Origin of the sequence: Micromonospora sp. NPDC048835 (assembly GCF_040649995.1) — a bacterium.
Taxonomy (GTDB): domain Bacteria; phylum Actinomycetota; class Actinomycetes; order Mycobacteriales; family Micromonosporaceae; genus Micromonospora.
In genome coordinates, this window is the sequence record NZ_JBEZGM010000020.1 from 56414 (window position 1) to 114084 (window position 57671).

The following is a 57671-nucleotide window of genomic DNA, read 5'->3' on the forward strand; positions in this document are numbered from 1 at the left end:
ATCGACACCAGCACCTTGAGCTTCTGCTGGTCGGCGTTGATCTCGCTGATCGTGGCCGGCAGCGACGCGAACGCGCCGTCGGTGACGGTGACGGAGTCGCCCACCTCGAAGTCGAGGACCTTGATCTCCGGCTTCGCCTTCTTCTGCTCGGTCTCCACAGCGGGCGCCAACCACTTCAGCACCTCGTCGAGCGAGAGCGGAGCGGGCCGGTCGGCCCGGTCGGTCGCGCCGACGAAGCCGGTCACCCCCGGGGTGTTCCGCACGCAGGAGTAGGACTCGGCGGTCAGCTCCATCCGGACCAGGATGTAACCCGGGAAGACCTTGGCCTGGATCTGCGAACGCTTACCGTTCTTGACCTCGACCTCTTCCCGGGTCGGCACCTCGACCTGGTAGATGAAGTCCTCCATGTCGAGGCTCGTGATCCGGGTCTCGAGGTTGGTCTTCACCTTGTTCTCGTAACCGGCGTACGAGTGCACCACATACCAGTCACCCGGTGCGTAACGCAGCTTCTGGCGCAGCTCGGCGACGGGGTCGTAGTCCTCGTCCGGTGCGGGCTCGGTGGTGGGGAACTCCGGCTCGCTGGCGGCCTCAACCGACTCGTCACCAGCCGCCGTCGCGACCGTGGACTGCTCGTCCACCGGTCCGGCGGTCTCGTCGTACTCAGGCACGCTCGCTCACTTCCGTCACTATGGCTGGAGGCAGCCGGTCAGTCCGAGTTGCCAAAGACAAACAACACGACCTTGGCGAAGCCGAAGTCCAGCACACCCACGATCGTCAGCATCACCGTGACGAACGCCACCACCACGGCGGTGTAGGTCAGCAACTCCTTGCGGGTCGGCCAGATGACCTTACGCAGTTCGGCAACGACCTCGCGGAAGAACCGGGCGATGCGGCCGAAGACGCCCACCCGACCCGTCTCCGACCGAGTGGTCGGCCGGCTGTCCGCCGACTCCGCCCGGGCACGGGACCGCGTGGCGGTACCTCCCCGGGAAACCGGCTCGTCCGCGCTGGAGGCGTCGTCGTCGGCTACCTCGTCGACGACCTCGTCGTCCAGACGATCGTCGCCGGCGTCCTCGCCGTGCCGCTTGTTGTCGGCCACTTCGCCCTCCGTCGCGGAATCTGGGGTCGCACGCCGAACGGCGTACGCGGCGCTGGTCACGCCGGCCGGGCCCAACCGTCCCGCGACGGGCCGCGGCCGGTGGATCACCGGAGGGCCCGAATGCCTCGAGCCACCCCGCCGATGCCACCACCACGGGCCGGACGCCGCCGAGCTGGCGGCGCGACCCACGGGAACGGTCAGGCCTGAGGCGCAGGGGTGACAGGACTTGAACCTGCAGCCTGCGGTTTTGGAGACCGCTGCTCTGCCAATTGAGCTACACCCCTATGTGGCAACACTCGCCCCACGCGGCCACAGACGACCGTGCAGGGGTCACTTGCCCCACGGCGGACCAGTGTACGGGTACCCGCCCGACTTTCCCAACCGGTCTCTCCACCACGCGTGGCGGGCTCGGTTCAGCGTGTCGTACGGATGGTCGCCCGCGCCTGCGACAGCACCTTGTCGCCCAGACACGTGGCGGTCACCTCGAGTCGGGTGAGACCGTCCTCGGTCACCTCACGGACCCGTGCGGTGACCTCGATCTCGGTCCCCTGGTCGTCGTCCGGCACCACCACCGGCCGGGTGAAGCGCACGCCGTACTCGACCACCGCGTCCGGCGACCCGGCCCACTCGGTGACCGCCCGGCCGACGAGCGCCATGGTGAACATGCCGTGGGCGATCACCCCGGGCAGACCCACACCGGTGGCGACCCGGTCGCTCCAGTGGATCGGGTTGAAGTCACCCGAGGCGCCGGCGTAGCGGATCAGGTCCGCGCGGGTCACCCGGAACGTCTGTGCCGACAACTCCATCTCACGCCTCCCCGCGAATGACGTACCTGGCCCAGACGGCCACCACGGGCTCCCCGCCGACGGTGCTCACGTCGGTGCGCGTGGTCAGGAAGCCGTGCCCACCCCGGGTGCTGACGTCCTCGATCGTGTTGGTGCAGACCAGCTCGTCGCCGGCGACCACCGGCCTGGTGTACGCGAACCGCTGGTCCCCGTGCACCAGGCGGCTGTAGTCGACACCCAGGGCCGGGTCCTCGATGATCTGGCGGCTCGCGGCCATCGTCACGATCACCGGGAACGTCGGCGGAGCCACCACGTCGGGGTGGCCCAGCGCCTGCGCGGCCTCCGGGTCGTGGTGAGCCGGGTCGGTGGCACCGATGGCGCTCGCGAACTCGCGAATCTTTTCTCGGCCCACCTGGTAGGGGGCGGTCGGCGGATACGTCCGGCCGACGAAGGAAGGGTCCAGAGGCATGCCGCGAACCTACACGGAAAGGCCAAACGCCGACCTGATCGGTAGGCAGCGGCGGAGCCGTGCCAAACCGGTCAGATCGGCGTTTAGAAGCTTCGACAACGGCCGGCCCGAGGCCGGCCCGCAGTCAGCGGGTCTCGCGGTGGACCGTGTGCCGACCGTCGCGCGGGCAGAACTTCTTCAGCTCGATGCGGTCGGGGTCGTTGCGCCGGTTCTTGCGCGTGATGTAGTTGCGCTCCTTGCACTCCACACACGCCAAAGTGATCTTCGGCCGGACATCGGTAGCCTTCGCCACGGCGGAGTGCCTTCCTCGCTAACGGAAACAACTACGACGCGCCAGCCTAGACGCTGACAGCGCGGACATGCAAAGTGGGCGCCAGAAGCGCCCATTCTTACGACCACCGGCAACGAGCCCGGAAGACGAGAGTAGCGGTGGCCGGACTTGAACCGGCGACACAGCGATTATGAGCCGCTTGCTCTACCATCTGAGCTACACCGCTGCGATGGGTCCAGCTGAACCCTCGAGCCCCCTTACGGAATCGAACCGTAGACCTTCTCCTTACCATGGAGACGCTCTGCCGACTGAGCTAAGGGGGCCTGCGCGATCTCCCCGTGGGGCGCGCAGGAGTAAGAGTACACGGCCCGGCTCGACAGGTGAAATCGGATCCCCGGTGAGGGTCCGTGCCCTGCTCAGGGCACGACTCGGAGGCGCGGCAGCTCCCCGTCGGAGATCGTCTCCGGCTCGACCTGGGCGCCGAACCAGGCCGCCAACCGCTCGTACGGCAGCGGCCTGCTGAACAGGAAGCCCTGCCCGATCTCACAGCCGATGTCCTGGAGAAGCTCCAGGGTCAGCTCGCTCTCCACCCCCTCGGCCACCACGGCCAGACCGAACTGCTGAGAGAGGGTCACCACCGCGTTGACGATCGCCAGGTCCCCCGGATCGGTCGCCATGCCCTGCACGAAGGAGCGGTCCACCTTCACCTCGTGCACCGGCAGCCGGCGCAGGTGCGCCAGGGACGAGTCCCCGGTGCCGAAGTCGTCCACCGACAGCCGTACGCCGAGATCCCGCAGCCGTTGCAGGGTGGGGATGGGCCGATCCGTGCCGTCCAGCACCCCCGACTCGGTGATCTCCAGGGTGAGGCGCTGCGCCGGCACCTTGTACTCGGTCAACAACTCCTGCACCCGGTCCGGGAAGTGCTGGTCGACGAGCGTACGAGCCGAGAGGTTGACCGCGATGGGCAACGGCTGGTCGGCAAGCGCCCAGTCCCGGCTGCGGCGCAGACCCTCGCGGAGCACCACCTCGGTGAGCCGGCTCAACTGGCCGGTGTGCTCGGCCACCGCCACGAAGTCCTCCGGAGCGACAGTGCCGTGCGCCGGGTGCTCCCACCGGGCCAGACACTCGACACCGACCAGGCGTCGGTCCCGCAGAGTCACCTTGGGCTGGAAGTAGACCTCCAGCTCGTCCTGGTCCAGTGCGCGGCGCAGATCGCCGGCCAGACCCAACCGGCGCAGCGAACGGGACTCCAGCGCGGGGTTGAACAACTGCACGCTGCCCGGCACCGACTTGGCCGCGGTGGCGGCGAGGTCGACCCGAAGCAACAGGGTCGCCGCATCGCTGCCGTGATCCGGGTGTACGGCCACCCCGACGGCGGTGTTCACGTCGAGGGTGAGCGCGTCGAAGACCATCTCGTCGCGGATCTGGTCACGCAGTTGGGCGGCCAACTCCAGCGCGGCCTCCGCGCTCTCCAACCGCAGCGTCACCAGGAACTCGTCCCCGCCGGCACGGCCCACCAGGGCCGACGACGGCGCGCTGGCCCGTAGTCGGCTGGCGACCTCGGCGAGGACCTTGTCCCCGGCCGCGTGCCCCAGTGACTCGTTGACCTGGCGCAGCCCGTCGACGTCGAAGAGCAGCAGGGCCACCACTTCGCCGTCGGTGCGGAACTTGACCGACTCCTCCAGAGCGGCGGTGATCCGCCGGCGGTTGGGCAGCTTGGTCAGGGCATCGTGGTACGCGTCGTGTCGCAGCCGATCGACAAGCCGCGAATTTTCCAGGGCAACCGCCGCGTGCGCGGCGACCGTCTCGAAGACGGGGATGTCGCCAGGCGTGAAGTGACCGACGTCGCTGAGCCGGTTGACCACCTCGAGTGTGCCGATCACCGCCTGGCCCGAGTAGAGCGGCACCACGATGATGTCCTTCACACCGGTGGCCCGCAACGGTTCCCGCAGGCTCTCCTCGTCCCCGAGTCGAACACCCATCGACAGGCTGCGGCGCTGGCGAAGCGCCTCTTCGCGTACGGCCACCGGCGTCGGCGACGTGTCCAACAGGCCGGCGTCGTCGACCCGCGCGGTGAGCATCACCTCCGGATGACGCCCCTGGGCCGGCAGCCACAGCGTCGCGTACTCGGCCTGCATGAGCCCCCGGATCCGACCGAGGAGGACGTCAGCCAGGTTGCCGCTCTGCCCGTTGGCGGTCATCGCCTGGGTGAGTTCGTACATGTCGCCGAGCGTCCGGTGCTGCCGGAAGAACTGCTCGTACGACCGGTAGACCTTCGCGAGGGCGAACCCGAGCACGACGATCAGCACGGCCGACCACCAGGTGCTGTCCACCGCGATCAGGACGATCAACCCGACCACGAGGTTGACACCGTTGGCCAGCAGCGAGGGCAAACCGCTACGCAGCACACCCAGCGCGGCGTGCCGGCCGTGCATGATCGCGATCACCCCGGCCACGCCGGCGAGGGTCGACACCACGACGGTGCCGACGGACGCGAAGAGCACGCCCCACGTCCGTGGCCCAACGCCCTCGACCGGTGGGAGCGCCAACAACACGAGGCCGGCGAGCGAAACGGCCGCAGCAGCGTTGGCGACGTTGAAGGCCAGTTTCTCCGCGCCGAAGCGGTACCGCAGGTGGGTTATCAGCGTGGAGAGGGTGTAGACCAGGACGACCATCAGCGGCGGAAGAAAGACGAACGCCGGCACCAGCGGAATCTCGACGAGCCGCACCCCGAAGGACTGCCGCCCGATGACGAAGTTCAGCATTGGCAGGCCGGCGATCACCATTACGCAGAGCAGGACGGCGGCGAGCCCCCAGGACCCCGAGGGGTGCGGCCGGTTCGGGGTCACCAGCCCGATCGTCATCGAGAAGACGACGGCCAGGAACATCAACGGGCCGGTGATGAACCATGCGTACTGGGCCGGGCGTCGCGGAGACCCCGAGCCACCCGACGCAGACCGGCGGCCAGCCATCCCACTCCTTACCGGTCACTGCTGCGAAGGACGCACACCCGGGAACGAGGCTGACCACACCATCAGATGCGGCCCTGGCGTCACCCGCCTCGACTAGTGCTGCGGTGCCGTCCAGACGTAGTCAAAAGCCTGGAAGTCCCCGAAAGTCCCGGAAGCCCCGCCTGCCATCACAACGAAAGCCAGTGCTGCAAACACCATGCCGACCCGCCGGGCCAGCCTTTGACCAGACATCGTTTGCTCCTCGTGGCAGGGGTGTCGGGAAGGCAAGATTCCACGATGGTGCCACACACGAGGCAGCCCGCAAAGCGGTCGGACGGCTGAGCAGCGCAGCCCAACCAGCCGGCCCGAACGCTTCAACGACGGAAGCCCTGCAAGGTCGTTGGCTTGTCCCAGGAGACGCGCAGATGATGCGTGTTCGAGTTATAGCCACAATTTGGATCTACGTCATGGATGCCGCTTCCAGTGGCAAAGCCCGCCCGGAGTGCCAAGCAGGCAGGTGACGTACCGGAACTTCCCACTCTCCCCCGGACCATCCGCGCCCCGCTGGGCGGACTCGCAACCGGTGACCAGTTGAACACAACAATCCTCTCCGATCCATAGAATCGGAGCTTCTCGATTATCACTGCCCGAGGGGGATGGCTCGAGGTTCTGTAGCGTTCGCGACGCATCGGCGGGGTGGACTCGGAGTCACCACGGCGGCTGGGAGGCAGGCGCCTCGGCGGAGAAGATCTCCGGCAGGACGTTCCCGTGCCGCGATCGCACGCAGATGGATTGCATCCTGACGCCGTCGATGGTCGTCCGCCCGCCGGGTCGACTCGCCCGTCGCCGACGCAGGCACTCGTCCGGCCGCGCAGCGGACCGACGTCCAGTGGGCCGAAACGGACTCACCGATCACTGCCTGCGCCGACGATCGGCTGAACAGCCCGGTGCGTCGGTCCCGCCAACGCCGCGACGACACTCTGACGGAGTGTCACGGGAAGGCTGCGGCCAGCGTGCGCTTCGCCCGCTCCGAAACTGAGCTGCCCCATGCCATCGATCCTCGGCGCCGCCCCCTGCCTGGCACCGCCCACGCCCACGGCAACGACGCCCCGTGTTCAGGCTGCTTTCCACTCGTCGGTCGCACAGCCGACCTCGAAGTTCCACCAGCCCTCCGCCTCGCCCCGTTGCAGGGTCGCTTTCACAGCAGGGAGATCCGCATTCGCCGGCACGGTGAAGGCGACAAGAGGAAGGTCATTGCTGAACGTCTCGCCGCCGATGCCGAAGGGCACCAGCCGGTCGTGGACAGCTTGGGCGCTCGGCCCGAGAGGGCCCCGGGGGTTCGGCAGGATCCTCACCGTGCAGTTGCCCGATGCCTCGACCCGCCCGGATGCCCACCGAAGGCCGTCCGATCCCACCGTGAAGCGCACGACGTCTCCTTCAGCGATGCCGTCCTTAAGGAAGGGAGCGTTGCAGACGCGAGCCGTGTCCGGGCCCGTAGCGACAGCCCACAAGCCCTCGCTGTCGTAAGGAAGCCAGCCTTCCCGCGGAACGAACTTGAACCAGATTTTGATGAAGTCGTTTCCGGCAGTCAGGTCACGATCCGGTGCGGGTGAGGACATGCCCGCATCATTCACTGGGAGGCCGAGCGCACCCCCACCGGACAGCACCGCGGTGGCTACGCGCGTGCAGCGCCGTCCCGTCCTGACCGACCGCGAGGCAGGCGACGAGGCGGGAGGCGTCAGGTCCGAGGAAGAACTGGTAGAACCAGGGTGATCCGGTGCCGCCGACCTGACCGAGCAGCAACTCCCCCAGTTCTTCGGCCGAGACCAGCCGATCCACCGCCTGGGCGAACCCGAGCGTCCGGATGCCGCGCCTACGGGTATGACGCTCTCGACGCCGGTAGGTGCTGAGCAGCGCCTCGACCGGTGCCGCCCTGTCGAAGACCTTGAAGTCGTAGCCCGCTCGCAGAGCGTCGCGACACGACTCGTAGACGTCGCCGTCCTCCGCGCCGAGAAGGACGATCAGGGTGTCCCGCTCCACCGGGCCATCCTGCCGGTCCTTCGCGGCTTCTCACCGGCCGGGGATCGCGGCGTCGATGTCGTACCAGGTGGCCGGATCTCCCCAGACCGCGAAGCTCATGCTGGCAACGACCTTCGCTAGCTCCGCGCGCGGCACGGTCCCGCTGCCGACGTCGACGGTGAACTCGCCGAAGTCGACCGCGCACCGGTAGCCGTCGACGAGGTCGGTGCACTGTGCGGGGCGGCCGGCCATGGTGCGGTCGGCGCGCCAGCCGGCCCGCTTGCTCGGGGAACCGTCAAGGACGGCGATGTCCATGACACCCGCGTTTTCGCCCAGAGCCTGGAACTGCACGACGGTTCGGGCGGTGGGCGTGCCCTGCGCGACGTGGAACGGCGTGAACCCGGCGGGCAGGTAACGACAGCAGAGCCTCTCTCGAATGAACGGAGCCGCCGGAACGGTGTTCAGGACCTACCGATTGTTAAGAAGCGATAGAACGTGCGCAACTTTCGAGGTGTCCTCAAGGCGGATCTAAAGGGCCGCATGCGCCGCATGCCTAAGCATGGTCCGTTGCGCTCCGCTAGGGTTCCAGCAGCGCCCACCAACCCGCCCTGCGGCTGGCGCGAAGGCGGGCGGCCATGAGGCCACCCTTGCCGGAACGAGGTAGGACGGGCCGGTTGCCCCGAATTGCCTTTACCAGAATCAGGGCGGACCGCAAGCGGGCCAAGGCGGCCCGGCTCCGGCCTGCTGGCGCCTCCGGGCGGCATCGGCCGTGCCGGCCGACCATGCTTGGGTGTCACAGGATCGGAAGACCTCGAGGCTCCGCCCCGAACCCCGGCCCTCCTCAGAGATGCCGCCTCGGCTCCCCACACTCCTTCATCTAGCCCACGCTGTATTCAAGTCGCGCATTGCCGTTGAAGGACAGGGTGTCATCGCTCATCGTAAGATCGAAGACCATACAATCTTCCTCCTGGCAGCTTCTGGCTGGCTGCTGCAAGGACGCATCAGTGAAGGCGTAAATCTGACCCAAATGCGCGTCGAAGCTACGTGCTTCCCCCGGCGAAAGAGAAAGCTTCTTGTAGAACTTACAGCCGCCGTCAAAGAGCCAGAGCATGTAGGGACGGGTAGGCGTGGATACGGTACCCCGAACACGGTCCCCCCAGCGGCCACGAAGTTCCTCGTTGAAATGGTCAACGGATTCACGGCTCCTGGTCCGCTCGATACAAGCCTGCAACTGTTCGGCCGTCGGAACGGCCGAGCTTTCGCTTGTAGCCGGGGCGGCAGCACTAGGGGTAAGTCTTGCTTCGCGGCCTGGTGTTCGGCTTGTGGGCGGCACCGTTGGGCTAGAAGGCGAGGATGGGGGGGACTCAGTCGACGCGGGCCGGACTACAGCCGGGGAACTACCGGGATCAGGACTAAAGGTCAACTCGGGCGATGGCGTGGCGGGCGGCCAGATTCGATCCTTGATGCTCCAACTGTCTTGGATCGACCCAGGTAGAGCGATCACGAGCGCAAGCAGGACTCCCAACCCGCCTGTCAGGGCCCAACGACGACGTCGGGTCTCCGCACCCTCCGACGACATTCCTCGCCCCCACCTGTCGACTCCGTGCCCGCTACGTGCCCGATGAGAGGGACAGCAGCGGCTCTCCAAGGTCAAATATCAGGAAAGACAACGAAGGCCCTTGACCAACGTTCCCGCTGGTCAAGGGCCTTGCCGTTCCCTGGTGGCGGGTAGAGGATTCGAACCTCTGAAGCTTTCGCGACGGATTTACAGTCCGCTCCCATTGGCCGCTCGGGCAACCCGCCAGGGCACCCCACCGCGTCGTAACGCGGCGGCGGAAGCAAGAATAGCGGCTCCCCCCGGTGCCGACGCAACCGGGTACCGTCAGGGGGTCGTGTCGCTGGTCGGCGGCCGACGGCAGGCCCAGACCGCCGGACAGCAGGAGCAGAAACATGGCAGCGAACCCGTCCTTCGACATCGTGAGCAAGGTTGACCGCCAGGAGGTCGACAACGCTCTTCGGCAGGCGGAGAAGGAGCTCGCGACGCGGTTCGACTTCCGCGGCACCGGCGCTGAGATCTCCTGGTCCGGTGAGGAGGCGATCGGCCTTCAGGCGGAGACCGAGGAGCGGGTCCGCGCCGCGCTGGACGTGTTCAAGGAGAAGCTCGTCAAGCGGAACATCTCGCTGAAGTCGCTGGACGCTGGTGAGCCTCGCCCGTCGGGCAAGATCTTCAAGATCGACTGCAAGGTGATTCAGGGCATCGAGACGGACAAGGCCAAGGCCATCAGCAAGAAGATCCGCGACGAGGGCCCCAAGGGCGTGCAGGCGCAGATCCAGGGCGACCAGCTGCGGGTGACCGGCAAGAAGCGCGACGACCTGCAGGCCGTCATCTCGCTGTTGAAGGGCGAGGACTTCGGCGTCGCCCTTCAGTTCAACAACTACAGGTAAGGCGACGACCGCCGCTCTCAAGCCGACGCTGACCAGCTGGGTAGGCACCGGAGCTGGCTGAGGCGGGACCGAAAGCCGGACCGGCATGCATCTGACGCCTACGCAGAGCGCTTCGTCGCGAGCGCCTGCCGGGCGGCTTCGCCCATGGGGTCGTCGCGGGTCGGCATTCCTCGGATGGTCGGCAGCACCTCTTCCCGAAAGACGCCGTGCAGCCGGCGCAGTTCCCGCGCCGGATGCTCGGAGTCGTCGACCCGCACGTCCCAGAGCGGGTACGGCTCATCGCCGATCACGGTGACGGTCGCCGACCGGGCGCCGTGCCGGTCACCACCGGCCTCCTCGCCTGCCCCGATGGCCAGCACGAGCCGCTCGGCCAGGTCGAGGTCCCCACTCTCCTCGAACACGCGGACGATCTCCGCGAGGGTCTGCGGGCCCACCAGGCGGTTGCCCTGCACGGCGTAACCCGGCCCGGTGTGGTGCCCCGCCCAGCCCTTCATGCGGGAGCCGGTGAAGGCGTACGAGCGGCCGTGGCAGTCGACCATGCCGACCTGCCGCACCTCCCGACCCGGGTCGTGGGCCAGCAGTTCGGTCAGGACGTCCTGCGGCGAGCGGCCCTCATCGAGCAGCGGCAGACCGTCATAGGCGAGGAACGGGTTGGGAGTGGCCTGCGTCGCCACCGCACCCCCGCCCGACTGGACGTGTGCGACGACCTTGCCGACCGCTGGTCTGGCTGTCAGGGCTCCCACCCCCAGCTGGCCGGTACGCCGGCACCGTGCGGCGATCGAGAAGGTCACGCCCGGGAGGTACCCAGGCCTCCTTCCGACATGCCCGGAGCCGGTGGTTGACCGTACCCGTCCACGGCGGCCTCCCCGGGTTCCTTGAAATCGGCGTATCCGCCCCGCAGGGACTGCCCGACTTCAAGAAACCCGAGTGGATCAAGCCCGCACGGCCGGCCAACGGACCAAGCCCGCACGGCCGGCGAGCAGACCAAGACCGCACGGAAAAACAGGCCCCGACGAGTGACCGCCGGTCAGGCGGGGACGGGTTGCTCCGTGCGTACCGCTGTGGTTTCCGCGCGGGCGATCGGCCCGGCGGGTAGTGCAGCGACCGCGGCCCCGACGGCGACCGCCGCCCCGGCGAACAGGAACGCCCAGCGGACGCCACCGGCGTGGTCCACGATCACGCCGGCCACCGAGCCGCCGGCCGCGCTGGACGCCACCGCGACGGTGACCACCCAGGTGTACGCCTCGTTCAGCATGCCGGTGGGGGCGATCCGGCCGACCAGGGTGTTCTCCAGGGTCAGCGCGGGCGCGATGGTGGCTCCGCCAGCGACGAGCGCGACGCCGAGTGCCAGTGGGGTGGGCATCACCGCGAAGACGGCGAAGGTGGCGGCCAGCGCGCCGAGCAGCAGGGCGAACTGCCGGGTCATGTTCGGTGCCGGCCTGCGGACGCCGAACCAGAGCCCGCCGATGGCGCTGCCGACTCCCCAGACGGCGAGCAGGACGCCGGCGAGGCTCTCCGGGTCGTCGGTGGTGTGGTCGCTCGCGAACGCCGGCACGATCACCCCGGCGGCGCCGAACGCGATGCCCAGGCCGGCCACGCAGATCAGCAGGGCCGGGAAGCCGGGGACCCGCAGTGGGCCGAGCCCGCGGGCATGGTGTTCCCGGGGGTGTGGTCGCCAGCCGCGCATGACCCGGCCGAGGGCCACGGCGGAGGTGCCGGCCAGGGTGACCACGGCGGCACCGACGAGCGCGGCCGCCGCGTCGGCGACGAGGACGAAGCCGGCGACGAGCAGTGGGCCGACGACGAAGACGATTTCGAAGAGCGTGGTCTCGGCGGCCAGCGCGGTGTTGCGGAGCGGGTATCGGCCGGAGTCGGGGCTGGTCAGGTCGTTCCAGGCGCCGCGGATGGCGGCGGTGAGCGGTGGGTAGGTGGCACCGGCCACACCGGAGGCGAGGTAGATGACTCCGAGTGCGTCGTCGCCGGAGCGGCTGGCCAGCAGCAACCCGATGAGCGCCAGCGGGTGGGCGACGGCGCTGAGCAGCAGGACCGGGCTGGGGCCGACCCGGTCGGCGATCCGTCCGGCGATCGGGCTGAGCGCGGCGCCGGCGAGGGCGTAGATGCCGCCCGCGATGGCGGCAAGCGAGTAGCGCCCGGTCACCTGCTCGACCACCAGGAGCAGCGCCAGTGGCGTCATGCCGATGCCGAGCCGCCCGATGATGCCGGTGACCAGCAGCATGGGCGCGCCGGGGATCCGCCAGATGCCCAGGTACTGACGCAGCGCGGTCACCAGGAACCTCCGGGGGTGTAATGAGCGTGAGCCATTACGACCCTAACGCCACCGCACGGCCGGCAGACAGCGGATTTACGGCACTCCGCCCGTATCCGGCGCGGCCGGACACGGGCGGAGGCGGTGGATCAGTGGGTCAGCGCTGGAACTGCACCGGCCCCGCGTTGCGGGCCATCTGCTCCAGCCGGGCGACGCGGTCCTCCATCTTGGGGTGCGTGGAGAAGAGCGCTGCCACGCCGCCACCCCGGAACGGGTTGGCGATCATGAGGTGCGCGGTGCTGGTGAGCTGCCCCTGGGCCGGGAGAGGCCGGCGCCGGGCCACCGCGTCGATCTTGCGGAGCGCGCTGGCGAGGGCCAGCGGGTCGCGGCTCAACTCGGCGCCTGAGGCGTCCGCCTGGAACTCGCGGCTCCGGCTGATCGCCAACTGGATCACCGTGGCCGCGATCGGGCCCAGGATCAGGGTGAGCAGCAGCACAGCCGGGTTCGGGCGGTCCTCGTCGTCCCCGCCGCCGATCGGGATGAAGAAGGCGAGGTTCGCCAGCAGGGTGATGATGCTGGCCAGGCCGGCCGCCACGCTGGAGATCAGAATGTCCCGGTTGTAGACGTGGGACAGCTCGTGCCCGATCACGCCGCGCAGCTCGCGGTAGTCGAGGATCTCGGTGATGCCCTGGGTCACGCAGACGGCCGCGTGTTGCGGGTTACGACCCGTCGCGAACGCGTTTGGCTGCGCGGTCGGGCTGACGTAGAGCCGCGGCATCGGTTGCCGGGCGTCGGTCGCGAGCTCCCGAACCATTCGGTACAACTCGGGGAACTGCGCCTCGGTGACCGGTTGGGCCCCCATCGAGCGCAGTGCGAGCTTGTCGGAGTAGAAGTAGGAAACGCCGTTCATGACCAGCGAGATGACGACGGCGATGACCAGGCCGCCGCTGCCGCCGAACCAGTAGCCCACCGCCAGGATCAGGGCGCTGAGCAGGCCTAGCAGCGCTGCGGTCTTCAGACGGTTGTGGTGCACGATGTCTCCTTCGGTGCACGGATCGCCGGGATCCGCTGACCGGTTCAACAACCCGGTACCCGCCAACCATCCGTTACAACGCTGAGAGTTGACTGAGACTGCACCGCAGGTCAGCGGCCGGCCAGGTCGAGCACCAACTGCGGGGCGACACCGAGCACCACGGCGGCCACCGTCGCCACCGCCAGCACCACCGCCACCACCCCCACCAGGGGTACGGCCGCAGCGCCACCGACGTTCGGGATGCCGACGGGATTCGGCGCCCAGAGCGCGGCGGTCACCCGTAGGTAGTAGGCCAGCCCGATCACCGCGTTCAGCGCCACCACAAGCGCCAGCCAGGCCGCGCCACCGTCAAGCAGTGCCCGTACCACCGTCACCTTCGCGAACAGGCCAGCCAGCCCCGGCGGCAGGCCAGCCAGCCCCACCAGCGCGAGACCGAACGCCGCTGCCCGCCACGGGTGCCGGCGGGCCGCCCCACGCAGGTCGTCGAGCGTGCCGCCGTCCGCCCCCGTCGGCCGCAGGGCCGTCACTCCGGCGAAGGCGGCCAGCTCCAACACCACGAAGAAGACGGCGTACGCCACGGCGGCCGCGTACGCGGCGGACCTCGCCTCGTCGGTGCGCCCGGCGGCGAGCGCCAACGCCCCCAGTGGGGCGAGGATGTACCCGGCCTGCGCGACTGACGACCAGGCGAGCAGCCGGACGGTCCGCCGCTGACGCAGGGCGACCAGATTGCCGACGGTCATGGTGAGCACGGCGAGCAGGGCGAGCACCGGCCCGGTCTGGTCCGCCGGCAACGCCCGCTGCACCACGACGAGCAGGGCGACCAGGCCGCCCAGCTTCGACGCCGTGGACAGGTACGCGGCCACCGGCAGCGGCGCACCGTCGTAGGTGGCCGGCGCCCAGGCGTGGAACGGCACCGCCGCCACCTTGAAGGCCAGGCCGACGAGCAGCACCGCCACCGCGGCGGTGGTCAACGGCAGGTCCCGTAGCTCCGGCTGCTCGGCGAGCAACGTGCCGAGCCGGCCGAGGTGCAGACCGCCTGTCACCGCGTACAGCAACGCCGCACCGAGCAGGGTCAGCGTGGTCGCCACCACGCTGACCACGAAGAACGTCAACGCCGCTTCGGCACTCGCGAGGCTCCCCCGGCGCAGGCCGACAAGCACGTACAGCGGCAGGGTCAGCGCCTCCAGGGCGACGATCAGGGTGATCAGGTCACCGGCGGCACCGAGCACCACGCCTCCGGTCATCGAGCAGGCCAGCAGGAAGCAGTACTCCCCCACCGGCGACCGCCCCGCCCGGAGCGCGGGCACCGACAGCCCGAGCACCCCGAGGGTGAGCAGCGCGACCACCGCGCCGACCAGGGCAGCGCGACCACCGAAGATCCACGAGCAGTCGGCACCCACGCAGAACGTCCGACGCTCCGCGCCCGCCCCGACCAACGCGGACCCCACGGCGGTCGCGAGAGCGCCGAGCGCGGCCACCGCGACGGTGGCCCGGGGCCGAGCCACGAGCAGATCGGTGATGAGCACGAGCACGGCCGTGCCGGCGGCCAGGTAGGCCGGCAGCAGCGCGACGCTGTCCACGCTCTGCACGCCGGTCATGGTCCGACCACCTCGATCAGGGCGTCGACGGGGGCCTCGGCAACGCCGAGGACCAGCGCTGGCGCCAGCCCGATCGCCAGCGCGAGCAGCACCAGCGGCACCCACGCGGTCAACTCCGCGCCGGCCAGGCCGGGGCCGACAGGCGCGACGGCGGGGCTCGGACGGTTGTGGGTGACCTGGCGCAGCAGGCGCAGGAAGTACGCGGCGGTGAGCGCCGCACCGACCGCGGCCAGCACCCCGAGGGTGGTCCAGAGCGGGCCGCCCACCTGCACGGCGGCGATCACCGCGAACGCCTCGCCCCAGAAGCCGGCCAACCCGGGCAGGCCCAGCGAGGCGATCGCCGCGAACGCCAGCAGACCCGCCAACCGGGGCGCGGTCTCGCGCAGCCCGGACAACTCGGCGAGGGTGCCCGTGCCGGTCCGGTCCTTCACTGCCCCGGCCAGGAAGAACAGCAGCCCGGTGATCACCCCGTGCGCGACGTTGCCGATAAGCGCCGCCTGGATGCCGACGGTGGTGAGCGTGGCGACGCCAAGCAGCACGAAGCCCATGTGCCCCACGCTCGAGTACGCGATCAGCCGCTTCACGTCGGTCTGGGCCAGGCAGACGAGCGAACCGATCAGGATCGCGGCGACGGCGAGCACGCCGAGCACCGGCGCCGCCCACCGGGCGCCCTCCGGTGCCACCCCCACCGCGACCCGGATCAGGCCGTACGTGCCCATCTTGAGCAGCACACCCGCCAACACCACACTGCCGACCGTGGGGGCCTGGGTGTGCGCGTCGGGCAGCCAGGAGTGCAGCGGCCACAGCGGGCTCTTCACCGCGAACGCCACCGCGAGCAGGGTGAACGCGGCCAACTGGGTGCCCCGGGACATCCCCGCGCCACCGGTGAGCGTCACCAGGTCGGCGGTGCCGGCGGCGGCGACCACGACGTACACGCCGACGAGCAGCAGCACCGAGCCGAAGAGCGTGTAGAGGGCGAACTTGCGGGCCGCCCGACGCCTGTCCGCCCCACCCCAACCGGCGATGATCGCGTACATCGGCAGCAGGACGACCTCGAAGAAGAGGAAGAACAGCACCAGGTCCAGGGCGAGGAAGGTGCCCAGGATGCCCACCTCGACCACCAGCAGCAGCGCCACGAGCGCCCGGCCGCTGCCGCCGTCCGGCACCCGCCACATCGTGTACGCGCAGCAGAGCAACGTGAGCAGCGCGGTCAGCACCACGAGCGGCCAGGAGATGCCGTCGACACCAAGGTGGAAGCGCAACTCCAGACCCGGCACCCAGGATCTGTCCAGTTCCAGCCACGGACGGACCGCAGGGTCGTCGCCCCACCCGATGTAATCGTCTGGGCGGCCGAACAGCAGCGCCACCGCGGCCAGCAGGGTCAGCGCCGCCGCGACCGTGCCGACCAGCCGGGCCGCCCGGTCCCGGGGCGTCGCCGCCACCGCGACCGCACCCAGCGCCGGCACCGCAAGCGCCGCAACCAGCAACCCCTGCCCGAACGTCATCGGTTGACTCCAACCAGGGCGGCGGCCAGGCCGATCAGCAACGCGCCGGCCAGCACACCTGCGGCGGCCCGGGGCAGCGCCGCGCGGTGCAGCGCGGCCAGCCCCGCACCCAGACCGGAAGCGGCTCGCCCGCTGCCCTCGACGGCCCCGTCCACCACCACCTCGTCACCGTTGCGCGCGGCGCGGGCAAGGGCGCGGACCGGTCGTACGACAAGGGTGTGCTGGACGTCGTCGAGCCGGAACGCGCGGGCGAAGACCGGCCGCAGCGGACCCAGCGCGGCCGCCGGGTCGGCGGACGGGTCACGCCGCCACCCCAGCGTGACCAGCGCCGCACCGACCAGCAGCAACGCCAGCGGCAGCAGCACCCCGGACCCCAGGTGGGCCAGGCCGTCCTCGGAGCCCGCCACCGGCACGGTGGGGAACCGCAGGCGGTCGGCGAACGCCCCGGCGAACCCGGCCAGACCGAGCAGCGCGGCCGGCACGGCCAGCAGCACCACCGGCCAGCGCAGCACCGCCGGCGGGTCGTGCGGCCGGAGCAGGGGCAGGCGCGGAGCGCCGAAGAAGGTGCGCAGCAGCAGCCGGCCGGCGTACCAGGCGGTGATCGCCACGCCGACCAACCCGGCGACCCAGACGATCCAGCCCACCCACGACGGCGCCGGGCCGGTGCCTTCCAGGGCGGCGGACTCGGCCACCGTGAGGACGCCGTCCTTGCTCCAGAAACCTGCCAACGGCGGCACCCCGGCCAACGCGCCCAGGCCCACCACGGTGCACCAGAACGTCACCGGCATGCTGCGCCGCAGCCCACCCATCTCCGACATCAGGGTGGTGCCCACGGCGTGGATCACCGCACCCGCGGCGAGGAACAGCAGCGCCTTGAACGCGGCGTGGGTGAGCAGGTGGAACAGCGCCGCCGCCGGTGAGCCGACCGCGAGCGCGCCGGTCATGTAGCCCAACTGGGACACCGTCGACCAGGCCAGCACGCGCTTGATGTCGTCCTGTGCGGTGGCGGCGAGCGCGCCGAGCAGCAGCGTGATCGCGCCGAGCACCCCCAGCACGGTCAGCGTCACCGGCGCGGCAGTGAACAGCGGGTAGAGCCGGGCCACCGCGTACACCCCGGCGGCGACCATCGTCGCGGCGTGGATAAGCGCGGAGATCGGCGTCGGGCCGGCCATCGCGTCCGGCAGCCAGGTGTGCAGCGGGAACTGCGCGCTCTTGCCGGCCACCCCGGCGAGCAGCAACAGGCCGGCGGCGGTCAACGTGGCGGTGGAGTGGTCGTGGGCGAGCACGTCGGCGATCCGGAAGCTGCCCGTCGACACACCGAGCAGCGCGATGCCGAGCAGGAACCCGACGTCACCGACCCGGGTCACCAGGAACGCCTTCATGGCCGCGGCGGGAGCGCCGGCCAGTCGGCGGTCATGGGCGATGAGCAGGTACGAGCAGAGGCCCATCACCTCCCAGCCGACCAACAACATGATCAGGTCACCGGCCACCACCACCAGCAGCATGGCCCCGGTGAAGAGGCTGATCTGGGCGGCGTAGGGCGGGTAGCGGTGGTCCACGTCGACGTCGTCGTGCGGACCACGCCGCAGGTAGCCGATCGAGTAGACCTGCACGGCCAGGGCGACAGCGGTGACCGCGACGGCGACGAGCGCGGCGGCCCCGTCCAGCCGTACGCCGAGGGTCACCGCGAGCCCGCCGACGTCGACCCAGGTGCGCGACGTCTCCGTCGGCCCGTCGACAGTGAGCAGCAGCGCGACGGCAAGCGCCAACGCTCCGGCCGCGCCGGTGACGCCGAGCGTCACGGCGGTCGTCCGGGCCCGGTCGCCGCCGGTCGCGCCGTCGCGTCGAGGGGCCGGCGGCAGCAGCAGCCCGAGCAACCCGGCGACCAGGGGTACGGCGGGAAGCAGCGCCCCGAGCAGCCCGGTCACCGGCCCGCCTCCGCGTCCAGGGCGGCCGGCTCGCGCCCGTCGACGGGACCCGGCGGTTCGGTCAACGGCACGTCGTCAACGGCGACGGTGGCCCGCAGCCGGTAGAGCTGAAGGACGATCGCCAGCCCCACCCCGATCTCGGCGGCGGCGAGGACGATGACGAACAGCGCGAAGACCTGCCCCGAGTGCGGGAGCACGGCGCGTGCGGTGGTGTCCGCGGTGACCAGGATCAGGTTGACCGCGTTGAGCATCAGCTCGACAGACATCAGCACCAGCACCGCGTTGCGGCGGCGCAGTACGCCGTACACGCCGAGGCCGAACAGCAGCGCGGCGGTGACGTACGGGATGACCGGCCTCACCGACGCCCCCCGGGCTCGCTGTCGACCAGGTCGCCTGCCGTGCCGTCGCGTTGCGGGGCGGCTCGGCCGATGTCCGGGCGGGACAGCACGATCGCACCGACGAGCGCGGACAGCAGCAGCACCGAGAGCACCTCGAACGGCAGCACCCAGGACTGGAAGATCTGCTCACCCAGCCGCTCGGCGGTGCCAGCGGCGGGCAGTGTGACGGTGCTCCAGCGGTACGCGTCGACGAGCAGGACGGTCAGCCCCAGCCCGGCACCGCCACCGATCAGGGCGGCCGGCCAACCGGGTCGGTCCAGGTCGTCGGAGGCCCCGATCGGTGCCCGGGTCAGCATCACCGCGAACAGCAGCAGGACCACCACCGCGCCCACGTAGATCAACACCTGGACCCAGGCCACCAACTCGGCACCGAGCACCAGGAAGTCACCGGCCAACGCGCCCAGGCACACCACCAGATAGAGCCCGGCCCGGACCAGATGTTTCGTGGTCACCACCAGCACACCGGCGCCGACCGCCACCGCGCCGAGGGCGAGCAGCAGCACGTCCGCGCCGGTCACCACGCCGCCCTCTCGACCGGGGTGCTCACGACGCGGCACCCGGGTCGGCGTCGGGCTCGGGGCGTACCGCAGGCGGAGCGGGACGGGCGGCGGCCACCTTGCGCGCGGCGGAGGTCTCCTCCTTGGCCGGCTCGCCGTTCGGGTCGTGCGCCGGCGGCGGCGGAACGGTGGCCATCCACTGACCGAGGTGGTCCTTGTCGTGCAGCAGGTCCTTGATGTCGTACTCGGCGTACTCGAACTCCGGCGACCAGTAGAGCGCGTCGAACGGGCAGACCTCGATGCAGATGCCGCAGTACATGCAGAGCGAGAAGTCGATGTCGAACTTGTCGAGCACGTTGCGCTGCCGGGGGCGGGCGGCGCCGGGCACCGCCACCTCCTCCTTGTGCGAGTCGATGTAGATGCACCAGTCCGGACACTCGCGGGCGCAGAGCATGCAGACCGTGCAGTTCTCCTCGGACAACGCGATCACGCCGCGCGAGCGGGGCGGCAGGTCGGGGGCGACGTCCGGGTACTGCTGGGTGGTCGAGCGGCTGGTCATCGTCTTGAGGGTGACCGCCAGCCCCTTCACCAGGCCCGCGCCGGGAAGGCCGCGCTCGCCGGTGTCACCGCGCTCGCTGGGGTCGCTCATGTCGACCATCCTGCCCTGTGGCCCCGGCGCGCGCGACCACCACCCACAGGTCCACGATCCCAGGGCCCACCTGTCACCCGCCGATCGGCCCGCTCACGCCCCGGGTCCGCCCACGACGGTCGGGGGGAGCATCTCGACGCCGAGTTGTTGCAGCAACTGGAACAACTCGGTGCAACTCCACACCTCGACGATCCGGCCCGCCGCGTCGAAGCGCAGGAACGTCGCCCCCGAGTAGCTGACCACCTGACCGGTCGGCGGCACCGGCCCGAACTGCCCGACGTGGGTGCCGGCGGCCCGCCAGTGCACGGCCACCCGCTCACCGGCCGCGACCACGTCGACGATCTTGTAGCGCAGGTCCGGGAAGGCCGCCCGACGCTCACGGTGCCAGGCAAGCGTCGCCTCCGGCCCGGTGCCACCCAGCCCCGGGCACTCCTCGGCGACCAGCTCGTACGCCGACTCCTCCAGGCGGGCATTCCACACGTCCGCGATGAACCGCCGGGCCGCCGCCTCCACATCCGTCATGCCGGCAGGGTATCCGGGGCCGCTGTCGAGCCGTAGATCCGTGAGGATGGGGTAGAGACACACTGACCCAGACCGGGAGGGTGACGTGGGCGAGGAAAAAGGCGGCAAGTACGTCGAGCCAGGCGGCGAGTTCACCCGCGACCAGCGGTACATCGCCACCCGGATCACCGAGGACGGGCGGGACGGCTACCCCGTCGAGCCGGGTCGGTACCGACTGGCGGTGAGCCGGGCCTGCCCCTGGGCCAACCGTCTGATCATCGTACGGCGGTTGCTCGGTCTCGAGGACGCCATCTCGATGGCCGTCGCCGGCCCGACCCACGACGCCCGGAGCTGGACCTTCGACCTCGACCCCGACGGTCGGGACCCGGTACTCGGCATCGAGCGCATCCAGGAGGCGTACTTCAAGCGCTTCCCCGGCTACGAACGCGGCATCACCGTGCCGGCGATCGTCGACGTGCCGACCGGGCAGGTGGTGACGAACGACTACGCGCAGATGAGCCTGGACCTGTCCACGCAGTGGGGCGCGTACCACCGTGAGGGCGCACCGCAGCTCTACCCCGAGCACCTGCGCGAGCAGATCGACGAGGTCAACGACGTGGTGTTCCGGGACGTCAACAACGGCGTGTACCGGTGCGGGTTCGCCGGCAGCCAGGAAGCCTACGACAAGGCGTACCACCGGCTCTTCGACCGACTGAACTGGCTCACCGAGCGGCTGACCGACCAGCGCTACCTGGTCGGCGACACCATCACCGAAGCCGACGTGCGGCTGTTCACCACACTGGTCCGCTTCGACCCCGTCTACCACGGTCATTTCAAGTGCAACCGGCAGAAGCTGAGCGAGATGCCGGTGCTGTGGGCGTACGCCCGGGACCTGTTCCAGACCCCCGGTCTCGGCGACACCATCGACTTCGACCACATCAAGCGGCACTACTACGAGGTGCACCGCGACATCAACCCGACCGGAATCGTTCCGCTCGGCCCCGACCTGTCCAACTGGCTCACCCCACACGGCCGTGAAGCACTCGGTGGCCGCCCCTTCGGCGACGGCACCCCGCCCCCACCCCCCGCCGAACCGGTAGACCCGAAACACACCCCGCTGCGCTGACCCGGCCCCGCCGAACCCGCCTGCCCGCCTGCCCGCCCGCCCGCCCGCCCCAGCCTGCGCGATCTTGCAGTTTCGGTTGCCGATTAGAGTGCTACGCCCCTTATGCCGGCACAGAAAGTGCAAGATCGCGGGCCAGTGACGCCCCTACCCCGTCGATCATGGAGTTGTGGTGCCTGGATTGGGGCTCCACGGGTTATTTGTCACCCACCACAACTCCATGATCGACGGGGTAGGCAGGGCCGGCAGGGCAGGGCCGGGCGGGGAGGCCGCAGCTAGGTGGGGACTAGAGCGCCAGGCGGACGGCTGCGGTCAGGACCAACTGGGCCAGGGACGCGGGTACCAGCACCAGCCAGCAGAGGCGTTGGAGTTGGTCCTCGCGTAGCCGGGGGTAGGACACCCGGAGCCAGATGATCACGAAGGACACCGCGAAGATCTTGAGCAGCGTCCAGAGCCAACCCAGCTGGTCGTCGGCGAACGGGCCCTGCCAGCCGCCCAGGAACAGCACCGTGGTCAGTGCGGCGATCACCACGATGCCGACGTACTCGGCGAGGAGGAAGAACGCGAACCGGAGACCGGTGTACTCGGTCATGTAGCCGAAGACCAGCTCCGAGTCGGCCACCGGCATGTCGAACGGTGGTCGGCGGATCTCGGCCAGCCCGGCGACAAAGAAGATGATCATTGCGGGCGCCTGCCAGAGCAGCCACCACGGCTGCCACGCCTCGACGATGCCGGACAGGCTGAGCGTGCCGGCCGCCATCGCCACCGACGCGGCGGCCAGCACCAGCGGCAGTTCGTAGCCGAGCAGCTGGGCCGCCCCCCGCAACCCACCCAGCAGGCTGTACTTGTTCGCCGACGCCCACGCCGACATCAGCACCGCCACCACCCCGACGCCGACCACGGCCAGCACGAAGAAGAGGCCGATGTCCAACGGTTGCCCGACCAGATCGTTCGGCCCGAGCGGAATGACCAGCAGCACCAGCAGGTAGGGCACCAGAGCCACCGCCGGCGCCAGTCGGAACACCGCCCGGTCCGCCTCGCGCGGCGTGATGTCCTCCTTCTGCACGAACTTGACCCCGTCGGCCACCAGCTGTGCCCAACCGTGGAAGCCGCCCGCGTACATCGGGCCGAGCCGGCCCTGCATGTGCGCCATCACCTTGTGCTCGGCCTGGCCGACGAGCAACGGCAGGGTGAGGAACGCGACCACCACCCCGCCGATCCGCAGCACCAGCTCCACCCAGAGCGGCATCAGGCCGTACCCCCGTCGTGGTCGCTCCGACCATCGCGGCCCGGCGGGTCAGCGACCGGCTCGACCCCCGACCCGGCCGGGTCGGCCGACCCCGGGCCAGCCTGGTCAGATGCCGCCGCGCCCGACACGGACTCAGCACCGGGCACGGACTCAGCGCCCGGCCCAGCGCCGGTTACGGAACCGGCGGCCGGGCCTGCGTCGGGTGCGGGCTGGTCGGCAGGGGACGGGCCGTCGGTGGTGCCGGCGGGCCGGGGAGTACGCGCCGGACGGGCACCCGGGGCGGGCCGTGCCGGACGTTCACGGGCCGGTCTGGCCGGGGTGCCGCCGCGCGGGCCCTCACCCACTCCACCGGCGCCGGCCGGGGTGGGCGTGGAGCCCCACTCGCCGGGAGCGGGGACGCCCGGCGGGCGGATCGGTCGACGCCCGCCGCCGGCCTCGGACTCGCCCGGCTCCTTCGCACCCGGCCAGGGCTTGGCCACCCGGGAGGCGAGCACGAACTCCTTACGCAGCGGGTGGCCCTCGAACTCCGGGGGCAGCAGCAGTGGTAGCAGTTCGCCGTGACCGGCGAAGTCGATGCCGAACATCTCGTGCGTCTCCCGTTCGTGCCAGGCGGCACCCGGGTAGACGTCGACCACCGAGGCGACGGTGGGCGCTTCGCGCGGCAGCCGGGTACGCAGCAGCAGGCCGTGGCGCAGCCGCGTCGACCAGAGGTGTGCCACCACGTCGAAGCCGTCGGCCAGCTCGTCGACGGCGGAGAGCCAGTCGAAGAAGTCGCAGGCCAGCTCGGTGTCGTCACGGGTGGCGGAGACCGCGGTCAGCCAACTCGTCGGCGGCACGTCGACGGTGGCCCGGGCGAACCGTTGCCCGCCGGAGACCGACGGGGTCGCCTCGACCGGCGCGAGCAGCGCGACCAGTCGAGCGCCGACCTCTTCGGGAGTCATGCCGCTGATCCTAGTGCCGCCCGGGCCCGCACCTGGCCGCCGCCGATGCCCGACGATCTGCCGGCTTTGGGCGCGGCGTACGCCTGGGCGGGGAAAGATGAGGGTGTGCGCGCTGTGACGGTGAGACCCGGGGTCGCCAACTCGCTGAGCCTCGTCGAGGATCAGCCGGAGCCGGCTGCCGAGGAGGGCGCTGTCCTGGTCGAAGCGCTTGCGGTGGGGATCTGCGGCACCGACCACGAGATCATCGTCGGGGAGTACGGCGAGGCGCCGCGGGGTGCGGAACGCCTGATCATCGGGCACGAGTCACTGGGCCGGGTGATCGAGGATTCGAGCGGCACGCTGCAACCCGGTGACCTGGTGGCCGGGATCGTCAGGTACCCCGACCCGGTCCCCTGCCCCAACTGCGCGGTCGGCGAGTGGGACATGTGCCGCAACGGTCGGTACACCGAGCACGGCATCAAGGCGCTCTCCGGGTTCGCCCGGGACCGCTGGCGGGTCGAGCCGCAGTTCGCGGTCAAGCTCGACCCGGCACTTGCCCAGGTCGGCGTTCTGCTGGAGCCGACGAGTGTGGTGGCGAAGGCCTGGGACCACATCGAGCGGATCGGGCACCGGGCCGAGTGGCAGCCGCAGACCGTGCTGGTGACCGGGGCCGGGCCGATCGGGCTGCTGGCCGCGTTGCTCGGCACCCAGCGCGGGCTCACCGTCCACGTGCTGGACCGCAACACGGAGGGGCCGAAGCCGGAGCTGGTCGCCGGGCTCGGTGCCACGTACCACACGGTGCCGGTCAACGACCTGCCCTTCGAGCCGGACGTGGTGATCGAGTGCACCGGCGCTCCCACCGTGGTCCTCGACGTCATGTGCAAGGCGGCCCCTACCGGGATCGTCTGCCTGGCCGGGGTGTCCAGCGGTGGTCGGAGCATCGACTTCGACGCCGGGGCTCTCAACCGGGCGTTGGTGCTGGAGAACAACGTGGTGTTCGGCTCGGTGAACGCCAACCGGCGGCACTGGAGCATGGCCGCGCAGGCACTGGCCCGCGCCGACCAGGTCTGGCTCGAGTCGCTGATCACCAGGCGGGTGCCGGTGAACCGGTACGCCGACGCGTACACCCCGGGGCCGGACGACATCAAGGTGGTGCTGGAGTTCGCCTCCTGAGCTGCGGCCCCGTCGATCAGATGCCCGGCAGTCGCCCGTTGCGGAACAGGTCGACGAAGAGCTGGTGGTCCTGGCGGGCGCGCACCCCGTACGCGTGCGCGAAGTCGACCAGGTGGGCGACGAAGCCCGGCTCGTCGGTGCCAACCGCCGCGACGATCGCCTCCTCGGTGGAGTAGTCCACCAGGTCGTGACTGGATTCGTCGTCGGCGACCGAGTGCATCCGGGCCACCGCCCGGCCGAGGTCGACGAGAACCCCGGTCAGTTCCTCCGGCTCGTTCACGTCCGACCAGTCCAGGTCGGCGGCGTACGGGGAGACCTCGGCGACGAGCTGACCGGCCCCGTTCAGCTCGGTGAAGCCCAGCCACGGGTCGGCGTGCGCCTGCAACGCCCGCTGCGACTCGGCGGTCCGGTGCCCCTGGTGCTGAAAGTAGCCACGGACCGACTCGTCGGTGACGTACCGCGCCACGGCCGGCACCTGCGCCTGCTTCATGTAGATGACGACGTCGTTCTCGAGTGCCTGGGTGTGCCCCTCCAGCAGCAGGTTGTACGACGGCAGCCCGGCCGAGCCGATCCCGACACCCTTGCGCAGCACCACGTCCTTGATCCGCGCCGCCACCGGACGGAGCTGGGTCGAGGCGGTCGGCAGGGTGCCCAGGTAGTCCTGGAAGGCGGCGCTGACCACGTCCCGGGTGGCCGCGTCGATCTCGAAGACCCCGTCGCCGATGGAGAACCGTCGCTCGTAGTTGTCGATGGTGGTCTGCGCGGCGAGCAGGTCGACGCGGGTGTTCAGCCGGGCCCGTTGCAGCACCCGGCGCAGCACCCCGTCGGCGTTGTCCAGGGTGATCGACCCGATGGCGTCGTCACCGCCGGCGGCGATGGCCCGCAGCTCGGTCAGGTACGACCGGGCGAACCCGCCCACCAGCTCCCCGATCGCCGTGTCGGAGAGCGCCTTGCCGTAGCCCAGCAGCGCCACGCTCGCCGCGAGCCGGCGCAGGTCCCAGGTGAACGGCCCGACGTACGCCTCGTCGAAGTCGTTGACGTTGAACACCAACTGCCCGGAGGCGTTCATGTAGGTGCCGAAGTTCTCCGCGTGCAGGTCACCGTGGATCCACACCCGGCTGGTCCGCTCGTCGAGGAACCTGTCGTGGGCGAAGTCACCGCGCTGGTCGGCGTAGAACAGCGCGGCGCTGCCCCGGTAGAAGGCGAACGGCGAAGCCGCCATCTTGCGGAACTTGCGCCGGAACGCGGCCGGGTCGATCGCCATCGACGCGCCGAACTCCGCGGTGAGTACGTCGACGATGTGGGCGGACCGCTGGTCCGCTGAGCTGCTCATAGTCCGCAGGCTAGTGCGGCGGGTCCACCGCGGTTGACGAACCGACCACCCGTCGGTCGGGCACCGCGTGACCGCCCCGGAACTCAGGCCGCCCCGGAACTCAGGCCGCCCCGGAACTCAGGTCGCCTCGGAACTCAGGTCGCCTCGGAAGTCAGGTCGCCCCGGAACTCAGGTCGCGGCGGGTGGGCGGACCGGCGGGGCGGTGAGCGAGTCGACCGAGCGTGGCGCGGCAGCCTCGCGCGGCGGAGCGTCGAGCGGCGCGGCGAGCGCGTCCCGTTGCGGCACGCCCCCGATGCCGGACTGCTCGGCGGCGATCTTCTCCTGCAGGCGCAGGATGCCGTGCAGCAGCGCCTCCGGCCGGGGCGGGCAGCCGGGAACGTACACGTCGACCGGAATGAGCTGGTCGACGCCCTTGGTCACCGAGTACGAGTCCCAGTAGGGGCCGCCGCAGTTGGAGCAGGCGCCGAACGAGATGACGTACTTCGGCTCAGGCATCTGGTCGTAGAGCCGCTTGATCGCCGGGGCCATCTTGTCGGTCACCGTGCCGGAGACCACCATCAGGTCGGCCTGGCGGGGGCCGTGGGCGAACGGGATCACGCCGAGTCGGATGAAGTCGTGCCGACCCATGCTCGTCGCGATGAACTCGATGGCACAGCAGGCCAGCCCGAAGTTGAACACCCAGAGCGAGTAGCGGCGCCCCCAGTTCAGCACGAACCGGATCGGCTCGCCGAGCACTGCCGGCAGCTGCACGAGCGCCCCCTCTCCTCCTCGACAGTGAATCACAGGCGTCGTCCGTACGGTCCGGCGGTGAGCGGCCCGTACGCCCCGCCGGGTGTCTCCGAGCCGACAACATTCGGCGACGATCGACGCGCAACCTGTCGACGCGTTCGCTTGTGTGACCGGTGCTGGCGAACACACCGCCGGCAGCCGCCACGGGGAGGACGAGTGCTTGTGACACGAGATGTGCGGGTGGGCGGACGCCCACCGGACCCACCGGGAACCGCCACCTCCCCGGCCGCGGAGTTGGTCTTCGACGACTTCTACCACGCCCACTTCCGCGGGCTGGTGGTGCAGTTGACCGCGTACACGGGTGACCGCGGGCAGGCGCAGGATCTGGTTCAGGAGGCGTTCTGTCGGGCGTACGCCCGCTGGGACCGGCTGGTCGAGTACCAGGACCCGCTGGCCTGGGTACGTCGGGTCGCCTGGAACCTCGGCCACAACCGCTGGCGGCGGCTGCGGACCGCCCAGCTGTGGCTGCTGCGGCAGCGGGAGACACACGTCGCCGAGCCGAGCCCGGACCGGGTCGCCGTCGACGCCGCACTGGCGAAGTTGCCGCCGAAGCAGCGGCGGGCCGTCGTCCTGCACTACCTCGCCGACCTGACGATCGCGGAGATCGCCGCCCAGGAGCAGGTCGCGGAGGGGACGGTCAAGTCCTGGCTGCACCGCGGCCGGGCCGCGCTCGCCACGCACCTGCGCGACACCAGAGAGGAGGTGCGGGATGTCTGAGCAGGAAATTCTCGACCTCGCCGAAGAGTTCGGCCGATACCGGCGTACCGCGCTGGCGGAGGTCGAGGCGCCCGGACCCGCCGCCGTTCGGCGGACGGTACGAAGCCGCGGCCGACGCCGGCTCGCGGCCACCGCCACGACGGCGCTCGCCCTGTTCGGCGGGTCGGCGGTCGGATACGCGGCGATGAACGGCCCGGATCACCGACCTGGCCCGGTCGAGCCGACGCCGAGTGTGTCGGTGTCGCCGCCGCCGCTGCCGACGCCGACGACGTCGACCCCCAGCCCGGCGGGTACCAGCACCAGCCCGAGCACGCCGGTGCCGCAGGGCCGGTTCAGCCGGGCGCAGTTACTGGGAGCGCCGGTGACCCTGCCGGCGTGGCGGGCCGGGCCGGGCTGCCCGACGACGCAGACGCGGCTCACCGCCGATGCCCGCGAGGGTCAGAACTGGCTTCTGGCGCTCGACCACGGCGACGTCGACGGCGACGGCGCGGTGGAGACGGTGGCGCTCGTGCAGTGCGTGTTCGGCACCGGCGGGCCGATGCAGGTGGTCGCCTTCGACCGCGACGAGGAGGGGAAGGTGACGACGCTCGGCCGGGTGGTCGCGACCACCATCGACAAACCGCAGTGGCTGTTCGCGCTCGATGTCGTGGGCGACGGCACGGTCCGCGTGGAGGTCGGTGACATCGCTCCCGGGGGCGGCTGGCCCGGCGAGTGGTCACAGCGGCAGTGGCGGGGCTACCGCTGGAAGGGCGAGGCCTTCACGCAGGTGTCCGGGCCGACGACCTTCGGCCAGAACCCGAACTCGGCGGACGTCGCGGTCACCGTCACCGACCTCGTGCTGACCACGGCGGACGACGGCTCCCGAACGGGTACGGCCACCGTGCGGGTGCGTAACCGGAGCACCAAGCCGGTCGCCCACGTCGACCTACGGCTGGGCTTACCCGCATCGGTGCGCCCGGACGTCGACGGGTGGGGCCCGTGTGGGGGCGAGCCGCAGCACACGAGCGAGCCGGTGACCTGCCGCCTGGATCGGCTGGCAGCGGGGGCGGAGGTGCGGCTGGACCTCAGCTTCCGGGTGGCCGAGGGAATCACGCTGGGCACGGGGAAGGCCGACGTGGACGTCCGGCCGATGAGCAGCGGGTTCAACTACCTGATGGAGATCAACGACGCCGACAACCTGGTACAGATGACCTACCGCTGACAGGCCGGCCGCCGGCCGCACCGTACGCCACGGGGGCGTACGGCGCGGCCGGCGCTGCGGTCACCAGCTCGGACGTTGCAGCAGGCCGACGAACTCGACGAGCAGCCGCTCCCGCAACGCCGGCGGCGCGGCGTCGAGCAGCGTGTTGACCACCGCCATCCGCTCCGGCAGCGGTGCACCGTCCGCCTCGCCGCCCATGCCCAGCCCGGCGGCCAGGCCGACGACCACCTCCGGAGTCAGCGCGTCAGGGGTGAGGGCACCGACCAGAGCCGTCAGCTCCGCGGGCAGCCGCACCGGGCCGGCCGCTCGCGCCGCCGCCACCGCCTCGTCCAGGTCCGGCCCGAACTCGGCCACCCGGGGCGCGACGGCGGCGGTCACCGTGAGGTGCACACTTGCGGGCAGCCCGGCGTACGAGAGCTGAGGTTGGGTGTGCCAACCCCGCACGGTCAGCTCGTCGACCAGGACGAACAGGTCCGGGCCATCCTCCGTGGCGGTGAAGCAGACCACTGTCGACTCCGGCTCCGCCATCAGCCGCAGCCCGTCGGCGGCACGCACCGCGTCGGCCAGACCGGCGACCGCGTCCCGGGTGGTGGCGGTCAGCCGCAGGTAACCGTCGTCGCCGAGGTGACGCACGGTGGCGTACGCGGCGGCGATCGGCCCGCCCGAGCGGGTGGACGCGATCACCGGGTTGATCATCGTGTAGCCGGGCCAGTCGGCGTACGCGAAGTACTGCGGAGCACGAAGTGTGGCGTCCCGGTGCAGCAGCACCGACACCCCCTTCGGGGCGTACGCGTACTTGTGCAGGTCGACCGAGATGGAGGTGACCCCGGGCACCGCGAAGTCGAACGCCGGCACCGGCTCCCCGAGACGGCGCAGGTACGGCAGGGTCCAGCCGCCGAAGCAGGCGTCGACGTGGCAGCGCACCCCGGCCTCGGCGGCGGCAGCGGCGATCTGCCCGACCGGGTCCACCACCCCGTGCGCGTACGACGGCGCGGAGCAGGCGACGAGCACCGTCTCCGGGCGGATCGCGGCGGCCATCGCGGCCGGGTCGGGGCGCAGCGTCTCCGGGTCGACGGGTACGACGTCCAGTGCCACCCGCAGGTAGTGCGCCGCCTTGGCGAATGCCGCGTGCGCGCTCGACGGCACCACGATCCGGGGTGCGGAGATCTCCGGGTGGGCGTCCCGGGCGGTCTTGACGGCGAGGATCAGCGATTCGGTGCCGCCGCTGGTGATGCTGCCGACGACGTCGGGTGCGGTGGTGCCCGGGCCAGCGCCGAGCACCCGGGCGGCGGCAGCGACGAGGGCGTTCTCCATCGCCAGCAGGGACGGGAACGCGGTCGGGTCCAGGCCGTTGACGTGCGCGCTCTCCCGGTGGGCTGCGGCGGTCAGCTCGTCCAGCCCCGGTACCGCAGGGTCGTAGACGTACGCGAACAGCCGTCCGCCGTGGGTGGGCGCGTCAGCCGCTCGCAGCTTCCGCACCTCGTCGAGTGCCTGTTCCGCCGGAACCCCGGTGGCGGCGAGCGCCCCGGCCTCCACCCTGTTCTCGTCGATCATGGAGTCGTGGTGCCCTTCTCGTGACGGTTAACGGCTCTCATCGCCCAGCACAACTCCATGATCGACCCGGTCGCTCCGCGCGGTGAGGGTGTACTGGCGCAGGAGGAGGATCGGCGGGGCGATGAGCAGGGCGGGGATCAGTGTGAAGCCGAGGAGGACGCCGAGCCTCGCCGTGTCGGACTGGACCGCCGCCGAGCCGGTGTCGGAGGAGACGTAGCCGGAAAGCTGGAGCACCAGCCCGTAGATGCCCGGGCCGAGCGCCAGGCCGAAGGTCTCCCCAGCGGTCCACAGGCCGGTGAAGACGCCCGCCTGCCGTCGCCCGGTGCGCGCCGTCTCGTCCGCGATGCAGTCCGGCAACATCGCCAATGCGAAGACCTGCTGTCCGGCGTACCCCACGCCGATAAGCGCGACCAGGAGATAGACGGCGACCGCCGGCAGCACCGGCGCGGCGACCAGGGCGAAAGCCCCGACGGCGAGGATCAGCGAGGCGATCACCAGGGCGGTGCGCTTGCCCAGCCGGGCACCGATCCGGGACCAGACCGGCATCACCAGCAACGCCGGCCCGACGAAGCAGACGAAGAGCAGGGTCGGCCCGCTCTCCTCGTCGCGCAGGATCTGCCCCGCGAAGTAGTTGACGCCGGCCAGGATCGTCGCCACCCCGGCGGACTGCACCACGAAGCAGATCAGAAGTGCCCGGAACGGGCGGTTGGCACCGGCCACCGCGAGTTGGGCGCGCAGGGTCGGCTCGCTCTCACCCACCGTGCCGGTCGGCGCGGACCGGGTGCCCAGGAACGCGCCGACTGCGCCGAGGGCGATCAGCACCGCCACGAACAGGCCCATCCAGCGGTGCCCGACCACGCCGTCACCGCCGGCGCTGACCACAAGTGGCGCGACCGCCCCGGAGACCAGGATGGCAAGCGCCAGCACCGCGATCCGCCAGGTCATCAACCGGGTGCGCTCGGCGTAGTCGCCGGTCAGCTCCGCCGGCATCGCCACGTACGGCACCTGGAAGAAGGCGAACGCGGTGGCGGTGGCGAGGAAGGCGAACGCCACGTACGCCGCGGCGGCGGAACCGTTACCGAACGGCGCGGCGAAGATCGACGCGAACAGGACGGCGAGCGCGAGGCCGGCGACGAGCAGGTAGGGCCGGCGGGCGCCCCACCGTGACCGGGTGCGGTCGGAGATCCGCCCGGCAACCGGGTTGACCAGCACGTCCCAGGCCTTGGGCAGCAACACCAGCAGGGCGGCCAGCCCGGCGGCCACGCCCAGGGTGTCGGTCAGGTACGGCAACAGCAGCAGACCGGGCACGGTGCCGAACGCTCCGGTCGCCAGGGAACCGAGCGCGTAGCCGGCGTGCACCGATCGGGGCAGCGAGCCGGTGGCTGACGAGCCGGCGCCCGGCGGCGTTTTCATGGGGCCGAATGTTACTCACGTTAGGTCTACGGCTGACCACCCTGCCGGCCCTGGTGAACACAACCGAACAGTCAGGTTGGCGGCACTGCAAACCCGCAACCGCGACAACTGTGTCGGAGTGTTAACGACGCCCAGGGCAGACCCGCCCGGCGGCAACGGGGAGGGGCAGTGACAGCAACGATGGGAGCCCGCGCCAACGAACCACCGGGGACACGGACGGCCGGTGACGTGGTCGCGACGATCACCTTCGACGACTTCTACCACGCGCACTACCGCGGCGTGACCGCCCAACTGTGTGCGTACACCGGGGATCTGGGGCAGTCACAGGACCTGGCCCAGGAGGCGTTCTACCGAGCGCTGGCCCGCTGGGACCGCCTGGTCCGGTACGACGACCCGGTCGCCTGGGTCCGACAGGTCGCCTGGAACCTGGCCAGAAGCCGGTGGCGTCGCCTTCGTACCGCCCGTAACCATCTGTTGCGGCAGCGACGCTCCGAGGCCGAGGTGGCCGGTCCGACCCCCGACCGGGTGGCGATCGACGCGGCGCTGGCGCAGTTGCCCGCGAGCCACCGCCGAGCGGTCATCCTGCACTACCTGGCCGACCTCTCCGTCAGTCAGATCGCCGCCCAGGAAGAAGTGGCCGAGGGCACCGTGAAGTCATGGCTGCACCGCGGCCGGACGGCCCTGGCCGGGCTGCTCGACGAGAACACCGAGGGGGTGTCCGATGGATGACCTCGATGCGCGACTGCGCGAGCGGCTCACCGCGTACCGCAATGGCGTGGTGACCCAGGTCGCCGGCCCTGGCCCGGACCGGGCCCGGTATCTCCTCCGCCGACGCCGCCGGATGACTGCGGTGGCCGTGGTCGCGACGGCGGTCGCCCTGGTGGTGGCCCCCATCGTCGCCAACGCCGCGCTGCGTGGCGACCAGAACCAGCCGGCCCTGGCGGCGTCCGTCGAACCGACGGCGCCGCCGACGTCGGCACCGCCGACGCCCACACCCACCCCGACGCCGGCGGCGACCACAGACGCCCCGAAGCCCCCGGACGGACGGATCAGTCGGGCCCAACTGCTCGCCGCCCACGTCGACCTGCCGAGTTGGCCGTCGGGCCCGGCGGAGGGCGGCTGCGCCACCTCGAAGGTCCGACTCAGGACCAGCACGACGCAGACCTTCGTGTCGGAGTTGGCGGACGACGCGTTCCAGTACGGCGACCTGGATGACGACGGCGCCGTCGAGACCGTCGCCGTCGTCGCCTGCCGGTACGGCGAGGCGTCGGCGAAGCAGGTGGTGGCCTTCGACCGGGACCCGGACGGTCGGATCGTGACCGTCGGCAGGGTGGTCCGAACCGGCGACGGGTTCGACGACATTCGCGCGGTGGAGATCAAGGGGAACGGGTCGGTCGAGGTGCGGGTGGCCGACATCGTGCCGTGCTGCGGCACCCCTACCTACCTGCGACGGGAGCAGGTGCGGACCTACCGGTGGGACGGGGAGCGATTCGACCAGACCGACGGCCCCACGTCATTCGGCAAGGACCCCCGACTCACCGACCTGAGGTTGAGCATGACCCACGAGCGGACCGAAGTCCCCGGTTCCGTCGCCCGGCGCAAACTGACCATCGTCCTCACGGTCACCAACGCCGGGCCGGTCGACGCACCCCAGATCGCCATCCGTGGCTTCGACCTGGAGACCAGCGGCGCGGACTGGTCGAAGTGCGACCCGACGCACGCGGCCGAGACCAACAACCGGGCGTGCCTGCTACCCGGAGTGCCGGCCGGTGAGTCGCGGCGCTACACGTTCGTCCAGCTCGTGCCGAGCAAGACCGGGGCCGACGCGCAGACCAGAGGATTCTGGGTCGCCCACCACGACGCCCAGGACCGCGAGTGGCCCGACCTGAACAGGGAGGACAACAGCGTCGATCTCCCCTTCAAGCTCTGAACCACGCATCCGCGCGGCGTTGGTCACCGGTCCTCGTCCGGTGACCAACCCGCCGCCGCGATGTCCACACCCTCGCCGCGCAGCGGCACCCCCTCGGACCGCAGTCGCGCCCGCGCCTCCCGCTCGTGCCCCGGAGGCAGTCGGCCGCTCGCGGTCACCACCCGATGCCAGGGCACCGACCCGCCATGCCGCGCCAGGATGGCGCCGACCAGCCGGGCCGAGGTGCGACCCGAGCGCTCGGCCAGCGCGTCAGCCACCCCGCCGTACGACATGACCCGGCCCTCCGGGATCCGCTCGACCAGATCGAGCACCGCCTCGACGTACTCGTCAGGAGTCACAATCCGCCACCATATGGGAACGCCGCCGGGCGGTGCGGCCGTGACCACGCAGAATGGTCGGGTGCGCGACGCAGTCACGACGGCCCGACGGGTCGTCGTCAAGATCGGATCCTCCTCGTTGACCACCGCCACCGGCGGGTTGGCCGACGAGCGCGTCGACACGCTCGTCGACACCCTCGGTCGGCTCACCGCCGAAGGGCGCGAGGTGGTGCTGGTCTCGTCCGGCGCCATCGCCGCCGGGCTCGCCCCACTCGGGCTGCCCCGACGCCCGCGCGACCTGGCCACCCAGCAGGCCGCCGCCAGCGTCGGGCAGGGGCTGCTGATCGGCAGGTACGCGGCCAGCTTCGCCCGGCACGGCCGCACCGTCGGGCAGGTGCTGCTCACCGTCGACGACGTGACCCGGCGAGCGCACTACCGCAACGCGTACCGGACGCTGCGCAAGCTGCTCGACCTGCGGGCGGTGCCGATCGTCAACGAGAACGACACGGTGGCCACCCAGGAGATCCGCTTCGGCGACAACGACCGGCTGGCCGCCCTGGTGGCCGCCCTGGTCCACGCCGACCTGCTGGTCCTCCTCTCCGACGTGGACGCGCTCTGGACCGGCGACCCCACCAACCCGCACTCGACCCGGATCACCGAGGTCCGCGACGACGCGGACCTCGCCGGCATCACCATCGGCGGGGCCGGCCGCTCCGGCGTCGGCACCGGCGGCATGGTGACGAAGGTCGAGGCCGCCCGGATCGCCACCGGCTTCGGCATCCCGGTGGTGCTCACCGCCGCCGACCTGGCCGCGCCGGCGCTGGCCGGCGAGCCCGTCGGCACGCTCTTCCACCCGCAGCGGCAACGCCCGACGGCCCGGCTGTTCTGGCTGGCCCACGCCACCTCACCCCGGGGCCGGTTGCACCTCGACCCGGGCGCGGTCGCCGCCGTCGTCGGGCGGCGCAAGTCGCTGCTCCCGGCCGGCATCACCGCCGTGGACGGCACGTTCACCGCCGGCGACCCGGTCGACCTGGTGGACACCGCCGGCGCGTCGGTCGCCCGAGGGCTCGTCAACTACGACGCGGTGGAGCTGCCCGGGCTGCTCGGCCGCTCCACGTCCGAACTCGCCGCGGCGCTCGGCCCGGCGTACGAACGAGAGGTCGTCCACCGCGACGACCTCGTGCTGCTGTGAGGAGTCGATGATGAGCGTCGTCGAGCAGGCGCGACGGGCGCGGGACGCCGCCGCCGAGTTGGCCGTGGCCACGCGTACGGTCAAGGACGCCGCGCTGGTGGCGATGGCCGACGCGCTTGTGGCGCGTACCCCGGAGATCCTGACCGCGAACGAGACGGACCTGGCGGCCGGGCGCGAGGCCGGGCTGAGCGCGGCCGTGCTGGACCGACTCGCGCTCGACGCGGGCCGGGTCGCCGGCATCGCCGACGCGCTGCGTGCGATGGCCGCGCTGCCCGACCCGGTGGGTGAGGTCGTCCGCGGGTCCACTCTGCCCAACGGCCTGGAGCTGCGCCAGATCCGGGTGCCGTTCGGGGTCGTCGGCATCATCTACGAGGCGCGACCCAACGTGACAGTGGACGCCGCCGGGATCTGTCTGAAGTCCGGCAACGCGGCGCTGCTGCGCGGGTCGTCGTCGGCCGCGCACTCCAACGCCGCGCTCGTCGCGGTGCTTCGCGACGCGGTCTCCGGGGCGGGTCTGCCCGCCGACGCGGTGCAGTTGCTCGACGCCAGCTCCCGCGACTCGGTCAAGGAACTGATGCGCGCCCGAGGGCTCGTCGACGTGCTCATCCCGCGCGGTGGAGCGTCGCTGATCCGCGCCGTCGTCGAGGAGTCGACAGTGCCGGTGATCGAGACCGGGGTGGGCAACTGCCACGTCTACGTCGACGCCGCCGCCGACCTCGCGAAGGCCGTCGCGATCACGCTCAATGCCAAGACGCAGCGCCTCTCCACCTGCAACACGGCCGAGTCGCTGCTGGTGCACGCGAGCGTCGCCGACGCGTTCCTGCCGCCGGTGCTTGCCGCTTTCGCCGAGGCGGGGGTGACGGTGCACGGCTCCCCCGAGGTGGCCGCGTACTCCGCCGCCGTGGTCCCGGCCACCGACGAGGACTACGCCACCGAGTACCTGTCCGCCGACATCTCCGTGGCGGTGGTCGACTCGCTTGACGCGGCGGTCGCGCACATCCGTCGCTACGGCACCGGGCACACCGAGGCGATCGTCACCGACTCGACGAGCGCGGCCCGCGACTTCGTCGCCCGCGTGGACGCGGCGGCGGTGATGGTGAACGCGTCGACCCGGTTCACCGACGGGGGCGAGTTCGGCTTCGGCGCGGAGATCGGCATCTCCACCCAGAAGCTGCACGCCCGCGGCCCGATGGGCCTACCCGAGCTGACCAGCACCAAGTACGTGGTAACCGGCGACGGCCACCTGCGCTGAGCCCTCGCCGCTCCCGCCCGCCTCCCCCGTCGATCTTGCACTTAGTGTTGTGCCATAACGGGCAAACAACCCGAGTCGGCAACCGAAACTGCAAGATCGGCGCGTCGGGGGGTCGGGGCGGGTCGGGGGGTCGGGGGCGTTGGGGCAGCTCAGCTCTTGGGGCGGGCCGCTCGGATCGCCGCCAACGTGGCGTGCACGTCGAACTGGTGGCCGTCGTCGCTCTCCCAGCCGCCGTCGCTGCGCTGGGTCTCGGCCAACCGGCGCAGCGCCCGCACCATGATCCAGTCCTGCGGGTCGACGCCGGCCCGGCGCAGCGTGGCCGCCAACCAGGCCACGTCGCCGGGGGACATCTTCGGCATCCGCTCGGCGAGCACCACCTGGATGCGCGCCGACTCCTGGAACATCTCCTGCCGGTGCAGTACGGCCGCGCTCAGCCAGCCCGCGGCGAGGAACGACGGCCAACTGCCGTCCGGGCGGAGCCGCGCGGCGAGCGAGTGGGCCGCCGCCTGCACCACCCCGGCGTACGCCCCACCGACCCGATGGTCCAGCGGACCCGAGGCTCGGGCGTCCAGGCCGGCGACGGTGAGCCAGAAACCGGCGTTTGCGGACACGAGGAACCCGGCCTCCGGATCGCCGGGTCGGGCCCACTCCGGTGCCGAGTCGGCAAGCGACGCGTCCTCTTCCCAGCCGCCGTCGGCCTGCTGCCGGGACGCCAGCCAGTCGAGCGCGCGCCGGGCTGCGGGACGACCGAGCGCGCCCAGGTCGTCCAGTTCGACGAGGCGGAAACAGGTGGCGTCGATCGAGGCGACCGGGCCGCCCCAGGTGGCCGGCCACCCGCCGTCGGGAGACTGGCCCACCTCGGCCGTCTCCAACAGTTCGGCGGGCACGACGGTGCCGTTGCGGAGCCAGGAGAGGCGGGCACGTTCCACCGCGTCCCCGTGCGCCACCACGAACCCGATCGCGGCTTCCAAGTCGACCACGGCGGAGACGCTACCTGCGCAGACGCCATGACGCCTCGGAGAATCGGCCAGGCCGCAATGGCTGCGTCGCTCCGGCCGTCGGGCTGCCCAGCGTCATCTGCGTCGATTCGCCGGGACGGCCACGTGGGCCGCCCCGGCCTGAACGGTCAGTACGCGGGCAGCGACGGGTCGATCTGCTTGATCCAGGAGAGCACGCCACCCTGCACGTGCACGGCGTCCTTGAAACCGGCCGCCTTGAGCGCGGCGAGGGCCTCCGCCGAGCGGACGCCGGACTTGCAGTGCAGCACGATCTGGCGGTCCTGCGGCAGTTTGGCGAGCGCCTCACCGGAGATGATGTCGCCCTTGGGGATCAGGGTGGCGCCGGGGATGCGGACGATTTCGTACTCGGCCGGCTCCCGTACGTCGACGAGGTAGATGTCCTTGCCGGCGTCCTGCCACTCCTTGAGCTCGAGTGCGGTGATGGTCGAGTCGAGGGTGGCTTCCTGGGCTTCTTCGGAGACCGCGCCGCAGAAGTCCTCGTAGTCTTCGAGCAGGTCGGTGACCGTCGGGTTCTCACCGCAGAGCGCGCAGTTCGGGTCCTTCCGAACCTTGATCTTGCGGTATTCCATCTCCAGGGCGTCGTAGACCATCAGGCGGCCGACGAGCGGCTCGCCGATCCCGGTGAGCAGCTTGATCGCCTCGTTCACCTGGATCGACCCGATGGACGCGCAGAGCACGCCGAGCACGCCACCCTCGGCGCAGGAGGGGACCATGCCGGGCGGCGGCGGCTCCGGGTAGAGGCAGCGGTAGCAGGGGCCGTGCTCGGCCCAGAACACCGACGCCTGGCCGTCGAAGCGGTAGATCGAGCCCCAGACGTACGGCTTGCCCAGCAGCACCGCCGCGTCGTTGACCATGTAGCGGGTGGCGAAGTTGTCGGTGCCGTCGACGATCAGGTCGTACTGGGCGAAGATCTCGCGGACGTTCTCCCGGTCCAGCGCGGTGTTGTGGATCTCCACGTTGACCAGGGGGTTGATCTCGCGGATCGACGCGGCGGCGGACTCGGCCTTGGAACGGCCGATGTCGGACACACCGTGGATGACCTGGCGCTGGAGGTTGGACTCGTCGACGGTGTCGAAGTCGATGATGCCGAGCGTGCCGACCCCGGCTGCGGCGAGGTACAGCAGGGCGGGCGACCCGAGGCCACCTGCGCCGACACAGAGCACCCGGGCGTTCTTGAGCCGCTTCTGCCCGGCCACCCCGACGTCCGGGATGATCAGGTGGCGTGAGTAACGGCGGATCTCGTCTACGGTCAGCTCGGCGGCGGGTTCGACGAGCGGGGGCAACGACACGGTGGACTCCCCGGGATCGGCGGTGTGAACCGCGCCATTGTTGCTCGCGGGGGCACCGCTCGGCCATGAGGGACGACACGTGGTCCGGTATGCGGGAGCGGGAATAACCGACGACTCGCCCGATCAGGGGACGATGTCTCCCGCGTAGCGACGACCGTCGAGGTACGGCCAGGCGTTGGCGACGCAGCCGTGCAGGCCGTACGTCTGCTGCTGCATCACCGGGGCCGGCTCCCCCGGGCCGGGGCACGCCTCGTGGTCCTCGCCGAACTCGTGTCCCACCTCGTGGTTGATGACGTAGGTCCGGTAGGTGTCCAGCGATGCGCCGTAGTCGGGGACCGCCTCCATCCAGCGGGCCAGGTTGATGATGACCTGGCCGGGCAGGCGGCAGGAGGTGTAGCGCTCGGTGGTCAAGCCGCCCTCGGCGCACATCCGCTCGGACGTGACCGGGGTGGCCAGGTAGATGGTGAAGTCGGCGGCCTCGGCGTCGGCCACCCGTTGCACCCGCAGCTCGTCGGACGCGATCCAACTGCGCGGGTCGGCCAGCACCTCGTCCACCCTGGCGGCGAACTCGTCGGCGTCCTGGCCGGCGCCGCGTTCGACGACGACCCGGTAACGGCGCAGCGGCCCGTCCGTGCCGCGCACGGACGTCTCGCCGTCCGCCACGGTGAAGCGGCCCGCTCCGACCGACGGGTAGGTGGTGGGGGCCGGGTGCGCGACCCCACCGCCGTGGCCCATTCCGCCCTGGGTGGCGGCCGGGGGCTCGCTTGACGGCTCACCGCCCCGGCTCACCGTCACGCCGATGGCGGCGGCGAGCACGAGCAGGCCGAGCAGCATGCTGCGGCGTCGACGCCGGTGCATCCGGACGAACGTGGGACGCGCACCCCGTAGCGCCGACCGGGGGTCGGACGGCTGCGGCGGGCCGTAAGGGGACGACGGCGTCATGAGCCAAGCGTGACAGATTATTCGGGCATTTCTCCGTTTTTGGTGCTATTGCCACAAGACGCCTGATGGAGGGTTGGGTGGTCGGCGTGTCGAGCCGATCGGCTCACAGTGCGGGGCCGCTGTGCCGACGCCCGTTCAGGTACGGCCACGGGTTGGCCCGGCACCCGTTGAGGAAGAGCGTCTGCTGCATCATCACCGGCGCCGGCCGGCCCGCACCGGGGCAGCGCTCGTGCCGATGCCCCAGTTGGTGACCCACCTCGTGATTGACGACGTACGTCCGGTAGACCGTCAGCGGCACGGCGGCCGAGACGAAGTGCGGCACGGACAACCGCCACCGATCCAGATTGATGATCACCTGCCCGGGTGCGCGACAGGACGTGTACGGCCGGCCGTTGATCCGGATGTTCACCCCACCCTGTGCGCACATCCGGCCCGCGGTACGAGCCGTGGCGAGGTAGACGGTGAAGTCGCGAGGCGCGGCCCCGGGCACCTGCTGAAGCCGCAGCCTGCCGCTGTCGACCCAACTGCCCGGCCCGGCGAGCGCCGTGTGAACCGCCTGGGCGAAATCGGCGGCGTCCTCGTCACTGCCCGACTCCACCGCGACCCGGTAACGCCGCAGCTCACCCGCCCGGCCCAGCACCGGGCCGGATCGGGAGTCGTAGCCGAACGTGCCCGAGCCGGCGCTCGGCACCGCGCCGGGCACCCGCAACACCGGGGGCGCGCTTGACGGTGGCGCGGCAGAGGGCGACGGCTCAGGCGGCACCGGCGCATCCACAAGCGGCGGTGGCGTGCCGATCTGCTCGGCGGCCAGCCGCTCGGCGCCGGGCTGTCCACCCGGCCGCTCAGCGATCACGGTCACCGCCGCGCCGACCGCCACCACCACCGCCACCAGTTGGGCGATCAGCGCGAAACGTCGCCGACGGCGCACGGGGAGGCGGGCTGAGCTGGGCATCCAGGTCAGCCTGCCAGATCGGACGGCCGCGCGACCTCCCCCGTTTCGGCGAGCAGGCCGACCACCGCGCGGGCAACCAACCGGGGAACCTCCAACTGCGCCACATGGCCGACACCGTCGAGCATCATCAATCGGCTGTCCGGAATGACCCGGGCGGTCTGCGGCGCCACCCGCACGTCGACCAGACGGTCCTGTCGGCCACCCACCACCAGGGTCGGTGCGCGTACCGCCCCGGCGAGACGCCAGAGCGAGCCCGGCCCCGGCAGGTACGACCGCAGGAAGCTGGAGACCAGCCCACGGAACGTCCGGACGTACGCCGCGGCGTAGTGCTGCGCCTCGTACCGCACCCGTATCTCCTCCAACGCCTCGGCCCGGCGCTGATCGCAGATCCGGCTGAGGTCGGCGACGCACGCCTCAAGCACCTGCTGGGCCATCACCTCCGGCGCGAGCTGGGTGAGGTGCCGGGCGACCAGCCGTTCACCGCCGGGAATGGCGAGCACCGGCAGCATCCGCCCCTGCAACGAGCGCCGGAAGTCCAGAAACGGCAGGGCCGGGGAGATCAGCGTGAGGGTACGCACCAGATCCGGCCGGAGCCCGGCGACCTGCACCGCCACCGCGCCGCCGAGCGAGTTGCCGAACAGGTGCACCGGACCGCGACCGGAGTGCTCGATCCAGCGGACCACCAGATCCGCGAAGGCCGGGACCGTGTAGCGCCGGCCCGGCTCGCTCCGGCCGAAGCCCGGCAGATCGATGGCCTGACCGTCCAGCCGGTCGGCGAGCAACCCGGCCAGGTCGGTCCAGTTCTGTGACGACCCACCCAACCCGTGTACGTACAACGCCGGCTCCGCGCCGACGGCGGTGGCCGGGGTGTCCCGCACGTACGTGACCAGGCCGTCGAGGCGGACTTCACGGCCCGGCCACGGTGGCGGGACGCTGTCGTCGGGGAGCAGGTGGTCCGGCCAGAGGGTCGCGCTTCTCATCCCTCCAGTCTGCCCCGGACCACTCAGGACAGCAGCGCCTCCAGTCGACGGTTGACCGCCGCCAGTGTCGCCCGGACCACCGCCTGCCGGGGATCACCCGCGACCAGGGCCGACCCGGCCAGTTGCTCGACCCAGCCCTCACAGACCAGCAACGCCACCACGGTGGCCACCTCACAGTTGCCGAACGGCACCACCGCCGCGTGCTCGACGAAGCAGCGCCCCCGCTCGGCGTTCTCGGTGCCGCGCAGCAGCTCGTCGACCGCGGCGGCCGCCGCCACCGCACAGAGCCGCAGCACATAGCCGTCCACCGCCGGCCCGGTGGCGTACCCGGAGGCGCTGTCCTCCCCGGCCAGCAGCCGGACCTCGACGTTCGCGTCCAGGCCGAAGGTGCTGACCTGCACGTGGTCGATCACCACTCGGGGCCCCGGCGTGTCGCCGGTCTCCAGCGGCCGGGACGGCGCCGACTCCGTCGTGGTCACCTGACCACCGGAGTACGACGTACCAAGCGTCGCCGGGCTACCGGTGGCGGCACCGGCCGGGGCGGCCGAGACCGATCCGGGTTCCTCGACGGTGGCGCGACCCCGGTGCGGAGTGTTCGCCCGACGGCGGCGCGTCGGATCCGTGTTGGGCCGCGACTCCGGGCCGGCCGGCGTGGTTTCGGCTCGACCGCCGGGTGGACGGACGACTGTCGGCGAATCGGCCGCCCGAGGCTCGCCGGGCTCGCGCACGGTCGCGTTCTGGGTCGCCGAGGTACGCCGCTCGGTGGACCGGTTCTCGGCCGCGCGACGGCGTACCGGCGGGGGTGGCGTGCTGGGCAGACCGGGCACGTTCTGCGGGGCCGCGGCCAACCCCATCCGCTCCTGGAGAAGCCGGGCCACCTGCCGGCTCACCTCGGCCGGGTCGGCACCGTCGGCAAGGTCCAGTCGAAGGCTGTGCGCCCCGGCCGGCGTACGGCGCAGGGCCGCGTCACGGACACCCGCCACCTCCCGGACGGCGTCCAGGATCGCGTTGACGTCGAACCCCTCGGGGCGCTCCCGCAGGGGGGCCGGCTCGTCATCCCGGCGCAGGTGGGTGGCGATGCGGGCGAGTTCCGGGGTCTCGGCGGGTGGGTCCACGGCTGGCGGCTCCGGCACCACGGGCACGTCCGGTTGGGCGGGTACGCGTTGCGGCAGCACCACCGCGCTCGGGGCCGACTGTCGGCCGGCGTCGGGCGACGACGTCGGGTCGGGGGCGGATCGGCGCGCCGCGTAGGCGGAGGCGGATGCCGGTGTGGCCTGGTCGCGGCGGCCGGAACCCTTGGTGGCGGCGGCCGTTGAGGACTGGGCAGCGTCCTTGGACGCCGGGTCGTTGGCCGGCGCGACCGACTGGGCCGAGTCGACGACTGACGGAGCTGGCGGCTCGGGCGACTCCGGCCGGAGTCGGAACGGCGCGGTCGGTCGCACCTCGGGCCGTGACTGGCCGGGCCGGTCGCCGCCGTCGCCCCCACCGAGGTTCGGCGACCGGCTTCCTGGCCAGGACGGAGGGTCGACCGGAGTCGCGGGAATCCGGCCCTCGGCCCAGTCGGGCCGCTCGGCCCGGGAGCTGCTCGCCGTCGGCGAACCGGTGGTCCACGAGGAGCGCTCGGCGACCAGGGACGGGCCGGACGGGGCGGGCGGCGCGTCGGTGAGCGTCGGAGGCGGCCCGGCCGGTGCCGGGGGTGGTCCGGCGGGTGCGGCAGGTGGCACGTCGGCAGGTGCCGGTTCGACCGGCGACGGGCTGGAGGCCCAGGACGGTCGCGTCGGCGGCGCGCTGGGCGGCACCGGATCGGCTCCCCCGGCCCAGGACGGACGTGCCGACGCCGGGCCGGTCGCGGGTGGTTCGGACCCACCCGCCCAGGACGGTCGTACCGGCGGCACGCTTGTCGCGGTCTCGGACCCGCCGGCCCAGGACGGACGGTCGGCCCGGGAGCCGCTGCTCGCCCCAGACCCCGCCCACGAGGGCCGGTCAGCGGGCGGACCACTCGTCGGCGTCACACCACCCGCCCACGACGGCCGATCAGCGGGCGGACCACTCGTCGGCGTCACACCACCCGCCCACGATGGCCGTTCGGCCGGTGGCGCGCTTGTCGGTTCGGCGGGGCGCTCCGGCGTGGACTCGGATTCGTCCCGGGTCGTCTCGTACGCCCGGGGTGCCTCGGCGCGCACCGGCTCGTACGGGCGGGACACCTCGGCGCGCACCGGCTCGTACGGCTGGTTCGGCTCGGCGACCCAGCCCGGTGCGGCCTCGTCCCGTGCTGCCGGGCCAACCGGCTCGTCGTCCTGGCGGGACCAGGGTGGTGCCCAGCCGCCACCCCAACTCGGACGGTTCCAGCTCGGACCCGACCAGTCCGGCTCGGTGGCCGGCGACTCACCGGCGCGGTGCGACTCACCCGCGCGGTGGGCGTCCGCCGGTCGCGGTTCGTCACCGGCACGGCCGGGCTCACCGTCGGCGGCGTGCGCGGATGGACCCGGGGGGCGCCCCGCGGTCGCCGTGCGCTCCGGTGCGAGCGGGGCCCGCCACTCGCGGGGTGCGGCTTGATTGTCGTCGGCGGCCAGCCGCTCGCCGGTCGGCGCGTGGAAGCCGGGCGGCACCTCGAAGCCCGATGCGGCGGTGCCGACGGGCGGCACCTGGACGGCCGGCGGGGCCGAGGTGGGCAGCCCGGGCTCGGCCCAGCGGGCACGGTGCGCGGCACCCGGGTCGACGGTGGGGCCAGCCTCGGTCTCGGTGGCACCCTGCTCTGCTGGTGGAGCGGGACGCTGGGCGGGCACCACGAGCCGGTCGCTGGGCGCGCCGGAGCGACCCTCGACGGGCAGCCCGGGCGGGGCGCTCACCGGTGTCGGGCGCCCCGTCGGCGGTTCGAGACCGGGGTGGTGGACGCCGTTGACGTCGTCCGAGGGGTGTGTCCCGTTGACGTGGTGGCCGTTGACGCGGGTCGGCGATTCCGGATCGCCAGTGCGCCCGACCAGCGGCGATGGCAGATCACCGTGCCGGGTCGAGGAGGTCCGCCAGCCCGACGCGGGGTCCGGCTGCCAGCGCGGCGCCTCGTCCCGGGCAGCCTCGTGGTCGGCGGCTCGGGGCCACCCACCCGCCGGAGGTGCCCACCCGCTGACGGAACGGCTCGGGTCGTCGTGCTGACCCGCTCCGTCACCGTGCTCTCCCGGGGTGGCGGCTCCGGGTTGCCCTGTTTCACTCACCGCGCGCTCCTTGGTCGCCCCCGCTGAGGCTACCGTGTGCCGAGAGTGGCGATAAGTTACAGCGGCGGGCCATTTCCACGACGGAGGTCACGGGCTTCGCCCGGTCTGGGGGGAAAATGCCGGCTCGTACGGAGAACTCGGAGGATCCCATGACCGCTGCGGGGAACGGTGCACAGACCGCTGGCCGGCCAACTCGCCTGCCCCGCTCCGCGCGCCGTAAGCAGCTTCTCGCTGCGGCGCAGGAGGTGTTCGTCGCGCAGGGCTACCACGCCGCCGCGATGGACGACATCGCCGAGCGGGCCGGGGTCTCGAAGCCGGTGCTGTACCAACACTTTCCCGGGAAGATGGACCTTTACCTGGCCCTGCTCGACACGCACTGTGACGCCATCGTCGCTCAGGTGCAAGATGCGATGCGCGGCACCAGTGACAACAAGGAGCGGGTCAGCGCATCGGTGCGGGCGTACTTCGACTTCGTCGACCACGAGAGCGAAGCCTTCCGGCTCGTCTTCGAATCGGACCTGCGCAACGACCCGGCGGTGCGGCAGCGGGTGGAGCGGGTCGAGCAGGGCTGCATCGCGGCGATCACCGACACCATCATCTCCGACACCGGGGTGAGCCGGGCACACGCCGAGTTGCTCGCTTCCGGGCTGGTCGGCGCGGCGGAGACGGCCGCGCAGTTCTGGCTGGCCGGCGGCCGGCAGGTGCCGAAGGCCGAGGCCGAAGCGTTGGTGGCCGCGCTGTCCTGGCGGGGCATCGCGAGCTTCCCGCTGCAAGGTGAGTCAGCCTGACCGCTGACCCCGTGATCGGATAGCCTTCGCAGGGCGGTTCTTTCGCCCCAGTTGAGGAGGCACAGTGGAGGTCAAGATCGGCGTGCAGTACGCGCCGCGCGAGCTGGTTCTGGACAGCGCGCAGTCGCCGGCCGAGATCGAGCAGATCGTGACCGACGCCTTCGCCGGCAACGGCGGCACGCTCTCCCTGACCGACGAGAAGGGCCGGCGGGTCATCGTTCCGGTCGAGAAGGTCGCCTACGTCGAGATCGCCGAGGCGTCGCCCCGAGCGGTCGGGTTCACCGTCCGCTGACCGGTCCGGCCATCGCGGCAGGTCGGCACTCGGCCCACCTGCCGCAGGCCGGCACCGGCCCGACCGACACGTCGGTCAGTTGTTCAGCCCGACGGCGACCATCCGCGCGGTGTGCGCGGTGGTGAGCCTGCCGAACAGCCCGGGTACGTCGACCCGGCCGTCCCGCGCGATCAGCGCGGTGAGGGCGCCCCGCTCGGCAGCGACGCGGCCAGCCTGGGACAACGCCTCGCCAACCAGCCGCCGGGCCCACATCGAGAGTCGGCCGGCCACCCGGGGGTCGTCGGCGACGACCACCCGGATCTCTTCGGCGGCGAAGTCCGCGTACCGGGAGTCGTGCAGGACGTCGAGCACCAGCGCCCGGTCCGGCTCCTCCAGCGCATCGGCGATCTCCCGAACGAAGTCGTCGGTGATCGCGTCGCCGACGTACGCCTTCGTGACCACTTCCGCCCAGTCCCGCGGCTCGGTCGAGTCGTGGTACGCCTGCAACGGCCCGACGTAGGGCGCCATCGCCTCCTCCGGCGGCACGCCCAACGCACCGAGCCGGTCGGCGAGACGGCGGTAGTTGACGATCTCGGCGGCGGCCATCTCGTTCAGCGCTGCCCGGCGGCGCAGGTCAGGGGCGAGCCGGGCGTCGCCCGCCATCCGCTCGAAGGCGAGCAGCTCACCGAAGGCGACCAGACCCAGCAGATCGGCGTACGCGGAACCGGAGGCGGACACAGGCGGCAGGCTATCGCGTGGTCGCCCCGCACGCCGCCCCCGCGCCACCCCCGCGCCGCCCCCGCGCCGTCCCCGGTCGATCAAGGAGTTGTGGTGCCCGGTTGAGGGGCGTACGACCCCTTTGCCCACCAGCACAACTCCTTGATCGACGACAGCGAGGGGCGTACGGGACGCACGCCCAGCCGGTCGGTCGGAGATCAGTGTGGCGTGGGTCACAATTACTTGCCCCGCGTGGCGAGTGGCCGACTGGGAATCGGGACGAGGGCATGCCTGTTCAGGTAACATGGAGCAGTTGCCGTGGGCGCCGATCTGATCGTTGCTCAGCCTGCGGCGCGCGTGCGGCCCGGTCCGGCACGGCAATCTGCCGCCGACCGTGTGGCCCGCGTCAAACCGAACGCGCCCTGAGGACATGACGGGCGCACCCACGAGAGGGCACCCCCACATCCAGATGAGCGACCTGACTCAAGATTTGCTGGACGGCCAGGAACTGGCCCCCACCGCCCCGGTTCGCCCGGAGGCCCCCACGTTCGCCGCACTCGGCGCCCGCGCCGAGACGGTCGAGGCCCTGGCCTCGGCCGGCATCACCCGCGCCTTCGCCATCCAGGAGTACGCGATCCCGATCGCGCTGCGCGGTGTCGACCTGATCGGCCAGGCGCCCACCGGCACCGGCAAGACCCTCGGCTTCGGCGTACCCCTGTTGGATCGGGTGTTCGCGCCGGGCGAGGGAGGCGACGGCGTCCCGCAGGCGCTTGTCGTCGTCCCCACCCGTGAGCTGGGCATCCAGGTCGCCAAGGACCTGGCCGCCGCCGGCCGGACGCGCGGCGTCCGGGTGCTGCCGATCTACGGTGGTGTGGCGTACGAGCCGCAGATCGACGCGCTGCGCAAGGGCGTCGAGATCCTGGTCGGCACCCCCGGCCGGCTGATGGACCTGCAGAAGCAGAAGCACCTCCGACTGGACCGGGTGCACGCGCTCGTCCTCGACGAGGCCGACCGGATGCTCGACCTTGGCTTCCTCGACGACGTCGAGAAGATCCTGGCGATGCTGCCGGAAGACCGGCAGACGATGCTGTTCTCGGCCACCATGCCGGACCCGATCGTCACCCTGTCGCGCCGCTTCCTGCGCCAGCCGATGACGATCCACGCCGGGCACACCGCCGAGACCGGCCCGTCGCCGCAGACCCAGCAGCTTGTCTACCGCACCCACTCGATGAACAAGGTCGAGGTGGTGGCGCGCATCCTCCAGGCGGAGGGGCGTGGGTTGACCATGATCTTCACGCGTACCAAGCGGGCCGCCGACCGGGTTGCCGAGGACCTCGACTTCCGCGGGTTCGCGGTCGCCGCGGTCCACGGCGACCTCGGCCAGGGTGCCCGCGAGCGGGCGCTGCGGGCCTTCCGGGCCGGCAAGATCGACATCCTGGTCGCCACCGACGTGGCGGCCCGCGGGCTGGACGTCACAGGCGTCACCCACGTGATCAACTACGACTGCCCGGAAGACCAGGACACCTACACTCACCGGATCGGTCGTACCGGCCGGGCGGGCGCGACTGGCGTCGCGGTGACCTTCGTCGACTGGGACGACATGCCGCGCTGGCGGATCATCGACAAGACCCTCGGTCTGGAGATGCCGGAGCCGCCGGAGACGTACCACACCTCGCCGCACCTCTACACCGACCTGCACATCTCCACCGAGGTCAGCGGCACGTTGCCCACGGCCGAGCGCACCCGGGCCGGGCTGTCCGCCGAGATCGAGGAAGACCTGGGCGGGACGACCCGCTCCCGTCGGGGCGACAGCGGCGGTCGGGGTGCCCGACGCGGTGAGGGTCGCGGCGAGCGCCGTGGTCGGGGCGAGGGCCGCGGTGAGGGTCGGGGCGAGGGCCGCCGCGACCGCTCCGACGCCGGCACGACGGCCGCCGCCGAGGCGCCTGCGGCCGAGGCCACCGACGAAGGCACCCGTACCCCACGCCGCCGGCGTCGCCGCCGCGCCGGCGAGGTGGTCGCGGGCGAGGCGACCGCGGTGATCTCCGCCGACAGCGGCCCCGCCGAGCCGGCCACCGGGTCCGACGGCGAGGCGACCAAGCCGCGCCGCCGCCGACGCCGCCGTGGTGGCGGTTCCGGCGCGGGTACGCCGGCCGAGGCCACCGCGGACTGACCCACCAGTCACACCTGACATCCCCCGCACCGCCTCGCGCGGTGCGGGGGATGTTCCCTTCTCCCACCTCACCTGCCAAAGATGGAACGATGCCGCAACCACTGGACGCCGCCCTGACCGAGGTGCGGGCACTGCTGCTCGACCCCGCACTGACCCGGGCGGTCGCCGCCGGCCGCCGCCGCGGACGCCGCCCCACAGTTGAACGGGCCGAACTGCGGCCGGTGACACTCAAGGCCGGGCCCCGGATGCAGATCACCACGTCCGACGGCGCTCGCCCGTACACCCGCAATGTCGCCCCTGGTCCCGACGCGGCCGCCGCCGTCGACGAACTGCTGGCCGAGCCGTTCGGCAACTGGCACGTCGAGACGGCCGACGCGACCCTCCAACTGCGGGTGACCAAGTCCGGGGAGGCGCAGGTGCACCGAGCCGCGACGTCCCGCCCGGCGGCGACACCCGCCGGTAACGACCGGGCCAAGGATTATCTACTCGACCCCGGCGACCCGATCTTCGCCGAGATCGGCGGGTCGGCGGCCAAGCGCCGCCAGGTGGACGCGTTCCTGCGGGCCCTGGCCGCCACCCTGCCCGACGATCTGACCGGCCCGCTGCGGGTGGTCGACCTGGGCTGCGGCAACGCGTACCTGACGTTCGCCGCGTACCGCTACCTGACGGGCCGGGGCCTCGACGTCCAGTTGGTCGGCGTGGACGTCCGGGAGGACCAGCGGCGACGCAACACCGAGCTGGCGCAGCGGCTCGGCTGGGCCGATCACGTCAGCTTCGTGGCCGGGACGATCGCCGACGCCGTCGTCGACCCCGCCCCGGACCTGGTGCTGGCACTGCACGCCTGCGACACCGCCACCGACGAGGCGCTGGCCCGCGCGGTCCGCTGGGAGGCCCGCTGGGTGCTTGCCGCGCCGTGCTGCCACCACGACCTGGCGAAGCAGCTCCGCGCCCACCCCGCCCCGGCCCCGTACGAGCTGCTGACCCGGCAGGGCATCCTGCGGGAGCGCTTCGCCGACGTGCTCACCGACGCACTGCGCGCCGGGCTGCTGCGGGTGCACGGCTACCGGGCCGAGGTGGTGGAGTTCGTGGACTCGCAGCACACCCCACGTAACCTGCTGATCCGCGCACGTCGTACCGGCGCTGCGGCGACCGGGCCACAGCACGCCGAGTATCGCGAGCTGGTCGATCAGTGGCGGGTCAACCCCCGGCTGGAGACCCTGCTCGCCGAGGGGCCCGCCAGCTAGAACCGGGTGGGCCGGCCGGTGGTGCGGGCGCGGGCGCCGCTGGCCTCGCTGTGGCTAGCGTCGGCGGTCCCGACCACCGTTGCGCTCACTGGCACCGTGATCGCGGGCCGACACCCGGTCGGTGCCGGACCGCTGGGCGGGCCAGTCGGCGTCGCCCGCGCCGGTCGGGAATGGCACGACCTTGCCCCCGGCCTCGGCGTTGCCGGCTGCCGTGAATGCGTTCCAGGAGATGTCCACAAGCAGCTTCTTCACCTCGGCGTGCCGGATGGCCGCATTCTGTTGCAACGCCATCCGGGCACCGAGCAGGACCGCGACAAGTGTGGTGGTGATGGCGCCGGTTGCGGCCAGCACCTGGAGACCTGTCGCGGGATCGGTGCGGAGCACCATGATCAGCAACCAGATCCAGAACGCGGCGGCGAAGACGCCAGCCTTGGCGACGAAGAAGAGGCTCACCGCACCGGGCTGGTACGGCTGGGGACGGCTCGATTCGGCCATGGTGCTCCTCGGCGGTGGTCCGGGCGGACGAGGCGGGCGGCGGATGTCGGGACGGGACGGGCACCGAGCTTAATTGAAGAACGATGAAGATCGCTCGATGCAATTTTCGTTCTGCACACACGGTTCCAGAGAAAAGTCTCGTCCATGGGACAGTTTGTGCGGTCAGTCAATTGTTTCCGGCCTCAGGAGTACTACCCTCGGAAGACGCATCGTCCCGGTGCTCCGGCGGGAGGGGAAGTCACGCAGGGATGGGATCAGCCGACGTATCACCGCAGATGGCCTTCGCCCGCTTCGTCCGGCGCGCCATCGACGACGCTCGCGACGAACGCGGCTGGACCGTGAGTGATCTTGCCTCACACACGGGCGTGGGTCGCTCCACCGTGTTCCGTTGGCTGGCCGGCGACTGGCAGGACTATCCCGAGTTGGCCAAGGTGCGCGGCTTCTGCGCCGCACTGGACCTCCCGGTCGCCGCCGCGTTCCGCGCACTGGGGCTTCCCGACGCCGGTCCCGCACCCCGCCGACGCCACGACGAGGGCCCGGTCGAGGCCGACGTCCGGGCCATCCTGGAGCGGCTGGCCGACCCCACGGTCCCCGCCGAGGAGAAGCACCACATCCGCGATCTGCTCCGCTACCTGGCCCGCCGCCCCATCCGCCGAGCCGGCTGACCCACCCCCCCCCACCACCCCAACCCAACCCCTACAGCGCTCAACCCGCCCCCTCCAGCGCCGGCCCGCCCCTCCAGGCTGGGACTGGGTCCGGCCCGCCTCTCCGCGGTGATCAAGAGGTTTGCGTCAAACCACGGGCGAAACCTGACGCAAACCTCTTGATCACCGGGCTCGGCGTGGGGTGGGGTGGGGGGAGGGTGGGGAGGGGGAGGGGGAGGGGTGGGGAGGGGGAGGGCGGGGCGGGAGGGCGGGGTCAGGGGACGGTTAGGGTGAATTCGGCGGTTTGGACTTCGGTGTTGACCTGGAAGTCGAGGTAGAGGCGGTAGCGGCCCGGGCCCGGAGTGGTCAACCAGAACTTGATCTGACCGTCCACCAGCTCGGTCTCCGGGTGCACGTGCAGGTAGCCGAGGTCGCCCTCGCGCAACGCCACCAGGTGCCCGTACGCCCCGAGGTACCGCTCCAGCGGGGCGGCACCGCCGACGCCGTCGACTCGGAAGGTCAGCGGCACGGTCGCCCCGGCCTGCGGAGCGCCCTGGTAGCTGACGGTGAAGCCGTCCACGGTCGTCGAGGTGGCCGGCCCCGGGAGCGGGCGGGGTTGGTAGTCGCCGGGCGCGACCAGATCCGTGCCGAGGGTCACCGCGGTCTGCGCGCCGTTGTCGGCGACAACGGTGAAGTCGGCGTACGCGCGCCAGAGGCCCGGCTGCGCGAGGGCCAACGGCACCGACCAGGTGCCGTCCGCCGCCATGGTGGGGTGCAGGTGCTGGTAGCCGCTCAGGTCACGCCGAACGACGATGAGGTGCATCGGCTTGTCGTGCACGATGGCGTACCGGGTGACCGGCCGACGCTGGGCGTCACGCACCTGGAAGCGGAGCTGGCCAGGGCGACCCGCCACGAACTCGGTGGCCAGGGGGGCCAGCGTGAGCCCGGCTGAGCTGACTGCCAGACCGCCCGGCTCGGTGGGTACGCCCTGATCGGTGCCCGTTGCGGAGCCATGGCTGTGCGGGGCTACGCCCGGCGGGTCGGTGTGCTCGGCCGCAAACGACGGGCCCCCGGTGGCGGCACCGTTGACGTTCAGCCGTCCGAGACCGAAGCCGAGCAGCACCGCCAACACCAGCCCGCCGACTACAAGCGCCAAGCGGAGAGTGCTCCGGTCCGGACCGACCGAGACCCCGTCGACGCCGGGCACCGCAGACGCACGATCAGACCCCGGCACCGCAGACGCACGATCAGACCCCGACACCGCAGACGCACGATCAGACCCCGACACCGCAGACGCACGATCAGACCCCGGCACCGCAGACGCACGATCAGACCCCGACACCGCAGACGCACGATCAGCGCCCGACACCCCGGGCACCTCGGCAGGGACTGGCACCGCGGTCACCTGGTCCGGAACCGGCCCTGCGGAGAGCTGGTCAGGCACCGCCAGCGCCCAGCGGGTGGCCGGCCTCGTCGACGGCGGTCGTGCCCGTGACGCCGTGCGCGCAGGTGACGGGCTGCTGGTCGGTCATGGTGCCCACGTTACCGCCGTGCGCAGCCGGCCCAGGCCGACGACCTGACGGCGTGGCGACTGTCGCATTCGGCGACGCCGGGGAACTTTCCACCGACCGGGCGAAACTGGACCACCTGCCGTGTGCCGCGCCCGCACGGACGACCGGCTCCGCAGCGCGCGACACGCCACCGCGTCGGGCATCCGGCTCCGGCCACCGCGCGCGGCGGCGAATCAGCCGGCCACGGCGAGGGCGAGCGGGAGGACGTCGGTCGCGCCGGCCCGGCGCAGGGCCCGGGCGACAAGTGTCATCGTCCAGCCCGAGTCGATCAGGTCGTCGACGAGCAGCACCGGGCCGTCCAGCCCGGCCAGCGCCTCGGCCAGGTCGGCGGGCACGGTGAAGGTGTCGTGCAGCGCGCGTACCCGTTGGGCGCTGTTGCCGCGCGCCCCGGCCGGCCCGCCGGGGCCGGCAGCGGTGACCTGGCCGAGCAGCGGCAGCCGGCCCACGGTGGCGATCCGCTCGGCGAGTGAACCGAGCAGCCTGGGCCGCCGCCGGGAACCGACCGCGACCACCGCCACCGGCCGGCTGGGCCACGGGTCGTCGCCGTGCGCCCACGCCTTCAACACCTCCACGACCGCGCCGGCCACGTCGTCGGGCAGCGCCGCGTCCGGCGCTTCCGGGCCGACGAGGGCACGCAACCGGCCACCCCAGCCCAGGTCGGAGAGGCGCCCGACGGCCCGGCCCGGCAGCGCCTGCTCCGTGGGGGCGATCCGGCCCTTGAGGGGTACGCCCACCGCGTCGAGCCCGGTCGGCCAGAGCTTCTTCGGCGCGATCTCCACCCCGGGTCGGCCCAGGAAGGTCTGCGCGGCGGCGAGCGCGGCCGTCGACACGTCGGCGGCGAAGAGAGGGTCGGCGCACCTGTCGCAGCGGCCGCAGTCGACCGCCTCGGTGTCGTCCAGGCGTTCCCGTAGATACCGCATCCGGCAGTCGGACGTGGTCGCGTACTCCCGCATGGCCTGTTGCTCGGCGGTGCGTGCCTCGGCGACGCGGCGCAACCGGGCCTCGTCGTAGACCCACGGCTCGCCGGTGGTGAGCCAGCCCCCGCGCACCCGGCGGACCGCGCCGTCCACGTCGAGGACCTTGAGCATCAGCTCCAGGCGGGCCCGGCGCAGGTCGACGAGGGGTTCGAGGGCCTGGGTGGAGAGCGGGCGGTCGTGGTGCAGGGCGGCCAGTACGGCCCGGACCTGCTGCTCCGGTGGGAACGCCAGCGAGGCGAAGTAGCGCCAGATCGCGGCGTCCTCGACGCCGGGCAGCAGCAGCACCTCGGCGTGCTCGACGGCGCGGCCGGCGCGGCCGACCTGCTGGTAGTAGGCGATCGGCGAGGGCGGCGCGCCGAGGTGGACGACGAAGCCCAGGTCGGGTTTGTCGAAGCCCATGCCCAGGGCGCTCGTGGCGACCAGCGCCTTGATCTTGTTGTCGAGCAGGTCCTGCTCGGCGGCCCGCCGGTCGGCGTCGTCGGACTGCCCGCTGTACGAGGCGACCGGGTAGCCCCGGGAGCGCAGGAACTCGGCCGTCTCCCCCGCTGCCGCCACGGTGAGCGTGTAGACGATGCCGGAGCCGGGGAGCTGGTCCAGGTGGTCGGCGAGCCAGGCAAGCCGGTGCGCCGGGCTGGGCAGGTCGAGCACCCCGAGGCGCAACGACTCGCGGTCCAGGGTGCCGCGCAGGATGAGGGCGTCGCCAAGCTGCTCGGCGACGTCCTGGGTGACCCGCGCGTTTGCGGTGGCGGTGGTCGCCAGCACGGGGGTGCGCTCGGGCAGCTCGGCGAGGAACGTCCGCAGCCGCCGGTAGTCGGGCCGGAAGTCGTGCCCCCAGTCGGAGACGCAGTGCGCCTCGTCGACCACCAGCAGGCCGGTGGTCGCGGCGAGCTTGGGCAGGACGCTGTCGCGGAAGTCCGGGTTGTTGAGTCGTTCCGGGCTGATCAGCAGCACGTCCACCGCGCCGGTCTGGATCTCGGCGGTGATCTCGTCCCACTCGTCCAGGTTCGCCGAGTTGATCGTGCGGGCCCTGATGCCGGCCCGGGCAGCCGCCTCGACCTGGTTGCGCATCAACGCCAGCAGCGGCGAGACGATCACCGTCGGGCCGTGCTCCCCGGTCTCTCGCAGCAGGGCGGTGGCCACGAAGTAGACCGCCGACTTGCCCCAACCGGTCCGTTGAACGCAGAGCACCCGCCGCCGGTCGACGACGAGCGCCTCGATGGCGCGCCACTGATCCTCACGCAGCCGGGCGTGGTCACCGGCCAGCCGGCGCAGCACCGCCTCGGCCCGCTCGCGTACGGCTGCCCGCTCTGCTGTCTCCACCCGGCATTTCTACCAGCGCCATCCGTCAAGCCCTTGTTGATCAAGAGGTTTGCGTCAGAATCCGCCCGGATCCTGACGCAAACCTCTTGATCAACGGGGTCAACCTCGGGGGCGGAGGGCGCGGGTCAGGTGGGACAGGCGGGAGGTCAGGCTGGTCAGGCCGCCGGGGAAGAAGTAGACGGCCAGGATGAAGACCGTGCCCAGGACGAACAGTGGCTGGCTCAGGGGGCGGCTCAGGATCGCCGGCAAATCGTCCACCGCGTCGCTCGTGCCGAAGGCGGTGAGCCGGTGGTCCAGGTACATGTAGAGGACGCCGCCGAGCACCGGGCCCCACCGGGTGCCCGGCCCGCCGAGCACCACCATGACCAGCAGCGACAGGGTCAGCTCGGAGGACGTGATGTGCGGCGACGCGCCGCCGACGATCAGGACGTAGACCACCCCGCCCGCCGACGCGAGGCCGCCGGCCAGGGTGAACGCGACCAGCTTGTAGCGGTACGGGTCGAGCCCGAGCACGCCGATCCGCCGCTCGTCGTCGCGCAGCCCGGCGAGTACCCGCCCGGTCGGCGACCCGCTCACCCGGTGCACCACGAAGACCACAAGCGTCAGGTACGCCAGTGCCAGCCAGTACAGGTTGACCGTGTTCGTCACCCCGACCAGGCCGGCGGGCAACCCGGACACGTCGAGCGGCAGACCCTCCTCGCCTCCGGTGAGCCCGCCGAAGTCCCGGGCCACCAGGATCGCCCCCACCTGCGCGAAGGCCAACGTGACCATGGCGAAGGCGATGCCCACCGTACGCAGGGCCACCGCACCGAGCAGCGCCGCGAGGATGGTGCCACCGGTGATGGTCAGCACCGCCGCCTGCCACAGCGGCAGACCGGCCCGGGTGACCAGGATGTCGGTGCCGTAGACACCTGCGGCGAAGTACAGCGCGTGCCCGAAGGAGAGCATCCCGGTCCGGCCGAAGAGCAGGTCGTACCCGGCCGCCAACCCGCCGAAGATCAGGCAGATGGCGAGCAGTTGCAGGGTGCCGGGTGAGTTGACCGGCCCCTCGAAGATCCCCGGCAGGGAGATCGTCGAGTACGGCAGGATCGCGAGGACCACGAGCGCGACGAGCGGCAGGAACGGGCGGACCCGGTGCCACCGCCCCCGCTGCGGGGTCAGCTCGTCCGGCACCTGCGCGGGAGGAGCGTCGATCACCGTCATGCCGTTGCCACCTTTCCGGCGATGCCCTGCGGGCGCAGCAGCAGCACCACGGCCAGCAGCCCGACCACGCAGATGTCGCCGAGCCCGGACGTGCCGTAGTAGTTGACGAACTGCTGCACCAGCCCGACCACGACCGCCGCGTACGCGGAGCCGACCACCGAGCCCATCCCGCCGATCACCACCACGATGAACGCGAAGATCAGCAGCGAGCCGCCCTGTCCGGGCGAGACGGTGCCGAAGTAGACCCCGCCGAGCGCACCGGCGAGCGCGGCTGCCGCCCCACCGATCGCGAAGACCAGGGTGAACGCCTTGCGGACGTCGATGCCGAGCGCGGTCACCATCTCCCGGTTCTCCACCCCGGCCCGGATCACCAGGCCGTACCGGGTCCACCGCAGGAACGCCAGGATCGCACCGAGCACCAGCACCGCCGCGATGATCAGCAGCAGGCCACCGTTGGGCACCTGCGCGCCGAGGATTCCGGTCACCTGCCGCGTCCAGTCCGGACGCGGAAACGGCCGGGCGTCCGCACCCCAGGTGGCCTGCAACAACGCCACCCCGGCCAGCGACAGGCCGACGGTGACAAGCACCTGCTCGATGGTGCGGGAGTACAGCGGGCGGATCAGCACCAACTCGACAAGGACCGCGACGAGCGTGCCGGCGGCCACCCCGAAGGCGACCGCCAACACGAAGCCGAACCCGTCGGGGCCGGCGCCCGGCAGGTTGCCCGCCGCCCACCAGGTCCCGTACGCGCCGACGCCGAGGAACAGCCCGTGCGCGAAGTTGAGCACGTCGGCCAGACCGAAGACCAGGGACAGGCCGGAGGCGACCAGGAAGTACAGCGCCGCCAGGCCGAGCCCGGTCAGCGCCAGGAGAATGATGGTCCCCATCAGAGCTGGTCCTTCCTCGCGACTGCGGGGCTCGCAAGCTCACTCCTCGCGCTCGGCGCAGCCGCCTCCGCGGAGCCGACACCCAGGAGCGACTTCGTCAACGCGGTCTCCAACAGCAGTTCACGGGCGTCGCCGGTCCAGGCCACCTTGCCGGCGGCGAGCACCACCGCGTCGCGGGCCAGTCGGCGAACCACTGCCAGGTTCTGCTCGACGAGCAGCACCGGCACCGACTCCGCGACCCGCTCCAACACCTCGGCCACCTCGGTCACCACCTTCGGCGCCAACCCCTTGGTGGGCTCGTCGACAAGCAGCAGCCGGTTGTCGTTGAGCAGCACCCGACCGATCGCGAGCATCTGCTGCTGGCCGCCGGAGAGCGAGCCGGCCCGTTGCCGTCCGCGCCGGTCCAGCTCCGG

51 protein-coding genes, 4 tRNA genes and 3 pseudogenes (2 of these 58 running past the window's edge) are annotated in these 57671 nt (G+C 71.6%); 14 read left to right on the plus strand and 44 right to left on the minus strand.

The genetic code is table 11. The features are described 5' to 3' along the window. The 14 genes from nusG to AB0C15_RS23085 all read right to left on the minus strand — a co-directional run. Positions 1-668, minus strand: the 5' portion of a protein-coding gene (nusG, locus tag AB0C15_RS23020; RefSeq protein ID WP_112584800.1) for a transcription termination/antitermination protein NusG. Its footprint begins 55 nt before the window's first position; the window shows 668 of its 723 coding nt (coding positions 1-668); its start codon is at positions 666-668; the stop codon falls past the left edge of the window. A 38-nt stretch (positions 669-706) separates the two neighbouring features. Then, positions 707-1099 carry a preprotein translocase subunit SecE gene (gene secE / locus AB0C15_RS23025; RefSeq protein WP_357355021.1) on the minus strand — a complete coding sequence of 131 codons (393 nt, stop codon included), beginning with the start codon at positions 1097-1099 and terminating at the stop codon, positions 707-709. 211 nt (positions 1100-1310) lie between these two features. Further along, positions 1311-1383 (minus strand) — tRNA-Trp (locus AB0C15_RS23030). Between the two features lie 129 nt (positions 1384-1512). After that, positions 1513-1905 carry a MaoC family dehydratase gene (locus tag AB0C15_RS23035; protein WP_357355023.1) on the minus strand — a complete coding sequence of 131 codons (393 nt, stop codon included), beginning with the start codon at positions 1903-1905 and terminating at the stop codon, positions 1513-1515. A gap of 1 nt (position 1906) precedes the next feature. Then, positions 1907-2353 (minus strand): MaoC family dehydratase N-terminal domain-containing protein, encoded by a 447-nt coding sequence (locus AB0C15_RS23040; RefSeq protein ID WP_357355025.1) that lies wholly within the window; start codon positions 2351-2353, stop codon positions 1907-1909. A gap of 124 nt (positions 2354-2477) precedes the next feature. Next, complete coding sequence (rpmG, locus tag AB0C15_RS23045) at positions 2478-2645, minus strand: 50S ribosomal protein L33 (RefSeq protein ID WP_007073056.1); 168 nt, start codon at positions 2643-2645, stop codon at positions 2478-2480. A 132-nt stretch (positions 2646-2777) separates the two neighbouring features. Continuing rightward, positions 2778-2850 (minus strand) — tRNA-Met (locus tag AB0C15_RS23050). Between the two features lie 24 nt (positions 2851-2874). Then, positions 2875-2947, minus strand: a tRNA-Thr gene (locus tag AB0C15_RS23055). Between the two features lie 93 nt (positions 2948-3040). Continuing rightward, positions 3041-5512 (minus strand): bifunctional diguanylate cyclase/phosphodiesterase, encoded by a 2472-nt coding sequence (locus AB0C15_RS23060; RefSeq protein ID WP_357355115.1) that lies wholly within the window; start codon positions 5510-5512, stop codon positions 3041-3043. Between the two features lie 1178 nt (positions 5513-6690). Beyond that, positions 6691-7194, minus strand: a complete 504-nt coding sequence (locus tag AB0C15_RS23065) for a DUF4265 domain-containing protein (RefSeq protein ID WP_357355027.1) — start codon at positions 7192-7194, stop codon at positions 6691-6693. Positions 7195-7201: 7 nt separating this feature from the next. After that, complete coding sequence (locus tag AB0C15_RS23070) at positions 7202-7615, minus strand: hypothetical protein (RefSeq protein ID WP_357355029.1); 414 nt, start codon at positions 7613-7615, stop codon at positions 7202-7204. Positions 7616-7645: 30 nt separating this feature from the next. Next, on the minus strand, positions 7646-7909 hold the full coding sequence (locus AB0C15_RS23075) for a hypothetical protein (RefSeq protein WP_357355031.1): 264 nt from the start codon (positions 7907-7909) through the stop codon (positions 7646-7648). 562 nt (positions 7910-8471) lie between these two features. Beyond that, positions 8472-8705, minus strand: coding sequence for a hypothetical protein (locus tag AB0C15_RS23080; protein ID WP_357355033.1), 234 nt, complete (start codon positions 8703-8705; stop codon positions 8472-8474). A 608-nt stretch (positions 8706-9313) separates the two neighbouring features. Continuing rightward, positions 9314-9397 (minus strand) — tRNA-Tyr (locus AB0C15_RS23085). 147 nt (positions 9398-9544) lie between these two features. Between AB0C15_RS23085 and AB0C15_RS23090 the strand changes: the two genes are divergently transcribed. After that, entirely contained in the window at positions 9545-10039 is a 495-nt protein-coding gene (locus tag AB0C15_RS23090) for a YajQ family cyclic di-GMP-binding protein (protein WP_124774541.1), read from the plus strand. 98 nt (positions 10040-10137) lie between these two features. On the opposite strand, the gene AB0C15_RS23095 is transcribed toward AB0C15_RS23090, so the two are convergent. The 10 genes from AB0C15_RS23095 to AB0C15_RS23140 all read right to left on the minus strand — a co-directional run bounded on the left by AB0C15_RS23095 (position 10138) and on the right by AB0C15_RS23140 (position 20435). Continuing rightward, positions 10138-10830 (minus strand): DUF1028 domain-containing protein, encoded by a 693-nt coding sequence (locus AB0C15_RS23095; protein ID WP_357355035.1) that lies wholly within the window; start codon positions 10828-10830, stop codon positions 10138-10140. 236 nt (positions 10831-11066) lie between these two features. After that, positions 11067-12326, minus strand: a complete 1260-nt coding sequence (locus AB0C15_RS23100) for an MFS transporter (RefSeq protein WP_357355037.1) — start codon at positions 12324-12326, stop codon at positions 11067-11069. A 136-nt stretch (positions 12327-12462) separates the two neighbouring features. Next, entirely contained in the window at positions 12463-13338 is an 876-nt protein-coding gene (htpX, locus tag AB0C15_RS23105; protein WP_357355039.1) for a zinc metalloprotease HtpX, read from the minus strand. 110 nt (positions 13339-13448) lie between these two features. Continuing rightward, positions 13449-14936, minus strand: a complete 1488-nt coding sequence (locus AB0C15_RS23110; protein ID WP_357355040.1) for a proton-conducting transporter membrane subunit — start codon at positions 14934-14936, stop codon at positions 13449-13451. Next, positions 14933-16441, minus strand: coding sequence for an NADH-quinone oxidoreductase subunit M (locus AB0C15_RS23115; protein ID WP_357355042.1), 1509 nt, complete (start codon positions 16439-16441; stop codon positions 14933-14935). The genes AB0C15_RS23110 and AB0C15_RS23115 overlap by 4 nt, the downstream gene beginning before the upstream one ends. Beyond that, positions 16438-18369: an NADH-quinone oxidoreductase subunit L gene (locus AB0C15_RS23120; RefSeq protein ID WP_357355044.1), complete on the minus strand. Its 1932-nt coding sequence runs from the start codon at positions 18367-18369 to the stop codon at positions 16438-16440. The genes AB0C15_RS23115 and AB0C15_RS23120 overlap by 4 nt, the downstream gene beginning before the upstream one ends. Next, entirely contained in the window at positions 18366-18728 is a 363-nt protein-coding gene (nuoK, locus tag AB0C15_RS23125) for an NADH-quinone oxidoreductase subunit NuoK (protein ID WP_357355046.1), read from the minus strand. Before nuoK ends, AB0C15_RS23120 begins: the two co-directional genes overlap by 4 nt. Next, the gene (locus AB0C15_RS23130; protein WP_357355048.1) at positions 18725-19285 is read right to left on the minus strand and encodes an NADH-quinone oxidoreductase subunit J; all 561 of its coding nucleotides are present in this window, start codon (positions 19283-19285) and stop codon (positions 18725-18727) included. Before AB0C15_RS23130 ends, nuoK begins: the two co-directional genes overlap by 4 nt. Before the next feature lie 25 nt (positions 19286-19310). Continuing rightward, the gene (locus AB0C15_RS23135; RefSeq protein ID WP_357355050.1) at positions 19311-19922 is read right to left on the minus strand and encodes an NADH-quinone oxidoreductase subunit I; all 612 of its coding nucleotides are present in this window, start codon (positions 19920-19922) and stop codon (positions 19311-19313) included. An 84-nt stretch (positions 19923-20006) separates the two neighbouring features. Then, positions 20007-20435 carry an ester cyclase gene (locus AB0C15_RS23140; RefSeq protein ID WP_357355052.1) on the minus strand — a complete coding sequence of 143 codons (429 nt, stop codon included), beginning with the start codon at positions 20433-20435 and terminating at the stop codon, positions 20007-20009. Between the two features lie 85 nt (positions 20436-20520). On the opposite strand from AB0C15_RS23140, the gene AB0C15_RS23145 reads away from it, so the two are divergent. Next, on the plus strand, positions 20521-21540 hold the full coding sequence (locus AB0C15_RS23145) for a glutathione S-transferase C-terminal domain-containing protein (RefSeq protein ID WP_357355054.1): 1020 nt from the start codon (positions 20521-20523) through the stop codon (positions 21538-21540). 283 nt (positions 21541-21823) lie between these two features. On the opposite strand, the gene AB0C15_RS23150 is transcribed toward AB0C15_RS23145, so the two are convergent. Together AB0C15_RS23150 and AB0C15_RS23155 are read right to left on the minus strand one after the other, a co-directional pair. After that, complete coding sequence (locus tag AB0C15_RS23150; RefSeq protein ID WP_357355056.1) at positions 21824-22786, minus strand: complex I subunit 1 family protein; 963 nt, start codon at positions 22784-22786, stop codon at positions 21824-21826. A gap of 374 nt (positions 22787-23160) precedes the next feature. Further along, a pseudogene (locus tag AB0C15_RS23155) lies at positions 23161-23727 on the minus strand (NADH-quinone oxidoreductase subunit C); the annotation flags it as partial. Positions 23728-23832: 105 nt separating this feature from the next. Between AB0C15_RS23155 and AB0C15_RS23160 the strand changes: the two are divergent. Beyond that, the gene (locus tag AB0C15_RS23160; RefSeq protein ID WP_357355058.1) at positions 23833-24879 is read left to right on the plus strand and encodes a glucose 1-dehydrogenase; all 1047 of its coding nucleotides are present in this window, start codon (positions 23833-23835) and stop codon (positions 24877-24879) included. A 16-nt stretch (positions 24880-24895) separates the two neighbouring features. On the opposite strand, the gene AB0C15_RS23165 is transcribed toward AB0C15_RS23160, so the two are convergent. Continuing rightward, positions 24896-26212 (minus strand): DUF2252 domain-containing protein, encoded by a 1317-nt coding sequence (locus AB0C15_RS23165; protein ID WP_357355060.1) that lies wholly within the window; start codon positions 26210-26212, stop codon positions 24896-24898. 168 nt (positions 26213-26380) lie between these two features. Continuing rightward, complete coding sequence (locus tag AB0C15_RS23170; protein WP_357355062.1) at positions 26381-26962, minus strand: NADH-quinone oxidoreductase subunit B family protein; 582 nt, start codon at positions 26960-26962, stop codon at positions 26381-26383. 219 nt (positions 26963-27181) lie between these two features. Between AB0C15_RS23170 and AB0C15_RS23175 the strand changes: the two genes are divergently transcribed. Both AB0C15_RS23175 and AB0C15_RS23180 read left to right on the plus strand, forming a co-directional pair. Next, positions 27182-27718: a SigE family RNA polymerase sigma factor gene (locus tag AB0C15_RS23175; RefSeq protein ID WP_357355117.1), complete on the plus strand. Its 537-nt coding sequence runs from the start codon at positions 27182-27184 to the stop codon at positions 27716-27718. Further along, positions 27711-28919, plus strand: coding sequence for a hypothetical protein (locus AB0C15_RS23180; protein ID WP_357355064.1), 1209 nt, complete (start codon positions 27711-27713; stop codon positions 28917-28919). The genes AB0C15_RS23175 and AB0C15_RS23180 overlap by 8 nt, the downstream gene beginning before the upstream one ends. A 60-nt stretch (positions 28920-28979) precedes the next feature. Here AB0C15_RS23180 and AB0C15_RS23185 read toward each other — a convergent pair whose 3' ends face one another. Further along, complete coding sequence (locus AB0C15_RS23185) at positions 28980-30473, minus strand: aminotransferase class V-fold PLP-dependent enzyme (protein WP_357355066.1); 1494 nt, start codon at positions 30471-30473, stop codon at positions 28980-28982. Between the two features lie 27 nt (positions 30474-30500). Then, entirely contained in the window at positions 30501-31886 is a 1386-nt protein-coding gene (locus tag AB0C15_RS23190; protein WP_357355068.1) for an MFS transporter, read from the minus strand. Positions 31887-32066: 180 nt separating this feature from the next. Here AB0C15_RS23190 and AB0C15_RS23195 point away from each other — a divergent pair, with 180 nt between their 5' ends. Next, entirely contained in the window at positions 32067-32615 is a 549-nt protein-coding gene (locus AB0C15_RS23195; protein WP_357355119.1) for a SigE family RNA polymerase sigma factor, read from the plus strand. Then, complete coding sequence (locus AB0C15_RS23200) at positions 32608-33816, plus strand: hypothetical protein (protein ID WP_357355070.1); 1209 nt, start codon at positions 32608-32610, stop codon at positions 33814-33816. Before AB0C15_RS23195 ends, AB0C15_RS23200 begins: the two co-directional genes overlap by 8 nt. Before the next feature lie 23 nt (positions 33817-33839). Here the strand turns inward: AB0C15_RS23200 and AB0C15_RS23205 are convergent, their stop codons facing one another. Next, positions 33840-34154: an MGMT family protein gene (locus AB0C15_RS23205; protein ID WP_357355072.1), complete on the minus strand. Its 315-nt coding sequence runs from the start codon at positions 34152-34154 to the stop codon at positions 33840-33842. 13 nt (positions 34155-34167) lie between these two features. Between AB0C15_RS23205 and proB the strand changes: the two genes are divergently transcribed. Both proB and AB0C15_RS23215 read left to right on the plus strand, forming a co-directional pair. Next, on the plus strand, positions 34168-35325 hold the full coding sequence (gene proB, locus AB0C15_RS23210) for a glutamate 5-kinase (RefSeq protein WP_357355074.1): 1158 nt from the start codon (positions 34168-34170) through the stop codon (positions 35323-35325). A 10-nt stretch (positions 35326-35335) separates the two neighbouring features. Then, positions 35336-36577, plus strand: a complete 1242-nt coding sequence (locus tag AB0C15_RS23215) for a glutamate-5-semialdehyde dehydrogenase (RefSeq protein ID WP_357355076.1) — start codon at positions 35336-35338, stop codon at positions 36575-36577. Positions 36578-36726: 149 nt separating this feature from the next. Here AB0C15_RS23215 and AB0C15_RS23220 read toward each other — a convergent pair whose 3' ends face one another. The 6 genes and pseudogenes from AB0C15_RS23220 to AB0C15_RS23245 form a co-directional block, all read right to left on the minus strand. Further along, a complete protein-coding gene (locus AB0C15_RS23220; protein ID WP_357355078.1) occupies positions 36727-37557 on the minus strand; it encodes a prenyltransferase/squalene oxidase repeat-containing protein in 831 nt (276 codons plus the stop codon). 146 nt (positions 37558-37703) lie between these two features. Then, positions 37704-38952 (minus strand): annotated as a pseudogene (gene moeZ / locus AB0C15_RS23225) (adenylyltransferase/sulfurtransferase MoeZ). A gap of 56 nt (positions 38953-39008) precedes the next feature. Continuing rightward, positions 39009-39827 (minus strand): DUF3152 domain-containing protein, encoded by an 819-nt coding sequence (locus tag AB0C15_RS23230; RefSeq protein WP_357355080.1) that lies wholly within the window; start codon positions 39825-39827, stop codon positions 39009-39011. 103 nt (positions 39828-39930) lie between these two features. Continuing rightward, positions 39931-40779, minus strand: a complete 849-nt coding sequence (locus tag AB0C15_RS23235; protein WP_357355082.1) for a DUF3152 domain-containing protein — start codon at positions 40777-40779, stop codon at positions 39931-39933. Positions 40780-40784: 5 nt separating this feature from the next. Then, entirely contained in the window at positions 40785-41759 is a 975-nt protein-coding gene (locus tag AB0C15_RS23240; protein WP_357355084.1) for an alpha/beta hydrolase, read from the minus strand. A 23-nt stretch (positions 41760-41782) separates the two neighbouring features. Beyond that, positions 41783-42943, minus strand: a pseudogene (locus AB0C15_RS23245) (hypothetical protein); the annotation flags it as partial. Between the two features lie 2177 nt (positions 42944-45120). Between AB0C15_RS23245 and AB0C15_RS23250 the strand changes: the two are divergent. Continuing rightward, positions 45121-45759, plus strand: coding sequence for a TetR/AcrR family transcriptional regulator (locus AB0C15_RS23250; RefSeq protein ID WP_030489514.1), 639 nt, complete (start codon positions 45121-45123; stop codon positions 45757-45759). A gap of 64 nt (positions 45760-45823) precedes the next feature. Then, positions 45824-46051: a DUF3107 domain-containing protein gene (locus AB0C15_RS23255; protein WP_030329796.1), complete on the plus strand. Its 228-nt coding sequence runs from the start codon at positions 45824-45826 to the stop codon at positions 46049-46051. Positions 46052-46126: 75 nt separating this feature from the next. Here the strand turns inward: AB0C15_RS23255 and AB0C15_RS23260 are convergent, their stop codons facing one another. Further along, on the minus strand, positions 46127-46768 hold the full coding sequence (locus AB0C15_RS23260; protein WP_357355087.1) for a ferritin-like fold-containing protein: 642 nt from the start codon (positions 46766-46768) through the stop codon (positions 46127-46129). A 448-nt stretch (positions 46769-47216) separates the two neighbouring features. Between AB0C15_RS23260 and AB0C15_RS23265 the strand changes: the two genes are divergently transcribed. Continuing rightward, positions 47217-48917 (plus strand): DEAD/DEAH box helicase, encoded by a 1701-nt coding sequence (locus AB0C15_RS23265; protein WP_357355089.1) that lies wholly within the window; start codon positions 47217-47219, stop codon positions 48915-48917. Positions 48918-49006: 89 nt separating this feature from the next. Then, positions 49007-50161, plus strand: coding sequence for an SAM-dependent methyltransferase (locus AB0C15_RS23270; protein ID WP_357355090.1), 1155 nt, complete (start codon positions 49007-49009; stop codon positions 50159-50161). Positions 50162-50215: 54 nt separating this feature from the next. On the opposite strand, the gene AB0C15_RS23275 is transcribed toward AB0C15_RS23270, so the two are convergent. Then, positions 50216-50656 carry a hypothetical protein gene (locus tag AB0C15_RS23275; RefSeq protein WP_357355091.1) on the minus strand — a complete coding sequence of 147 codons (441 nt, stop codon included), beginning with the start codon at positions 50654-50656 and terminating at the stop codon, positions 50216-50218. A 248-nt stretch (positions 50657-50904) separates the two neighbouring features. On the opposite strand from AB0C15_RS23275, the gene AB0C15_RS23280 reads away from it, so the two are divergent. After that, positions 50905-51321, plus strand: a complete 417-nt coding sequence (locus tag AB0C15_RS23280; protein WP_357355093.1) for a helix-turn-helix domain-containing protein — start codon at positions 50905-50907, stop codon at positions 51319-51321. A 253-nt stretch (positions 51322-51574) separates the two neighbouring features. On the opposite strand, the gene AB0C15_RS23285 is transcribed toward AB0C15_RS23280, so the two are convergent. The 5 genes from AB0C15_RS23285 to AB0C15_RS23305 all read right to left on the minus strand — a co-directional run. After that, on the minus strand, positions 51575-52456 hold the full coding sequence (locus tag AB0C15_RS23285) for a hypothetical protein (protein WP_357355095.1): 882 nt from the start codon (positions 52454-52456) through the stop codon (positions 51575-51577). Between the two features lie 588 nt (positions 52457-53044). Next, entirely contained in the window at positions 53045-55168 is a 2124-nt protein-coding gene (locus AB0C15_RS23290) for a DEAD/DEAH box helicase (RefSeq protein ID WP_357355097.1), read from the minus strand. A gap of 99 nt (positions 55169-55267) precedes the next feature. After that, positions 55268-56371 carry a branched-chain amino acid ABC transporter permease gene (locus AB0C15_RS23295; RefSeq protein ID WP_357355099.1) on the minus strand — a complete coding sequence of 368 codons (1104 nt, stop codon included), beginning with the start codon at positions 56369-56371 and terminating at the stop codon, positions 55268-55270. Further along, positions 56368-57258 (minus strand): branched-chain amino acid ABC transporter permease, encoded by an 891-nt coding sequence (locus tag AB0C15_RS23300; protein WP_357355101.1) that lies wholly within the window; start codon positions 57256-57258, stop codon positions 56368-56370. The genes AB0C15_RS23295 and AB0C15_RS23300 overlap by 4 nt, the downstream gene beginning before the upstream one ends. Further along, positions 57258-57671: the 3' portion of an ABC transporter ATP-binding protein gene (locus tag AB0C15_RS23305; protein ID WP_357355121.1), read on the minus strand. It continues 366 nt past the right edge of the window; 414 of the gene's 780 nt are visible here — the last part of the coding sequence; the start codon falls outside the window, past its right edge; it ends in the stop codon at positions 57258-57260. The genes AB0C15_RS23300 and AB0C15_RS23305 overlap by 1 nt, the downstream gene beginning before the upstream one ends.

Excerpts from the sequence above, each read along its gene's own strand:
- AB0C15_RS23295 (WP_357355099.1), bottom strand. The coding sequence starts at position 56,371 with ATGACGGTGATCGACGCTCCTCCCGCGCAGGTGCCGGACGAGCTGACC.
- AB0C15_RS23200 (WP_357355070.1), top strand. The coding sequence starts at position 32,608 with ATGGATGACCTCGATGCGCGACTGCGCGAGCGGCTCACCGCGTACCGC.
- proB (WP_357355074.1), top strand. The coding sequence starts at position 34,168 with ATGGGAACGCCGCCGGGCGGTGCGGCCGTGACCACGCAGAATGGTCGG.
- AB0C15_RS23250 (WP_030489514.1), top strand. The coding sequence starts at position 45,121 with ATGACCGCTGCGGGGAACGGTGCACAGACCGCTGGCCGGCCAACTCGC.
- AB0C15_RS23150 (WP_357355056.1), bottom strand. The coding sequence starts at position 22,786 with ATGCCGCTCTGGGTGGAGCTGGTGCTGCGGATCGGCGGGGTGGTGGTC.
- AB0C15_RS23090 (WP_124774541.1), top strand. The coding sequence starts at position 9,545 with ATGGCAGCGAACCCGTCCTTCGACATCGTGAGCAAGGTTGACCGCCAG.
- AB0C15_RS23280 (WP_357355093.1), top strand. The coding sequence starts at position 50,905 with ATGGGATCAGCCGACGTATCACCGCAGATGGCCTTCGCCCGCTTCGTC.
- AB0C15_RS23275 (WP_357355091.1), bottom strand. The coding sequence starts at position 50,656 with ATGGCCGAATCGAGCCGTCCCCAGCCGTACCAGCCCGGTGCGGTGAGC.
- AB0C15_RS23060 (WP_357355115.1), bottom strand. The coding sequence starts at position 5,512 with ATGTTCCTGGCCGTCGTCTTCTCGATGACGATCGGGCTGGTGACCCCG.
- AB0C15_RS23080 (WP_357355033.1), bottom strand. The coding sequence starts at position 8,705 with ATGCTCTGGCTCTTTGACGGCGGCTGTAAGTTCTACAAGAAGCTTTCT.
- AB0C15_RS23165 (WP_357355060.1), bottom strand. The coding sequence starts at position 26,212 with ATGAGCAGCTCAGCGGACCAGCGGTCCGCCCACATCGTCGACGTACTC.
- AB0C15_RS23265 (WP_357355089.1), top strand. The coding sequence starts at position 47,217 with ATGAGCGACCTGACTCAAGATTTGCTGGACGGCCAGGAACTGGCCCCC.
- AB0C15_RS23065 (WP_357355027.1), bottom strand. The coding sequence starts at position 7,194 with ATGTCCTCACCCGCACCGGATCGTGACCTGACTGCCGGAAACGACTTC.
- AB0C15_RS23190 (WP_357355068.1), bottom strand. The coding sequence starts at position 31,886 with ATGAAAACGCCGCCGGGCGCCGGCTCGTCAGCCACCGGCTCGCTGCCC.
- AB0C15_RS23185 (WP_357355066.1), bottom strand. The coding sequence starts at position 30,473 with ATGATCGACGAGAACAGGGTGGAGGCCGGGGCGCTCGCCGCCACCGGG.
- AB0C15_RS23140 (WP_357355052.1), bottom strand. The coding sequence starts at position 20,435 with ATGACGGATGTGGAGGCGGCGGCCCGGCGGTTCATCGCGGACGTGTGG.
- AB0C15_RS23300 (WP_357355101.1), bottom strand. The coding sequence starts at position 57,258 with ATGGGGACCATCATTCTCCTGGCGCTGACCGGGCTCGGCCTGGCGGCG.
- AB0C15_RS23215 (WP_357355076.1), top strand. The coding sequence starts at position 35,336 with ATGAGCGTCGTCGAGCAGGCGCGACGGGCGCGGGACGCCGCCGCCGAG.
- AB0C15_RS23040 (WP_357355025.1), bottom strand. The coding sequence starts at position 2,353 with ATGCCTCTGGACCCTTCCTTCGTCGGCCGGACGTATCCGCCGACCGCC.
- AB0C15_RS23195 (WP_357355119.1), top strand. The coding sequence starts at position 32,067 with ATGGGAGCCCGCGCCAACGAACCACCGGGGACACGGACGGCCGGTGAC.
- AB0C15_RS23115 (WP_357355042.1), bottom strand. The coding sequence starts at position 16,441 with ATGACGTTCGGGCAGGGGTTGCTGGTTGCGGCGCTTGCGGTGCCGGCG.
- AB0C15_RS23180 (WP_357355064.1), top strand. The coding sequence starts at position 27,711 with ATGTCTGAGCAGGAAATTCTCGACCTCGCCGAAGAGTTCGGCCGATAC.
- AB0C15_RS23135 (WP_357355050.1), bottom strand. The coding sequence starts at position 19,922 with ATGGTCGACATGAGCGACCCCAGCGAGCGCGGTGACACCGGCGAGCGC.
- AB0C15_RS23110 (WP_357355040.1), bottom strand. The coding sequence starts at position 14,936 with ATGACCGGCGTGCAGAGCGTGGACAGCGTCGCGCTGCTGCCGGCCTAC.
- AB0C15_RS23270 (WP_357355090.1), top strand. The coding sequence starts at position 49,007 with ATGCCGCAACCACTGGACGCCGCCCTGACCGAGGTGCGGGCACTGCTG.
- AB0C15_RS23235 (WP_357355082.1), bottom strand. The coding sequence starts at position 40,779 with ATGCCCAGCTCAGCCCGCCTCCCCGTGCGCCGTCGGCGACGTTTCGCG.
- AB0C15_RS23240 (WP_357355084.1), bottom strand. The coding sequence starts at position 41,759 with ATGAGAAGCGCGACCCTCTGGCCGGACCACCTGCTCCCCGACGACAGC.
- AB0C15_RS23075 (WP_357355031.1), bottom strand. The coding sequence starts at position 7,909 with ATGGACATCGCCGTCCTTGACGGTTCCCCGAGCAAGCGGGCCGGCTGG.
- AB0C15_RS23035 (WP_357355023.1), bottom strand. The coding sequence starts at position 1,905 with ATGGAGTTGTCGGCACAGACGTTCCGGGTGACCCGCGCGGACCTGATC.
- AB0C15_RS23230 (WP_357355080.1), bottom strand. The coding sequence starts at position 39,827 with ATGACGCCGTCGTCCCCTTACGGCCCGCCGCAGCCGTCCGACCCCCGG.